General features: G+C 49.3%; 51 protein-coding genes and 1 pseudogene (1 of these 52 running past the window's edge). 30 read left to right on the top strand and 22 right to left on the bottom strand.

From position 1 onward, the window contains the following. The 9 genes from ectA to BZG23_RS11680 all read left to right on the top strand — a co-directional run. Positions 1–361 carry the 3' portion of a diaminobutyrate acetyltransferase gene (gene ectA / locus BZG23_RS11720; protein ID WP_046075982.1) on the top strand. 197 nt of this gene lie to the left of the window's left edge, so 361 of the gene's 558 nt are visible here — the last part of the coding sequence; the start codon falls outside the window, past its left edge; it ends in the stop codon at positions 359–361. A gap of 11 nt (positions 362–372) precedes the next feature. Then, positions 373–1,650, top strand: a complete 1,278-nt coding sequence (gene ectB / locus BZG23_RS11715; protein WP_077607042.1) for a diaminobutyrate--2-oxoglutarate transaminase — start codon at positions 373–375, stop codon at positions 1,648–1,650. Positions 1,651–1,700: 50 nt separating this feature from the next. Beyond that, entirely contained in the window at positions 1,701–2,090 is a 390-nt protein-coding gene (locus tag BZG23_RS11710) for an ectoine synthase (RefSeq protein WP_046075984.1), read from the top strand. A gap of 77 nt (positions 2,091–2,167) precedes the next feature. After that, entirely contained in the window at positions 2,168–3,595 is a 1,428-nt protein-coding gene (locus BZG23_RS11705; RefSeq protein ID WP_046075985.1) for an aspartate kinase, read from the top strand. Positions 3,596–3,777: 182 nt separating this feature from the next. Next, positions 3,778–4,410 (top strand): LysE family translocator, encoded by a 633-nt coding sequence (locus tag BZG23_RS11700; protein WP_046075986.1) that lies wholly within the window; start codon positions 3,778–3,780, stop codon positions 4,408–4,410. A 158-nt stretch (positions 4,411–4,568) separates the two neighbouring features. After that, positions 4,569–5,831, top strand: coding sequence for a GGDEF domain-containing protein (locus BZG23_RS11695; protein WP_052708153.1), 1,263 nt, complete (start codon positions 4,569–4,571; stop codon positions 5,829–5,831). Between the two features lie 32 nt (positions 5,832–5,863). Further along, positions 5,864–7,393, top strand: a complete 1,530-nt coding sequence (locus BZG23_RS11690; RefSeq protein WP_077579272.1) for a bifunctional GNAT family N-acetyltransferase/carbon-nitrogen hydrolase family protein — start codon at positions 5,864–5,866, stop codon at positions 7,391–7,393. Between the two features lie 145 nt (positions 7,394–7,538). Continuing rightward, positions 7,539–9,767 (top strand): methyl-accepting chemotaxis protein, encoded by a 2,229-nt coding sequence (locus BZG23_RS11685; protein WP_077607041.1) that lies wholly within the window; start codon positions 7,539–7,541, stop codon positions 9,765–9,767. Positions 9,768–9,901: 134 nt separating this feature from the next. Further along, positions 9,902–10,621, top strand: coding sequence for a YebC/PmpR family DNA-binding transcriptional regulator (locus tag BZG23_RS11680; RefSeq protein WP_046075989.1), 720 nt, complete (start codon positions 9,902–9,904; stop codon positions 10,619–10,621). Positions 10,622–10,655: 34 nt separating this feature from the next. Here the strand turns inward: BZG23_RS11680 and BZG23_RS11675 are convergent, their stop codons facing one another. Beyond that, complete coding sequence (locus BZG23_RS11675) at positions 10,656–11,291, bottom strand: TetR/AcrR family transcriptional regulator (RefSeq protein ID WP_052708154.1); 636 nt, start codon at positions 11,289–11,291, stop codon at positions 10,656–10,658. Between the two features lie 188 nt (positions 11,292–11,479). On the opposite strand from BZG23_RS11675, the gene BZG23_RS11670 reads away from it, so the two are divergent. From BZG23_RS11670 to BZG23_RS11650, 5 genes are all read left to right on the top strand, one after another. Beyond that, a complete protein-coding gene (locus BZG23_RS11670; RefSeq protein WP_131825380.1) occupies positions 11,480–12,217 on the top strand; it encodes a substrate-binding periplasmic protein in 738 nt (245 codons plus the stop codon). A 97-nt stretch (positions 12,218–12,314) separates the two neighbouring features. After that, complete coding sequence (locus BZG23_RS11665) at positions 12,315–12,815, top strand: hypothetical protein (RefSeq protein WP_046075991.1); 501 nt, start codon at positions 12,315–12,317, stop codon at positions 12,813–12,815. A gap of 119 nt (positions 12,816–12,934) precedes the next feature. Next, the gene (locus BZG23_RS11660; protein ID WP_077607039.1) at positions 12,935–13,786 is read left to right on the top strand and encodes a lipase family protein; all 852 of its coding nucleotides are present in this window, start codon (positions 12,935–12,937) and stop codon (positions 13,784–13,786) included. 188 nt (positions 13,787–13,974) lie between these two features. Then, a complete protein-coding gene (locus BZG23_RS11655; RefSeq protein WP_443216288.1) occupies positions 13,975–15,846 on the top strand; it encodes a PhoX family protein in 1,872 nt (623 codons plus the stop codon). Between the two features lie 149 nt (positions 15,847–15,995). After that, positions 15,996–16,907, top strand: coding sequence for a mechanosensitive ion channel family protein (locus tag BZG23_RS11650; RefSeq protein WP_241837213.1), 912 nt, complete (start codon positions 15,996–15,998; stop codon positions 16,905–16,907). Between the two features lie 70 nt (positions 16,908–16,977). Here BZG23_RS11650 and BZG23_RS11645 read toward each other — a convergent pair whose 3' ends face one another. After that, positions 16,978–18,318: a magnesium transporter gene (locus BZG23_RS11645; RefSeq protein ID WP_046075490.1), complete on the bottom strand. Its 1,341-nt coding sequence runs from the start codon at positions 18,316–18,318 to the stop codon at positions 16,978–16,980. Between the two features lie 218 nt (positions 18,319–18,536). Between BZG23_RS11645 and BZG23_RS11640 the strand changes: the two genes are divergently transcribed. The 5 genes from BZG23_RS11640 (at position 18,537) to BZG23_RS11620 (ending at position 23,035) form a co-directional block, all read left to right on the top strand. Further along, complete coding sequence (locus BZG23_RS11640) at positions 18,537–18,977, top strand: ATP-dependent zinc protease family protein (protein WP_046075491.1); 441 nt, start codon at positions 18,537–18,539, stop codon at positions 18,975–18,977. 14 nt (positions 18,978–18,991) lie between these two features. After that, positions 18,992–19,897 carry a 30S ribosomal protein S6--L-glutamate ligase gene (rimK, locus tag BZG23_RS11635; protein ID WP_046075492.1) on the top strand — a complete coding sequence of 302 codons (906 nt, stop codon included), beginning with the start codon at positions 18,992–18,994 and terminating at the stop codon, positions 19,895–19,897. Next, a complete protein-coding gene (locus tag BZG23_RS11630; RefSeq protein WP_046075493.1) occupies positions 19,863–20,951 on the top strand; it encodes a succinylglutamate desuccinylase/aspartoacylase family protein in 1,089 nt (362 codons plus the stop codon). Before rimK ends, BZG23_RS11630 begins: the two co-directional genes overlap by 35 nt. A gap of 107 nt (positions 20,952–21,058) precedes the next feature. Beyond that, positions 21,059–21,502 (top strand): peptide-methionine (R)-S-oxide reductase MsrB, encoded by a 444-nt coding sequence (gene msrB, locus BZG23_RS11625; protein WP_046075494.1) that lies wholly within the window; start codon positions 21,059–21,061, stop codon positions 21,500–21,502. Positions 21,503–21,622: 120 nt separating this feature from the next. Next, positions 21,623–23,035, top strand: a complete 1,413-nt coding sequence (locus tag BZG23_RS11620) for a GGDEF domain-containing protein (protein WP_077607037.1) — start codon at positions 21,623–21,625, stop codon at positions 23,033–23,035. Positions 23,036–23,041: 6 nt separating this feature from the next. On the opposite strand, the gene BZG23_RS11615 is transcribed toward BZG23_RS11620, so the two are convergent. Beyond that, positions 23,042–24,424: a class II fumarate hydratase gene (locus tag BZG23_RS11615; RefSeq protein WP_077607036.1), complete on the bottom strand. Its 1,383-nt coding sequence runs from the start codon at positions 24,422–24,424 to the stop codon at positions 23,042–23,044. A gap of 154 nt (positions 24,425–24,578) precedes the next feature. Here BZG23_RS11615 and BZG23_RS11610 point away from each other — a divergent pair, with 154 nt between their 5' ends. Further along, a complete protein-coding gene (locus BZG23_RS11610) occupies positions 24,579–24,863 on the top strand; it encodes a hypothetical protein (RefSeq protein ID WP_046075496.1) in 285 nt (94 codons plus the stop codon). Between the two features lie 54 nt (positions 24,864–24,917). Here the strand turns inward: BZG23_RS11610 and BZG23_RS11605 are convergent, their stop codons facing one another. The 3 genes from BZG23_RS11605 to BZG23_RS11595 all read right to left on the bottom strand — a co-directional run bounded on the left by BZG23_RS11605 (position 24,918) and on the right by BZG23_RS11595 (position 27,463). Next, complete coding sequence (locus BZG23_RS11605) at positions 24,918–25,385, bottom strand: ASCH domain-containing protein (RefSeq protein WP_077579483.1); 468 nt, start codon at positions 25,383–25,385, stop codon at positions 24,918–24,920. 192 nt (positions 25,386–25,577) lie between these two features. Next, complete coding sequence (locus tag BZG23_RS11600) at positions 25,578–26,825, bottom strand: cysteine desulfurase-like protein (protein WP_077607035.1); 1,248 nt, start codon at positions 26,823–26,825, stop codon at positions 25,578–25,580. Between the two features lie 2 nt (positions 26,826–26,827). After that, positions 26,828–27,463 (bottom strand): 2OG-Fe dioxygenase family protein, encoded by a 636-nt coding sequence (locus BZG23_RS11595; protein WP_077579481.1) that lies wholly within the window; start codon positions 27,461–27,463, stop codon positions 26,828–26,830. Positions 27,464–27,901: 438 nt separating this feature from the next. On the opposite strand from BZG23_RS11595, the gene BZG23_RS11590 reads away from it, so the two are divergent. Continuing rightward, a complete protein-coding gene (locus BZG23_RS11590) occupies positions 27,902–28,504 on the top strand; it encodes a DUF6151 family protein (protein ID WP_077607034.1) in 603 nt (200 codons plus the stop codon). Positions 28,505–28,680: 176 nt separating this feature from the next. Then, complete coding sequence (gene acnA, locus BZG23_RS11585) at positions 28,681–31,419, top strand: aconitate hydratase AcnA (protein ID WP_077607033.1); 2,739 nt, start codon at positions 28,681–28,683, stop codon at positions 31,417–31,419. A gap of 39 nt (positions 31,420–31,458) precedes the next feature. On the opposite strand, the gene BZG23_RS11580 is transcribed toward acnA, so the two are convergent. Beyond that, positions 31,459–32,502: a glycosyltransferase family 9 protein gene (locus BZG23_RS11580; protein ID WP_077607032.1), complete on the bottom strand. Its 1,044-nt coding sequence runs from the start codon at positions 32,500–32,502 to the stop codon at positions 31,459–31,461. Positions 32,503–32,598: 96 nt separating this feature from the next. Between BZG23_RS11580 and BZG23_RS11575 the strand changes: the two genes are divergently transcribed. Both BZG23_RS11575 and BZG23_RS11570 read left to right on the top strand, forming a co-directional pair. Next, positions 32,599–33,000, top strand: a complete 402-nt coding sequence (locus BZG23_RS11575; protein ID WP_077579477.1) for a diacylglycerol kinase — start codon at positions 32,599–32,601, stop codon at positions 32,998–33,000. 73 nt (positions 33,001–33,073) lie between these two features. Further along, complete coding sequence (locus tag BZG23_RS11570; protein ID WP_077607031.1) at positions 33,074–34,903, top strand: DUF3413 domain-containing protein; 1,830 nt, start codon at positions 33,074–33,076, stop codon at positions 34,901–34,903. A gap of 77 nt (positions 34,904–34,980) precedes the next feature. On the opposite strand, the gene BZG23_RS11565 is transcribed toward BZG23_RS11570, so the two are convergent. From BZG23_RS11565 to BZG23_RS11555, 3 genes are read right to left on the bottom strand one after another with little or no spacing between them, the layout of a single operon-like run. Next, positions 34,981–35,931 carry a biotin-dependent carboxyltransferase family protein gene (locus BZG23_RS11565; protein ID WP_077607030.1) on the bottom strand — a complete coding sequence of 317 codons (951 nt, stop codon included), beginning with the start codon at positions 35,929–35,931 and terminating at the stop codon, positions 34,981–34,983. Next, the gene (gene pxpB, locus BZG23_RS11560; RefSeq protein ID WP_077607029.1) at positions 35,916–36,611 is read right to left on the bottom strand and encodes a 5-oxoprolinase subunit PxpB; all 696 of its coding nucleotides are present in this window, start codon (positions 36,609–36,611) and stop codon (positions 35,916–35,918) included. The genes BZG23_RS11565 and pxpB overlap by 16 nt, the downstream gene beginning before the upstream one ends. Further along, a complete protein-coding gene (locus BZG23_RS11555; RefSeq protein ID WP_077607028.1) occupies positions 36,608–37,339 on the bottom strand; it encodes a 5-oxoprolinase subunit PxpA in 732 nt (243 codons plus the stop codon). The genes pxpB and BZG23_RS11555 overlap by 4 nt, the downstream gene beginning before the upstream one ends. Positions 37,340–37,857: 518 nt before the next feature. Between BZG23_RS11555 and BZG23_RS11550 the strand changes: the two genes are divergently transcribed. Then, positions 37,858–39,528, top strand: a complete 1,671-nt coding sequence (locus tag BZG23_RS11550; protein WP_077607027.1) for a methyl-accepting chemotaxis protein — start codon at positions 37,858–37,860, stop codon at positions 39,526–39,528. Between the two features lie 63 nt (positions 39,529–39,591). Here BZG23_RS11550 and BZG23_RS11545 read toward each other — a convergent pair whose 3' ends face one another. The 5 genes from BZG23_RS11545 to BZG23_RS11525 are packed head-to-tail and all read right to left on the bottom strand — an operon-like array spanning position 39,592 to position 43,022. Continuing rightward, positions 39,592–40,896: an MFS transporter gene (locus BZG23_RS11545; protein WP_077607026.1), complete on the bottom strand. Its 1,305-nt coding sequence runs from the start codon at positions 40,894–40,896 to the stop codon at positions 39,592–39,594. A gap of 39 nt (positions 40,897–40,935) precedes the next feature. Further along, a complete protein-coding gene (locus tag BZG23_RS11540) occupies positions 40,936–41,577 on the bottom strand; it encodes a penicillin-insensitive murein endopeptidase (RefSeq protein WP_241837214.1) in 642 nt (213 codons plus the stop codon). Between the two features lie 40 nt (positions 41,578–41,617). Beyond that, on the bottom strand, positions 41,618–42,172 hold the full coding sequence (locus BZG23_RS11535; RefSeq protein ID WP_198532159.1) for a GNAT family N-acetyltransferase: 555 nt from the start codon (positions 42,170–42,172) through the stop codon (positions 41,618–41,620). A 49-nt stretch (positions 42,173–42,221) separates the two neighbouring features. Next, positions 42,222–42,578, bottom strand: a complete 357-nt coding sequence (locus tag BZG23_RS11530) for an NADH:ubiquinone oxidoreductase (RefSeq protein WP_077607023.1) — start codon at positions 42,576–42,578, stop codon at positions 42,222–42,224. A gap of 57 nt (positions 42,579–42,635) precedes the next feature. Beyond that, positions 42,636–43,022 (bottom strand): hypothetical protein, encoded by a 387-nt coding sequence (locus BZG23_RS11525; RefSeq protein ID WP_052708091.1) that lies wholly within the window; start codon positions 43,020–43,022, stop codon positions 42,636–42,638. 250 nt (positions 43,023–43,272) lie between these two features. Between BZG23_RS11525 and BZG23_RS11520 the strand changes: the two genes are divergently transcribed. The 3 genes from BZG23_RS11520 to BZG23_RS11510 all read left to right on the top strand — a co-directional run bounded on the left by BZG23_RS11520 (position 43,273) and on the right by BZG23_RS11510 (position 46,864). Next, positions 43,273–44,295 carry an ABC transporter substrate-binding protein gene (locus BZG23_RS11520; RefSeq protein WP_158011380.1) on the top strand — a complete coding sequence of 341 codons (1,023 nt, stop codon included), beginning with the start codon at positions 43,273–43,275 and terminating at the stop codon, positions 44,293–44,295. Next, a complete protein-coding gene (locus BZG23_RS11515; protein WP_077607021.1) occupies positions 44,296–46,131 on the top strand; it encodes a GGDEF domain-containing protein in 1,836 nt (611 codons plus the stop codon). It abuts the gene before it with no gap. 193 nt (positions 46,132–46,324) lie between these two features. Continuing rightward, positions 46,325–46,864, top strand: coding sequence for a histidine phosphatase family protein (locus BZG23_RS11510; protein WP_077607020.1), 540 nt, complete (start codon positions 46,325–46,327; stop codon positions 46,862–46,864). A gap of 137 nt (positions 46,865–47,001) precedes the next feature. On the opposite strand, the gene BZG23_RS11505 is transcribed toward BZG23_RS11510, so the two are convergent. Continuing rightward, positions 47,002–48,432 carry a 6-phospho-beta-glucosidase gene (locus tag BZG23_RS11505; RefSeq protein WP_077607019.1) on the bottom strand — a complete coding sequence of 477 codons (1,431 nt, stop codon included), beginning with the start codon at positions 48,430–48,432 and terminating at the stop codon, positions 47,002–47,004. A 222-nt stretch (positions 48,433–48,654) separates the two neighbouring features. Between BZG23_RS11505 and BZG23_RS11500 the strand changes: the two genes are divergently transcribed. Further along, complete coding sequence (locus BZG23_RS11500; RefSeq protein WP_077607018.1) at positions 48,655–49,539, top strand: aspartoacylase; 885 nt, start codon at positions 48,655–48,657, stop codon at positions 49,537–49,539. 92 nt (positions 49,540–49,631) lie between these two features. Beyond that, positions 49,632–51,026: a sensor domain-containing diguanylate cyclase gene (locus BZG23_RS11495; protein ID WP_077579462.1), complete on the top strand. Its 1,395-nt coding sequence runs from the start codon at positions 49,632–49,634 to the stop codon at positions 51,024–51,026. A gap of 56 nt (positions 51,027–51,082) precedes the next feature. On the opposite strand, the gene BZG23_RS11490 is transcribed toward BZG23_RS11495, so the two are convergent. From BZG23_RS11490 to BZG23_RS11465, 6 genes and pseudogenes are all read right to left on the bottom strand, one after another. After that, complete coding sequence (locus tag BZG23_RS11490) at positions 51,083–52,189, bottom strand: sel1 repeat family protein (RefSeq protein ID WP_077607017.1); 1,107 nt, start codon at positions 52,187–52,189, stop codon at positions 51,083–51,085. Then, the gene (locus tag BZG23_RS11485; RefSeq protein ID WP_077459223.1) at positions 52,173–52,457 is read right to left on the bottom strand and encodes a type VI secretion system PAAR protein; all 285 of its coding nucleotides are present in this window, start codon (positions 52,455–52,457) and stop codon (positions 52,173–52,175) included. Before BZG23_RS11485 ends, BZG23_RS11490 begins: the two co-directional genes overlap by 17 nt. A gap of 35 nt (positions 52,458–52,492) precedes the next feature. Then, positions 52,493–54,439, bottom strand: coding sequence for a type VI secretion system Vgr family protein (locus BZG23_RS11480; RefSeq protein ID WP_077607016.1), 1,947 nt, complete (start codon positions 54,437–54,439; stop codon positions 52,493–52,495). Positions 54,440–54,563: 124 nt separating this feature from the next. Continuing rightward, positions 54,564–55,082, bottom strand: a complete 519-nt coding sequence (gene hcp-2 / locus BZG23_RS11475; protein ID WP_077459225.1) for a type VI secretion system effector Hcp-2 — start codon at positions 55,080–55,082, stop codon at positions 54,564–54,566. 231 nt (positions 55,083–55,313) lie between these two features. After that, positions 55,314–56,004: pseudogene (locus BZG23_RS11470) on the bottom strand (DUF2931 family protein). Between the two features lie 301 nt (positions 56,005–56,305). After that, positions 56,306–57,340, bottom strand: coding sequence for a hypothetical protein (locus BZG23_RS11465; RefSeq protein WP_077607015.1), 1,035 nt, complete (start codon positions 57,338–57,340; stop codon positions 56,306–56,308). Positions 57,341–57,671 lie beyond the last annotated feature (331 nt).

The raw sequence follows: 57,671 nt of genomic DNA, 5'->3' as shown, positions 1-57,671 counted from the left end.
TAAAGAGACCTGTGTTGTTGCAGAGCGAGAGGGTGATGTACAAGGCTTTATCTCGGGCTACATTCGCCCTGAGCAGCCAGACACCTTTTTTGTCTGGCAGGTTGCAGTGTCACCCAAAGCACGTGGTGAAGGGCTTGCCCTCTCGATGATCGAAGCGCTGATGGCACGTAAAGTCTCAAGCAATATTCGCTTCATTGAAACCACAATCACAGAAGACAACGCCGGATCTTGGGCGCTGTTTAAAAAGGTAGACCGCCTCTACGGTACAGGTGGTCAGCGCTCCGTGTTCCTCGACGAACAGGAGCATTTCAACGGTGAACATGACACCGAATACCTTTTCCGAATTCCACTCAAAAAATAACAGGATGAGTTATGGATATCTTTAAATCGCAGGAGTCAAATGTTCAATGTTACGCCAACAACTTCCCCGTTGTGTTTGAAAGCGCTAAGGGTTGCTGGATCACGGGCGTAGACGGCAAGCGCTACCTCGATTTTCTTGCTGGCGCCGGCTCGCTCAACTACGGGCATAACAACCCAACGTTGAAAAAAGCACTGATCGAGTACATCGAGAAAGATGGCATTACACACGGCCTGGATATGTACACAGGTGCAAAAGCACGCTTTCTCGAAGTATTTAAAGAGCACATCTTGGCACCGCGTGAGTTGGACTATAAGTTCCAATTCACTGGTCCAACAGGCACCAACGCAGTTGAAGCGGCAATGAAGCTTGCTCGTAAAGTAACAGGCCGCGCAAATATTGTGTCTTTCACCAACGGCTTCCACGGCTGTACATATGGTGCATTGGCAGTGACGGGTAATCATCATCACCGCGGTGGTGGCAGCATCCCTGTCAACAACGCTGTGACACGTCTTCCGTATGATGGCTATGCAGACGTTGATGGTTTAACTTTGTTCGAAACCATGCTTAATGACGCATCAAGTGGTCTAACAGGCGGTGATAAACCTGCTGCCGTGCTTCTTGAAGTCGTCCAAGGCGAAGGTGGCCTAAACGCAGCCTCTAATGAGTGGTTGCAGCGCCTGCAAGACATTTGTAAGGCACACGATATCTTGATGATCGTAGATGACATCCAGGCTGGTTGTGGCCGTACGGGTACGTTCTTCAGCTTTGAGCCGTCAGGCATTAAGCCCGATATTGTGACGCTGTCCAAATCAATTGGTGGTTATGGCCTGCCAATGGCTGTGGTCCTACTAAAACCTGAGCTGGATCAATGGGCACCGGGTGAGCACAACGGTACATTCCGTGGTAACAACCACGCGTTTGTGACTGCCGCGGAAGCGATTGACACATACTGGCGTGATGATCAATTCCAAACGCATATTCAAGAACGTGCCGATCAATTGAACAAAGTGTTGCAAGAGATGCTTAACAAGCACGGTGATCTTTTTGAGACCATCAAAGGCCGCGGCTTGATGCAAGGCATTGCGTGCCAAAATGGTGATATTTCAGATGAGATCTCCAGCCTGTGTTTTGACAATGGCATGATTATCGAGACCGCGGGTCCAGATGATGAAGTCATCAAATTCTTCTCGCCACTGACAGTCAGTGAAGCAGAGATGGAAAAAGGCCTGCAGATCTTCGTTAAGTCTGTTGAGCAGTATAAAAAACAGAAGCTCAAGAAAGCATCGTAATCGCGAAGACGGCGATCCCCGCTTAACGAAGAGACGTTGAAGGAATAAACATGATTGTTCGTACATTAGAAGAATGCCAGAAAACTGAACGCCGTGTGGTGGCTGAAAATTGGGAAAGCGTACGCATGCTGCTACGCGATGATAATATGGGATTTTCTTTCCATATTACCACCATCTATGCCAACACTGACACGCACATTCACTACCAGAACCACTTAGAGTCTGTGTATTGCATGTCGGGTGAAGGTGAAATTGAAACCACGGACGACGGCAAGGTTTATCCTATTAAACCTGGCACACTGTATATCCTAGACAAACATGACGAACACCAGCTTCGTGCTAACAAAGGTGTTGATATGGTCATGGCCTGTGTGTTCAACCCACCTATTACTGGGCAGGAAACGCACGACGAGAACGGTGTTTATCCATTAGTCGATTAACCGTCATGGGGCAGCCGGATGCTGCCCCTGTAAACCCAATCGACTCCCTAATTCATAAAAGCCCACAAGGAGCTCACATGAATCATACCGTTGAAAAGATCGGCGGTACGTCGATGTCAGCCTACGACGCTGTCATGGATAATATCTTTTTGTACCCGTCAAACCCGTACAACCGCATTTTTGTCGTTTCTGCTTACGCTGGCATCACGGATGCATTGCTGGAGTGTAAGCGTTCGGGTAAGCCCGGCATTTATCGCCTTCTCGCGGCAAATAACCCTAAATGGCGTGATGCGATGGACGAGTTAGAGCAACGTATGCTGCTCATTAACAGCAATATGTTCCCCGATCCTGTATACCGTGAGCGTGCTGATAACTTTATCCGCCAACGCATGGAAAAAGCACATAGCTGTATCGAAGGTATACTCGAAACCTGTAACTATGGGCAGTTTTCTCTGGAAAGCTATCTACCACAAATTCGTGAGTTCCTCTCCTCTATCGGCGAGGCGCACAGTGCGCACAACTCAACGCTACTGCTCGAAAGTGTGGGAATTAACTCACGATTTGTTGACCTCTCTGGTTGGGATAACCCCGATGAAGGCAAAGGCGACCTCAACACGGTGATCGCCAATGCTATGGAAGACATTGACTTCAGTACTGAGCTGCCCATCGTTACCGGCTACGTCTATTGTGATGAAGGTCTGATGAAGACCTATGACCGTGGTTACAGTGAAATGACATTCAGCCGGATTGCTGTGTTAACCAAAGCAAGTAGCGCGGTGATCCACAAAGAATATCACCTAAGCAGTGCCGACCCTCGCATTGTAGGTCCAGAGCGTGTACAGCCAATGGGCCTCAGTAACTACGATGTGGCTGACCAGCTTGCTAACTTAGGGATGGAAGCCATCCACCCGAATGCAGCCTCTGGTATGCGCGCTGTGGGTATCGAATTGGTTGTGAAAAACACCTTCGAGCCTGAGCACGCGGGTACGGTGATCTCTCACAAATATCGTCCAAAAGACAAAGAGATCGAGATCATCGCCGGTCGAGATAAGGTGCTAGCTCTCCACATCTTTGACCAATCAATGGTTGGGCATGTTGATCAGGTCAGCTATGACGTGATGGAAATCATTCGCGAAGAGAACGTGCAGCTCATCAGTAAAGAGATGAATGCCAACTCAATTACCTACTACCTAGACGGCAAGACAGCCAGTCAAGATAAGGTGATTAATCGTGTTGAGAAGCTCTACCCGAAAGCGAAGATCACGGGTGAAATGGTCGCACTGATTTCTGTCATTGGTAGTCGTATCGACTCAAACCAAACCATGAGCAAGGGTATGCTGGCGTTGCTTGACGCAGAAATAAACCCTAAAGCGGCTCACTCGTCGATGCGCGATGTGGACGTGCAATACGTAGTACTTGATAAGTTCTACCACGCGTCGATCTGCGCCCTACACGCTTGTTTTATCGAAGAGCCTACGCCTAAGCCAACCATTCGGGCCGCTTAAGACTCTGGTGCATATGACAAGCGAAAAACCATACCCCCTTACCTAAGGGGGTTTTTTAGTTTTATAAGCTAGCCTAAACCCCCTCCTTGCGATTAAAAACCAACTTAATCACCTCTCAATGTTGATAAAGTCTAACTAAACGGTAAAATTCCGCACTTTATCTTGATAGCTGTAGTGCCTTTATGATCGATCCCAATATGCTCCCCGTTTATTTAACCGCGGTTGTCGCACTTTTGCTGGTGCCCGGACCGGATATGTTGCTAATCGTGAGCGCAAGTCTCAGCTATGGCAGACGGGTTGGTATGGCCGCAAGTTTGGGCAATGCAACGTCAGGATTGATCCTTACCGTGTTAGCCGCAACCGGCGTATCGGCCATGATTGCGATGTCGCCAACGGCCTTAACCATTCTGCAATACGTGGGGGCAGCGTATTTACTCAAAATGAGTGTCGATACGTGGCGCGCCCGTCCAACAGACAGCGCCGAGCTCGCTCATCATCAAGGCATGGGCAAATACCTCTATAAACGCGCGGTCATGACCAACCTATTGAACCCAAAGGCGTTACTGTTTTTTGTGTTGTTTTTACCGCAGTTTATCTCGCATCAAATTCAAGCCTCGTCCAGCACGCAATTACTAACGCTTGGTCTCCTCCTCAACCTATTAGGGCTCGCGTTTAACCTGCTTTTAGTGGCAATAGTCGGCAAGCTTGGCAGTGCAATGCTCACCAATACCCGTGTCCAAATGTATCAGCATAAAATCATGGCATTGGTTTTTGCGGCACTCGCGGTCTGGCTTTTTACCCAACAGTCGTTGTAATCCATCCACTTAGCTGGGTAAAAAACCGACGAACCAGACGTTGAGCGATAAAAAGTCAGACAGTTGTCTGATATATTATACCGCTGTCAGTCGTATAACTGACTTTGGTTCGTTGGTGGCGTCTAACGCCCTTGCCTTTATCGGATGGATTCGGTCACGTGTTTAATCTTCACCTTCCCACACTGACTCTGGCTTACATCAGTGTGTTCTGGCTACTCACCATTGGCGTTTTGTTGATTGGGTGGCAGTTTAATCAGCACAAAGATATCAAGCTTTGGGGACTGGCTTGTCTGCTGATCTCAACGGGCACGTCGGTGTATAACATTGGCAATGTCACCGAAACGTCGGGGCTCGTCTGGATTGGCACCACAGCCGCGATCTGCTCTCATATTCTGGTGTGGTTAGGCACGCAATCCTTCGTGGGCACGTCCTCGTCGTGGCGGACGGCTTCGCTGGCAGCACTCTTGGGTGTAGGGGTTTATACACTGATTCTTGCCAATCATATTCCGCTTGCGCTCCGTATTACTTGGTACTGTGCGTTTTACGTGGCAATGCACCTTGCGGTTTTAAAACTCATTGTTGAGAGCCCAGAGAGAAAGCGGATAGGTTTTACTCTCTATGCGTCCGTGCTCTTCCTCTTACTGATACTTTATGGACTTCGTGCCTACTTCGCCTTTGACACACCGATGGAAAACACCGGCCTATCTCAACGTTATATCGCCGTGTATTACTTGATCTTAATGGCCGAGTTCGTCAAGTTTATGACCTTCATTTACCTTTGTTTTGAGCGACTGGAGTACACACTTTGTCAACTTGCGCTCCGTGACACTCTGACACAGCTTCCGAATCGACGCGCCTTTATGACGCAATCCGCACAGTGTCTCCTTTCTAACCAGCCGAATGCCCTTATCCTTGCTGATTTGGATAACTTCAAAAGTATTAATGATGTATATGGTCACCTTGCTGGCGATCAGGTATTGGTCGCTTTCAGCCAACACTTAGAACGGATCACCCAACAAGAAGGGGCGTTTTGCGCCAGAACGGGAGGTGAAGAATTTATTTTGCTACTCAGTGGCCAGTCTGTGCGTCGCGTACAAGAAATAGCGCTACAGCTGAAACGACAAATCGAGGCATGCCAGGTGACGACCGAACATGGCCATCACATCCAGTTTACGGTGAGTATCGGCGTCGGCATCAAGCGCCAAATGCAATATGTTGCGATGAACCAGTTATTTGAGTGCGCAGATACGGCTTTATATGAAGCCAAGGCCCGCGGGCGAAACCGTGTAGAATTTGCGTTAACTGAACATCGTGATGCGCCCTCCAGTGTGTCACCAACATCCAACCAATCGCCCATCAGCCAAGAAACTGATAATCCTTCTCTGCCTAAACGTTATCTCGAGCGTCAATCTTTGTCATAATAGGCGTTCAGCCCGTAATAGGAGAACGTGTAATGGATGAGAACACCGCCACGCTACTGAATCTGCGTGTCATTGAAGTCAGCGACTATCAACCCTTAGCAGAGTTGATGGATCTCGTCTTCCCGGATGTCGGCGGTGCTTGGCCTAAGAGCACGATCATGCAACTGGTCACCGCTTTCCCGGATGGCCAGATATGCATTGAAGATAATGGAAAAATCGTCGCCGCCGCGTTAACGCTAAAAGTATCCTACAACCGCTTTTCACTGCCGCATACCTATGCCGACATTATCACGGATGACGGTGTGGTATTCCACGACGCAAAAGGGGATGCACTGTATGGCCTCGACGTGTTTGTACACCCGGATTATCGTGGCCATCGCCTTGGCCGTCGACTTTACGAAGCGAGAAAAGATCTGTGTCAGGCGCTGAACCTAAAAGCGATCCTCGCCGGCGGCCGTATACCTGGTTATCACAAACACAATGATGTTTCGGTGACGGATTATATCAATAAAGTCAGAAGAAAAGAGATTCACGACCCGATCCTTTCTTTCCAGCTATCTAATGACTTTGATGTTAAGCGTTTGATGAATCGCTATTTGCCCGAAGACGATAAGTCGGCGGGCTATGCCACACTGTTGGAGTGGGATAACTTCTTCTATGAAGAAGATGCATCCTCCGTGCATGATATTGAAAAAACCATCGTCCGCCTCGGGGTCGTGCAATGGCAGATGCGTCATGTGCTCTCAGTGGATGATCTTTTGAATCAGGCCGAATTCTTTGTCTCATCCTTAGCCAACTACCAGTCAGATTTCGCGCTCTTTCCCGAGTTTTTCTGTGCACCATTGATGGGGCTTGCACCTGATAAGCGCTCCGTCGAGGCAATTCGCTTTCTCAGTGAATTTACCCAGGCGATTAAGCAACGTTTTTCGCAATTGGCCGTCACCTACAACATCAATATTATCGCTGGCAGTATGCCCGTGTTGGAAAATAGCAAACTGTATAACGTCTCCTACTTAATGCACCGCGACGGTAGCATTGATGAGCAATACAAAATCCATATTACGCCGCACGAACAACGTGACTGGGTGATCGATGGCGGGGATACGGTCAAAGTCATTGAAACCGACGCGGGCCGGGTGGGTATTCTCACCTGCTATGACGCCGAGTTTCCTGAGTTGGGGCGTATTCTTGCTGAGCAAGGTGTACAGATCCTATTCGTGCCCTTTTGGACCGATACCAAGAACGGTTATTTACGCGTGCGCCTTTGTGCTCAAGCACGAGCGATTGAAAACGAGTGTTATGTCGCGATCGGCGGCAGCGTGGGCAACCTTCCTCGGGTAGATAATGTGGACATCCAGTACGCTGAGTCTGCGGTATTTTCACCCTCGGATGTCTATTTTCCGCACGATGCGACACTCGCGGAAGCCAATGCCAATACCGAGATGATGATTTTCGCAGACGTCGATTTGGACAAGCTCAAAATGCTGCATGAACGAGGTTCGGTAACGAACTTGAAACACCGTAGGCCCAAGCTCTATGCCAGCCATTTAAGCCAAGAGTAGCCTTAATACAGCCCTGCCGAATGCGGGGCTTTTATTCGTAAGCGGGAGACAAAAAGACTAGATTTCCATGCACTCTTGCCAAAAACTTCTATCCTTACTCAACAGACTGCTTGTTTTTTAGCCAATGTGGCGTTGAGGTGAGATCATGAAGCTCAAATATAAAATGCTAGTCAGCTTACTGGGTGTGGGTTGCCTCCCCGCGTTAATCATTAGTTTGCTTTCTCTTCATACCGCCTCGTCGTCACTCGAGCATCAAACGTTTAGTCAGCTTGAAGCGTTGAGAGAGGTAAAAAAATCAGCGGTCACACGCTATTTCCAAACCGCTGAAGGGCAGATAATTACCACCGCGGAAACCCCTTCCGTGTCCAACGCCATGGCCAGCATGATTGATGCCATGGACACACTTCCTTCTCGTACCGCCCAAACACGTTCACAACTGACCAGCTATTATCAGCGTCACCTCATTGACCCACTTGATGAGATCAGCACAGAATCACTCCCCAAGGCGAGAGATTTGGTGAACAACCTGACGCCACAAGTAGTGGCGCTACAACAAGCCTACTTAGTCGACAACCCTTATCTCATGGGAGAAAAAGGCGCATACCAAACCAGTGGCCAATTGCCTCAGTACGATCAAGCTCACCAAGCCATCCATCCCTATCTACGTGATGTTCAGGAAAAGTTTGGCTACTACGACATCTTTATGATCGAAGCAAGCCAAGGACACATCCTTTACTCCGCCTCCAAAGAACTTGATTTCGGCACGTCGCTAACAACAGGTCTGTTTAATACCTCTGGCCTGGCCGACGCTTTCCGTCAAGCGAAAACCTTAGCGGATGGCGATACCGTGATTATTGACTTTTCGCCCTACACAGCCTCGAACAACGCGCCGGCAGGGTTTATGGCATCGCCGATTTATCACAACGGTAGCGTGATTGGCGTGCTCGCCTATCAATTCCCGATAGATAAGCTCAGTGCCATTATGGCAGAGCGAGATGGACTGGGAAACACAGGTGAAACCTATCTCGTTGGCCCTGATAACTTGATGCGATCAGACTCCTTCTTAGATGCCGAGCATCGATCGGTCTTCGCCTCATTTATGCACCCCGCACAAGGTCGCGTTGAGACGCTTGCCGTTGAGCGTGCGATGCAAGGCGAAACAGGCATTGATGTCATTAACGATTACAACGGTAACCCCGTGCTCTCTGCCTACGCACCGCTAACCGTCAGTGGACTCAGCTGGGCAATCATTGCGGAAATGGACGTCAAAGAGGCGTTTGCAGCACTCAACGAACTACAAGGACTCATCGTCACCGTGTTGGTAATTGCGGTGGCCATGATCGCAGTCACTGCCATTCTGTTAACACGTTCGGTTACCCGCCCGATAGGTGGCGAACCGGCTGAGATGGCCAAGATAGTACAAACGATTGCCGACGGCGATCTAAGAGTAAGCTTTGACGCTAGCCCCAACGCAACGGGGATCTATCGCTCCATGCGTGCGATGGCAACAAACCTCACCACCATGGTGTGCGATATTATTGGCGCCACTAACCAACAAGCAGCAGCGGCAGAGCAATTATCCTCCTCGAGCGTGCAAACACTCACTAACTTTGAAGCCCAAAACGCACGAACAGAACAAGTGGCGGCGGCAATGGAAGAAATGACGGCCACTGCCAATCAAATTTCCTCCAGCTCCGCCTCGACAGCCGATGCCACCGAAAAGGCGCGTTCACTTATCCATAGCGGAGACCAACAAGTGACCGAGTCTGTCGATGCGATGCAAGATCTTGTCACGCGTCTCAATCACGCCAAAGAAAAAACGGATGCGCTCGGGCAAAGCGCTGAGGATATCTCCAGCATATTGCAAACTATTGGCCAAATTGCTGATCAAACCAACCTGTTAGCATTGAACGCTGCCATCGAAGCGGCACGCGCGGGTGAGCAAGGTCGCGGCTTTGCCGTCGTCGCCGACGAGGTGCGAACGCTGTCGCAAAGCACGCAACAAGCCACAAGCGAAATCACACAGCTAATTGAAAACCTTCAGCACAATTCCAACACCACGACGCAGGCTATCTCAGAGAGTGCGACGACCGCCAACTATGTGTCGGAACGTGCAGAAGCAAGCTTATCATCGCTCAAACAAGCGGTGAACGCGGTGGACGAAATTGCAGACATGGCGATGCAAATGGCCAGTGCCTCAGAAGAGCAGTCTCTCGTGGCAACTGAAATCAATCAGAACTTAGAAGAAATTAACACCATGACCGGTGAAAACCGTCAAGCCATGGACCAAATCACTCAAGCCACACACAACCTCAGCAAGCTGTCTCATACACTAAAAGGTCACACGCAAAAATTTCAGTGCAAACAAGCTTAATTGAGCGGCATAACGTGCTCTGAGTACTAATCGCACTGACTTTGTTCAAGGTCAGTGCATTTACTGGTGTAAAGGATCACTCTCTTGGTAGAATCAACCCGTTTCTGCGTAAGCGTTATTAAGAGAGATTCCGAATGGGACGAAGTTTTGAAGTTCGTAAAGCGTCAATGGCGAAAACCCAGGGCGCGAAAATTAAGGTTTATTCAAAGTACGGTAAAGAGATTTACGTATGTGCTAAAAATGGCGGCTCGGATCCTGAGAGCAATCTATCACTGCGTCGTTTGATTGAGAAAGCGAAAAAAGATCAGGTTCCAGGTCATGTGATCGACAAAGCGCTTGATAAAGCCAATGGCACAGGTGGCGAAAACTATGAAGTGGCGCGTTATGAAGGCTTTGGGCCTGGCAGCTGCGCGGTGATTGTTGATTGCTTAACGGATAATAACAGCCGTACTTATATGGACGTACGCCAGTGCTTTGTGAAAAACGATGCGAAAATTGGCACGCCCGGTGCGGTGTCTCATATGTTTGAGCACCAAGCTGTTTTCCAGTTTAAAGGAGATGATGAGGAAGGCACGCTTGAAGCCTTGGTCATGGCTGATGTGGATGTGTCAGACATCGAAGCAGACGAGGGTATCATTACAATTTTTGCCCCTCACACAGAGTTTTTCAAAGTGAAAAATGCGCTAAGTGACTATCTTGGCGACACGCCGATTGATCTTGAAGAGATCACCTTTGTGCCTCAAATCGACACTCAGGTCAGCGGCGAGGATGTTGAACGTTTTGAAAAGTTCCTCGATATGCTTAACGACTGCGACGACGTCCAAAATGTCTACCACAACGCAGAGCTAATCTAAGCACAATAACTAAGCGCCATGTCATCATGGCGCCTTATCGCTCACCCAGTTGCGTGAGTAGCATTTGCGAAAATAACGCCCAGTTTTGACGAAATCTATCATCCCCCTGCAGTACATAACTTTGCAAACCAGCACCAAGGAAAAAGGCATCCACGACACGAATTGCCGTATCAATCTGATGCTGCGGAATCTTCCCCTGATAAAAATACTCAATCGCACGCGTGTATTCCGTTAAACCATGTTGAGAAAAGCGCTGAATAGCCACCCTAAACTGTTCATCAAATAAGGCTTGGGTTGTAAAGCTATACATCGCTTTCATCGCATAAGGCTCACATTGCATGGTGAGGTACAAGGTATCCCCTGTCACTTCGAGATAACTCTCAAAATCATCAAAATTTGCAGGCTCGGCCACGGCAAGAAACATAGAGATTAATTCATCAACCGCTGCATATTTGACGGCATCAAGATTGTCAAAATGATGATACAGCGCCCCTTTGCTGATTCCGGCTTTCTTCCCTAATTTTGTCGCCGTTAATGCAGCAAGCCCCTCATTTCCAACGATTTCTAGCGTTGTCGAAAGAATGTGTTGGCGCATAGCACGCGACGCAATTTCGTTTTTGTTCATCGTTTTTTGATCAAAAGTGAAAGTCCAGATGAAAAAATAAAACATACCGAATGTTCATTCAAATTTTTTCGGGCAAAATGTGACCGATAACCGAATGATTTCTCAACACGGAAGCGTCGGAAGAAAAAAGAGGATGAAAGTGGATGTTGTAAAATAACAGAACAAGGCTCAAAGACAGGTTCAAACGCAATGGCTACAATGAATAGAGGCAGAACTGATAAGAGGTTAAGTAAGTGATGAAAAGAGTGTGGGCGTTGCTGTTAACACTAGCGGTTGCATGGCCGGTGAGCGCTAAGACCACGTATGTGGTTGGCGTACAGAGTTTTTCACAGTATTACCCGTATTCAGCCTACTCTAACCGTAACTATTCTGGCTTTAACCGAGAGCTGTTGGATATGTTTGCCAATGAATACCACTACCGTTTCGTCTACAAAGCGCTCCCCCTAAGACGCCTTTACCACCGCTTTGTCGAGGGCGCTGTCGATCTGAAATATCCAGACAGTCCAGATTGGAGCCCAGACATTAAAAAAAAGGTCAGTGTGACATACAGTGATCCTGTGGTGAGCTACACGGATGGCGTCATGGTTATTGACCAACACTATGGCCGGCCTTTGGATGAATTCCGTTTTCTCGGTGTGGTAGCCGGATTCACTCCCCACCCTTATCAATCACGTATCAGCGCCGGAAAAATACGTGTCGATGAAAGCTATCAATATGATTCGCTGTTAATGAAGGTAATCAGTGGTCGCGTTGATGGCGGCTACGCCAATATTGACGTCGCACAGTTTTATCTTGACCAAATGGGCCTCAAAAAAGGCTCGGTAAAGTTTGATGATACCCTCCCACATGTGAAAGGAACTCGTCACCTTTCAACAATTCACTATCCAAAACTGATTAAAGAATTTAACCAATTTTTAGCTGATAACCAAGCCAAGATTACTGAACTAAAAGCACGTTATGGGCTTGAGTGATTGAGGTTTATTTCTTCATTTCAGTCCACAGTGCTGTATACTCGACACGCCATTTCAGGCAGGATGATGCGGTTGAATCAGAGAGAGAAGAGTTGCTTTGCGTAATCAGCTTATCAGTTTAGATTTGTTTTATGCCATTGAGCACCTTATGCCCGGAAAGCGCACTGCCGCGTTATTCCGTCGGTCAATTAAACACCTCCCCGTAACCACTTTGGCGCTTACCCATTACGACTCCGCTGCAGGGCTTCAGCTCGCATTATTCCGTCATTGCCGTAACTATGTGGCTTTTACACAAGGCAAGCCCATTTCGCCTGATTTTGATTTCTCTGGTACCGCCGAGCAAATATTGGCTGCCGAATCAGTGATGAAAGCCTTTATTCGTGGCGCCTACTGGTGGGTGGAATATCATATGAGTCTGTATCGTGACGATTGGAGCCAAGAGCAGTCTCAACGTTGGTTAAAGGATTTACGTCTGCTGGTACAAGTCATTATCGGTGTCGGGAACTGTACCAATGCTGAATTTTTGATCACACACCGAGGCCCTATCCAAGCCCTGACTTACGATACACACCTCGAGCCTTTTCTCACCAATTATTAATCATCCAGGCACGCGCCGAGATCCGAGTTTGTCTATTGATTGAGCATCCCACACTGCTTTCGCTATTTCGTCACGTTTATTCGCTAGCCTAGGCCCATGACGATGACACAAGGTTCACCATGAAGCGATTAAAGCGGTATCAATACGAGCGGTATGCCATTTTATGCCGCGCCTCTTATCCTACCTTTTTTAATCACACGCAATACGGCTTCAGTCCGAGTGGACGACGTGATATTTACGACCGCTGGGGGCGCTGTATTATTCGTGTACTCTGGCGAGATGATGACGATGTGGTGGTGGTATTTCGCGGCTCGCAAACCTTGTGGGACTGGCTAGTAAATTGTGCCTGTGGTCCTAAGCGTATTCGCATGGCTAACACTTATTGTTACGTACACTGGGGGTTTCACTACTTACTGACACAAAAAAGTTTACCCTGGCAACAGCACAAGCGTCGTTACCAAGCTATGACCACGAGCCAGTTTGCTGATGTTGCACAAGCGGCGGATATGGCTTCCTTAGACGGCGATACGGTGCTCGATAAACTCTGCTCCGCCCTGTCGCCTTTGGTTCAGGCCAACAAAAAAGTCTCTTTTATTGGTCATTCGTCAGGCGGCGCGATGGCGGTTATTGCCGCGGCGATGCTTCAACCACAAATGGGCAGTGCTATTAAACGCATCGTCACCTTTGGTCAGCCTGCCGCTGGTATGTGGCGTTTTAAGCGGCATTATCCCTTTCATACCAAAACTTATCGTATCTGTTGTGATGTCGACATCATTACCTTCTTACCCGGGATTCCTTTTCTGTATTGGCATGTCGGTCGGCTTCTATGGCTACATGAGAACAAAATCTATACCGACACGTCGTCACTGATTCGCGTGCTCAGGGTTTTATTTAGCTGGCTCGCACGCCCCATCGCGTATCATTACATGGATAAATACATCCGACGCAAAGATTACTTTGACCAACACTAATTGGCCTGTACCAACCAATACGTGATCTTGATACCAGCTTCCTTCACTGTCCCAAGACTGTCACCCAGCAGTCACCCCGTTTTCATATTGCCTCGCCACACTTTTGACCGGCTTTGGCGATGCACTTTTTGGCGCATCGCTATCACCTAAATCATAAATACGATAACGAACAGAAAGGAATAATTGTCGTGAGCAAGCATATTGACCAACGTCCGCTGGACGCAGAACCCGAATTCAATCGCTTTATTGATGCCGCCGTAAGTCGTCGCCGCTTTTTACAAGGCGCGGGCGCCGCTAGTACGGTCGCTTTTTTTGCCGCTAACCCTGTTGCCAAAGCAGTGGCTGGCAGCATGAGCAAAAGTGAACTGATAGGCTTTGACGCAATCCCAACCTCAACCGCTGATACAGTCAAGGTGCCTGCTGGCTATAAGGCAGACGTACTGGTGTCTTGGGGCGATCCTATCTTTACTAATGCGCCTGCTTTTTCGCAACAAAACAATGCCGATGCGCAAGCTCAGCAGTTTGGCGACAACAACGATGGCATGACATTTTTCCCGCTCGCCAATGATCGCGCCCTGCTCGCGGTCAATAACGAGTATATCAACGATGAGTATTTGTTTACGCACGGTGGAGAAAACATCTCAGCCGATGATGCGCGCAAATCGCAAGCGGCGCATGGCGTCTCTTTGGTCGAACTCAAAAAAGTCGATGGTCGCTGGACAATCAATCCGCAAGGTCGCTTAAACCGTCGTATTACCGCTTATACAGAAATGGCAATGACAGGTCCCGCCGCCGGCCATTCACTGCTCAAAACCGCGGCTGATCCGTCGGGTAAAATGATCCTCGGCACTTTTAACAATTGTGCCAACGGCGAAACGCCTTGGGGCACCTATCTGACCTGTGAAGAAAACTTTAATGGCTATTTTGCTAGCGAAAAAACCGTCACCTTGGGCAAAACCTATCAGCGCTACGGCATCAGCGAAACCGATTGGGGATACGATTGGTACAAGCACGACGAGCGCTTTGATGTCGCCAAGCACCCCAATGAGCCCCACCGCTTCGGCTGGGTGGTCGAAATTGACCCTATGGACCCCAATTCGACCCCGAAAAAGCGCAGTGCACTGGGTCGCTTTAAGCACGAAAATGCCGCGCTAACGGTCAATGATGATGGGCATGTTGTCGTGTATATGGGCGATGATGAACGTGGCGAGCACCTATATAAATTTGTCTCTGAGGGAAAATACGATCCGAGTAAAGGTAGCGCTAATCGCGATTTGCTCGAGAACGGTACCTTATATGTCGCCAAATTTACCGGCAGCGACGACGAGCTCAAAGGTCAAGGGGAGTGGTTAGAGCTCACCTTTGGTAAAAATGGCCTGACCCCAGAAAATGGCTTTCCCGACCAAGCCAGCGTGCTCATTTTTGCCCGCGAAGCCGCGACGCAAGTGGGTGCAACCACCATGGATCGTCCTGAGTGGGTCGCCGTGCACGCCGACAACAAGCATGTCTTCTGCACCCTCACCAATAACAAGTACCGTGGCGTGAAAGACAGCCAACCATTAAATGCGGCCAACCCACGCACCAAAAACCCGTATGGCCATATTATTCGCTGGGCACCGACCCAAGGCGATCATACTCAGCCTACTTTTGAGTGGGACATTTTCGTGATGGCCGGCCATCCTGAAAAGCAATCTGGATTGATGGCGGGTACCGATAACATCAATAAAGACAACATGTTTAACAGCCCAGATGGTATCGGCTTTGATCGTGCCGGTCGTCTTTGGATTCAAACCGACGGTGATTACTCCAACGAGGGAGACTTCGCTGGCATGGGCAATAACCAAATGCTGTGTGCCGACACGCAAACGGGGGAAATTCGTCGCTTCCTTACCGGGCCAACATCGTGTGAGATCACGGGACTGACCTTTACCCCTGACTCACGCACTATGTTTGTGGGTGTACAACACCCAGGCGCCCATTTCCCTGCAGGCGGTGACGCCATTCCTCGCTCTTCGGTCATCATGATCACCAAAGAAGACGGTGGCGTAATTGGTACTTAACCCTTCATCGTCCAATGCTCTAAGCCTTACTTTGTTAAAACAGCCCAGCCCTTGCCAACGCAAGGGCTTTTTGCAAGTTTACGTTTTATTTTGCCTAACAAAGGGGCAGAATAGCGCCAAAACTTGCCAGAAGCATTACGGGAGCGATTTTGTTATCTGAGTTGAAAAACATCGCCCAACTGTTGGTCGAAAACAAACTATTGACCACCATTGGTGTTATCGTCTTTGTTAGCATGATCCGTCGCCTGATTTTGCGTCATATTCGCGGTGATAGTAACTTTCTCAGCGAAGATCAACGTAAGTGGATATCTCGCACTAAAAATGGTGCATTTAGTCTGCTTTTACTGTTTTTGTTCTTGTTTTGGAACACAGAAATTAGTGAGTTTGCCCTCTCGCTCACAGCCATTGCGGTCGCGGTGGTAGTGGCTTCCAAAGAAATTATCCTGTGCTTTACCGGTTCTATTCAGCGCGCCAGTTCACGATCATTTCGTATCGGGGATTGGATTGAGGTCGGTAACTCTCGTGGCGAAGTGATCGAGCACAATTTGATGGCGACCAAAATTCAAGAAATTGATACCCATCATGGGCACTATTGCTACACCGGAAAAACCGCGACATTACCGAACAGCTTGTTTTTCTCTACCACTGTGAAAAACCTGAACTTTATGAAGCGCTATGTTTATCACCATTTTCACCTGGTGATCCGTGGCGATATAAATTTATACCCCCATATTCCCGCACTACTGGCGCGTATTGATGATCACAGCGAAGACTTTATGGATATTGCCCGACGTTATAACCATGTGATTGAGCGCCATGCTGGTGTCGATCTTCCTGGCCCAGAGCCTTATCTTTACCTCTCGCACACAGAGACAGGAGAGCAACTGGTGCATGTGCGATTGTTTTGTCCTACCGAGCGTGCGGCCGAATTAGAGCAGCTCATTCGCGAGGATGTGATGACGCTTTATTGCGAAAAGCTGCTCCCCGCAGCAGACGGTAAACTGAGCGAACAAACCGAGCGGCCAGAGGCAGAAACGGCCACACCTTCAACACCGGCTTGATATAAAAAAGCGCTCGTGGCTATCACGAGCGCTATCCACTAAGTAACAACACATCACGCCTAAGAATCACTTACAGTAAAAACAACGTTCCTAAGCCTAAGAAAGCGACAAAACCGACGATGTCAGTCACCGTGGTTAAAATCACTGAGCCTGACAGAGCCGGATCAATCTTCAGCTTCCCTAATAACACAGGTACAAAAATCCCCGCCAGTGCAGCACTGATAATATTGGCGACAATCGCGGCGCCAATCACCGCACCGAGTCCCCAGCTTTCAAACCAATAACCCGCAATAGCACCAATCACAAGCGCCCAAAGCACGCCATTGAGTAGCCCCACTTTAAATTCCTTACTCAAAAGGGGCTTTAAGTTAGCCTTAGATATTTGTCCTAACGCGAGGCCTCGCACGATCAGCGTCAGCGTTTGACTACCGGCAATCCCACCCATTGAGGCGACCACGGGCATCAATACGGCAAGCGCGACCACTTGTTGCAATGTCGCTTCAAACAAACCAATAAACCAAGAGGCCAGAAAAGCCGTCATCAGGTTAATCCCAAGCCATAACGCGCGATTACGCGCACTTTTCATCACCGGGGAGAATAAGTCTTCATCTTCATCCAAACCCGCCGTGGCCATGATTTGCGCTTCTGCCCGTTCCGCTTGCATCTCATAGGCAGTACCAAGGTCAAGCCGGCCAATTAACATGCCACCATCATCCAATACGGGTAGCGCGATTTCTTCACTGCTCGCGACTTTGTCGGCACTGGTATAGATATCATCACGCGCATTTAAGCTGGGAAATTGCTCGCGTACCAGCTCACTGATTTTGAGAATACCGTCCGCGCCGAACAACTTATGAATAGGCACCGCCCCCACCCAAATGCCTCGACTATCGACCACGAAGACATGATCGCAATATTTTGGCATCACCCGTCGAAGTAGACGGAGTACCACATTTACCTTGGTTTTAGCCGGCACCACCAAAGGTTGATGATCACACCAATGGCCCACTTGAGTATCCGCATATTGTTGCGCAGAGGCGTAGCGTTGCTTTTGCTCCGAGTCCATCCGACCGAGCGCTTCCTCTAACAGCGGTTCGGTCAACACATCTTGCAGTTCCAACAAGGTGTCCGCGTCGAGATCAGCGAACAGTGTATGTAGCTGTGCCTCATCAACGGCACGGATAACCGCTTCGCCTGCGTCATCGCGCATCTCCGCCAACACAGGAAGCTGTATTGAAGGAGAGAGTTGCTCCCAAAAGCCCACACGATCGCTAACAGGTAAGGCTTCTAATAACAAAGCAAGGCTATCAACACCGTGTGCTTGCTCTATCTCTTGTATCGTTTCGGGCGCACCTTGATCGACTTTTGATAGCAAATCATCAATCACTTCTTGTCTATCACTCGTTTGCATGGTATTTCCTTCTCAACGGTCATCATGTGCACAGAAACCCAGCGACCCGCCCCGGTAGGGCGTCCCTCCCAACCAGTCTCCCATATGCCATGATAGTGCCGCTTCCAGTGTGCGATGGTTATCACATATCATCGCTGATTTTTCAGATTCTTACCACGAATAACCGCTATCACTTCTATGGTAAAAGCAAGGCAGAGCAATAACGAGTAATGATAACAATGCCGGTTCAATCAACGGAAAAAGTATGTGTGGGTTGGCGCGAATGGATTAGCCTCCCAGACCTAGATATTGCGCGTATAAAAGCCAAAATTGACACGGGCGCGCGTACTTCATGCTTGCATACCTTCAAAATTGAAGAGTTTGAAAAAGGAGGCGCTGCTTGGGTTCGTTTTTGGATCCACCCTCACCAAGGTGATGACGAACATGTTATTCAAGCGGAAGCGCCCGTGCTTGCGCGCCGTGTCGTGCGCGACTCTGGCGGGCACGAGCAACTTCGCTATGTGATTCAGACCACACTCAAAGCCGGTGAACTGTGTTATCCCATAGAGATGACACTCACCGCACGCGATAACATGCGCTTTCGTATGCTGTTAGGTCGTACCGCGATGACAGGCAACGTCATTGTCGATCCTATGCATTCATTCCTGCTCGGCAAATAGGAGTCCTAACCACAATGAAAATCGGTATCCTTTCCCGGAATAAAAACCTCTATTCCACTCGACGTCTGATTGAAGCGTGCGAACAGCGTGGTCATGAGTATAAAATCATTGACGCGCTGCGCTGTTACATGAGCATCAACTCCACACAACCGTCAATTCATCTTGCTGGCGAAGAGCTAGAAGGGTTTGAAGCCATCATCCCTCGTATCGGCTCATCGGTGACCTTTTATGGCTGTGCCGTACTGCGCCAGTTTGAAATGATGGGTGTTTTTCCCGTTAATGAGTCCGTGGCTATCACCCGCTCTAGAGATAAGCTGCGCTCGATGCAATTGCTATCACGTAAAGGCATAGGCATGCCACATACTGGGTTTGCTAGCAAGCCTGGGGATGTTGGAGACCTATTGGAAATGGTCGGCAGTGCCCCTGTGGTCGTCAAACTGCTGGAGGGCACTCAAGGCATTGGTGTCGTCCTCGCCGAAACCAAAAAAGCGGCTGAGAGTGTAATAGAAGCCTTTATGGGCCTAAAAGCAGACATTTTGGTGCAAGAATATATTAAAGAGTCCAGCGGCGCCGATATTCGCTGTTTTGTGATTGGTGACAAAGTCATCGCCGCGATGAAACGTCAAGCCCAGCCAGGGGAGTTTCGCTCCAATTTACACCGAGGTGGTTCCGCAACCTTGGTACGGATCACACCGGCAGAGCGTCGAACCGCAATTGCTGCGGCTAAAGCCATGGGACTCAATGTCGCTGGGGTCGATTTACTGCGCTCCGAGCGCGGCCCTTTGGTGATGGAAGTCAACTCCTCACCGGGGTTAGAGGGCATAGAAAAAGCCACCGGGAAAGACGTCGCGGGTATGGTGGTGGAATACATCGAAAAGACTGCTAATGCCAAGAGGACGCGAACTCGTGGTAAGGGCTAAAAGAAACAATGCTATCGATATCGGGGGCGAGACCGTTAACCCAGGTGATCGCCTTAGCTTAGAGCTGGAAATCGCCAAGCTTTATACCCACGCCCCACTCAACGTGAGTATAGAGGTTCTTAACGGCAAACTATCGGGCCCTACACTGTTAATCTGTGCGGCCATTCATGGCGATGAGCTCAATGGTATCGAGATTGTTCGCCAAATTATGGCGAGAACCGACACCCAAAAACTACGCGGAACAATCGTTGCCATTCCCGTTGTTAATGTATTTGGCTTTATTCACAAGTCTCGCTATCTGCCGGATAGGCGTGATTTGAATCGCTCCTTTCCGGGCTCTGAACGTGGCTCAATTGCCGGGCGCATGGCGTATCAGCTGTTTAATGAAGTGATTAGCCAATGCACCCATGTGATCGATTTGCATACCGCCGCTATCCACCGCACCAATCTACCGCAAATCCGCGCCAATTTAGATAACCCAGAAGCGGGGGCGATGGCGACCGCATTTTCCGCCCCTGTGGTTGTCGACGCCGCCTTAAGGGGCGGCTCCTTACGCGCAGAGGCAGAGGCAATTGGCATTCCGGTGATCACCTATGAGGCCGGTGAAGCCCTACGCTTTGAGCCTTACGCAATTAACGCAGGGGTCAGGGGAGTGATACGCGTAATGCGCCACTTGGGTATGCTGCGTCAGTCGCGGCGGAAATTACCTTACAAACCCGTCACAGCCAGAGCAACCCGATGGGTGCGCGCCGATGCCGATGGCATATTCCGCAGCCACATTGCACTGGGTGAAATGGTCTCCAAGCAACAAGTAATCGGTATCATTTCTGATCCAGCAGGCAGCCAAGAGGTAGAAGTGATCGCGCCTCAGAGCGGTATCCTCATCGGGCAGCAAACACTGCCCGTGGTCAATGAAGGTGACGCTATCTTTCATATTGCTTTTTTCTCACAGTCTGACGATTTGATTGAACAACACTTGGAGGGTTATCGAGACCAAGTCAAAGACGACCAAGATGATGAGTTAAAGTGGGGAATTGGTACGCTATCAACATGATCGAGTCACGAGAAACAAACCGTACTACTTGCATCGAGCAATAAGATTCATAACACTACGCGTTTTGTAGCACGGGCAGCCGCCCGTTCAATAAGAGGAACGACATCATGCTGACATGGCAAGACATCGTCGCTCGAAGTGAAAGCGGTAATCTCGCGCCGCCGTCGCGGGTTGAGAAAACAGACCAAGAGTGGCAAACACAACTCAGTGAAGAAGCCTTTCGTGTTACCCGGCAAAAAGGCACAGAGCGCGCGTTCAGCTCAGGCATGTGTACGCTCTTTGAGCCAGGGCGTTATGGGTGCACATGCTGCGGCACCTTGCTGTTTGATGCGCATGAAAAGTTTGATTCAGGTACAGGCTGGCCCTCGTTTACGCAACCGGCGCAAGATAATGCTATCGCTTATCACAAAGATGGCAGTCACGGGATGACACGGATTGAAACCACCTGTGCGACCTGTGACGCGCATCTTGGCCATGTATTTCCTGATGGTCCCCCACCATCTGGTTTACGCTTTTGTATGAATGCCGTCGCGTTGAAAAAGCTCGATTAAAAAGTACCTGTCCCGCTGAAAACGCAGAGCTCTACCTCGGCTCTGCTATACTATTCATTAACCGTACTGCCGCTATCAATCACGTTTATATCCTATTGCATCGCACGACGCAGAGGTGACATGCTACTGGGGATCTCTCTACCTTCCGCTCGCCACATTTTGTTGTGGAGCTTCATTTACGGGGCAATCGTCTGGCTGGATATGCGCTATTTATCCGCGATACTCGATGTCCACACGGTCACCTTGCTCAATATCTCCAGTGGCCTTGCGGTGGTATTATTCCGGCATCTAGGAATGGGGATGATACTCCCGCTTATCCTTGCCGGCTCTCTTGGCCACGGTCTAGCCGCCATCGCCCGCATCGAGTCGCTCCATCTCGCGACAGGCATTTTTTTTGGTACATTTTTAACGCTCGCCTCAGCGCTCTCCGCATGGCTATGGCAAAAATATTATCCACATTGCCTGGATACAGTGCGGGCCCTTTTTCGGTTTGTTCTCGTTGGATGCCTATTCCCCGCAATAGTAATGATGGCCATTGTCGCCATCCCGCTTTATATCGATGATCAGTTAGTTCACGGACGACTACAATTCTTGACCATTGAATTTATGATGACTTACACCACATCAACACTGCTTTGGGTCAGCTTGTACACCGCTTGGCAAAGGCTGGGGATCGACTGGTCAAAACTCAGTTGGCAAAACGTGGGCTACGTCACTGCCATTATGGCACTCACACTCATCAGTTTTTCTGTGTTTCCAGGCGCAATCTACATCGAGCTTGCGTTGCTGATTTATATCGCGTTCTCCGGCCATTGGCGTACGCTTCTGATTGGTCTTTGTGGCTTAATCATCGTGTCTATCTTAATGGTACCATTCGATATGGGCGCATTCGCGATCCCTAACCTCTATGACGGCGTGTTAGCACTGCTTATTTTTATCTTTACCACCGTACTGGCCAGCATTAGTATTTCCATCCAAGTGATGGAGTATAAAAATGCCGTGGCAGCACGAGACAGCTGGCAACGAAAAGCCAGCCTAGATCCACTGACGGGCACCGTTAATCGCTACGGCCTATTGCCTGAATTAGCGATTGAATACGAGCGCGCTCGGCGAACGCAGTACACCTACACGGTCGCGGTCATTGATGTCGATAACTTCAAACAATTTAACGACACATATGGCCACTCCGCCGGCGATCGCGTCTTGCAAGATGTTGCTGCTGAGATCACACGCGCCGTTCGCCAAACCGATTTGGTGGCTCGATATGGTGGAGAAGAATTTGTGATTATCTTTCGCAATACTGACAGTCACGATGCCTACTATGTGGCCGAGCGTATTCGCCAACGTATTGCGGCGAATACCTCACGGTTTGACAATCAGTTGCTCACCTACACGGTCAGCTGTGGCTTATCCGAAAGCCGTCCAAGCGATAGCCACCCTGAGCAAGTATTTGACCGTGCCGATGATCACCTCTATACCGCCAAAAGCTTGGGACGCAATCGTGTGGTGGTAGCGCCCAACACGGCGGAGTGAGCCGCGCTATTCCGCAATGCCGCCCTTTGTCAACTTGGTTGGATCAAGCAGCTGCGAGAGCTTCTCTCGACCCAGCTCGGTCTCTTCTTCGGCGACATCGAGAATGGGGCGGCCTTGTTGGTATGCTTTCTTGGCAATCTCTGCCGCTTTCAGGTATCCCACAACGGGGTTAAGTGCGGTCACTAAGATAGGGTTACGAGACAGCGCGGCTTGCAGGTTATCTTCTCTCACGTTAAAGCTGCGAATCGCTTTATCAGCAAGCAGTCGGCTTGCGCCAGCGAGCAAGTTGATGCTTTGCAACACGTTCGCGGCAATCACTGGTAACATCACGTTAAGCTCAAAATTCCCTGACTGACCTGCCACCGTCACTGTGGTGTCATTGCCCATCACCTGAGCTGATACCATCGCCGCCGACTCAGGGATCACTGGGTTGACCTTGCCTGGCATAATTGACGAGCCTGGCTGCAACCCTTCCAGCTCGATCTCACCGAGCCCTGCGAGTGGACCGGAGTTCATCCAGCGCAAGTCATTACTTAGCTTCATGGTTGCCACGGCGGTCGTTTTTAGCTGGCCGTGAAGCGCAACCAACGCATCTTGGCTACCAATGGCAAAGAATGGGTTCTCACTGGCAGTAAAACCCGTCTTGCTAAGCACGGCTACCGCTTCGGCAAAACGCTCGGCAAACAATGGATGAGCATTGATCCCGGTTCCCACCGCGGTGCCACCCTGAGCCAGTGCGCGTACCGATGACAGGCTTTGGGTAATTTGTACCATCGCGTGCTCGATCTGCTGAGACCAAGCCTCTAGCTCTTGGCCGATAGTAACAGGCATGGCATCCATCAAATGGGTACGACCCGTTTTCACGATGTGGCCAACTGACTGTTTCTTTTCCTGTAACGCATCACGCAGATGCGCGAGTGCAGGTAGCAGCTTTTGCTCACAGCCTAATGTGGTACTGATCTGAATGGCCGTTGGTACCGCGTCATTGCTGCTTTGGCTCATATTGACATGATCGTTAGGACTGACCGTCTCACCGGATTTCTCGGAGGCTAAGGTAGCCAGCACCTCGTTCATGTTCATATTAGAACTGGTACCAGAGCCCGTTTGAAAAACATCAACAGGAAACTGTTCAATGTGATTCCCCGCCATGATTTCTTTTGCGCTCTCACATATGGCACCGGCAATCTTACTATCTAACAACCCTAGCGACTCATTTGCCTGTGCCGCGCCATGCTTCACCATCGCCAGCGCACGAATAAAGTCCGCCGGCATCGTCTGATCACTGATTGCAAAATTATTCACCGCACGCTGTGTTTGAGCCTGATACAGCGCCTGCTCAGGCACCTCGACATCGCCCATACTGTCTTTTTCAATACGTGTTTTTGTCATTTTGATACCTTCCTTTCACGTTACGATAATGGTTATCATTAACATATTACGCCTGATAAATGAAACGCGCTGATGCGACGGATTGAAAAACCCCGTGCTTGAACATCTGCTATGGCCTAGTATGGTGCCCGCGTCACAATCAATGAGTAATAATATGCAAGATGAAACCAGTACCAGTATCGCTAACTTGATTGAAGTGGTTGAGAACCAGATCGCCGACCAAGACCCTAAAAAGGTAGCAGAAACCTTGATGCGCCTGCGTATGACCGGCTATTCACGCGACGAAGCTATCGAGTACATTGCCTGTGCGTTAATGGTTGAGATCTATGATGTTAGCCATCACAACGGGCAATTTACCCTGTCCCGCTATGAAGCCAACTTAGACACCCTGCCAGATATGCCATGGGCCGATGAGATTAATTTGGATATCGGTGAGTAAACCTATCGATCTGATGGCCGTTATCGAAAAAGCCGCTGGGCGCGGCTTTTATATTTAGAGCGGGTAGACCTTTTCAAACTCTTCAAGCACCACATCCGATTGCTCATCAAAATGCAGGCCGTGTGTTTTAGCGTACTGGGAAAAGTAACCCCAATGCGCTTCGTGCCAACATTGGTACGAACCATCTCCCTCGCCTTCTCGTGCGGCAAATTCAGCGCTGACTTGGTTAAACGGGCAATAGCTCACCTGTGTGGTTTTGACGATGCAAACGGGTCGCTGGTGACCATTAAGGACAATCTTATAATGTCCTTTTTGCGGGATCACCGCATTTTTCTCTTCCAAAGAACTACGCAACCGGCAGTGCGCTTTCTTTTTATTCAAACTCACCAAGGTCGCGACTTCATTGGCTCTGACGGTATGGTGGCTTAACGTATCGACTACCACCATATCGTCACTTGGCCGCTGGTGAGTTGGCAGGGTCGCAAGGTACTGGTGCCAAAAGGCGTATTGTTCTTCAGTCATCTCTCTCGCCTTGTTTTCTTTTTGAATGGTTTCTTGGGCAGTTAAACGACGGTTATCTTAACGCTCTGTTTCGTTTTCGCCTATGCGCCAGCTAACGTTTCACATTTTTCTTACAACGAAATAAAGGTCGCTGACACTAACCAACCAATATAAAGAAGCGGCCAGGATGGCCGCTCAGAATAGAAGAGACGTTTAATCGTTAATAAATGGCAATAAGGCCTGATGTAATCTGTCAATTTCATCAATTGTGTTGTAATGCATCATACCGATGCGGATCACACCGCCTTTATCTAAGATATCAAGCTGCTCACACAAGCCTTGGGCATAGAAGTGTCCATTCCAGACACACAAATTTTGCTCGCCAAGTGCTTGAGCAACCTCAGCAGGTTCTGCTCCCTCTATGCGGATCGCAAACGTTGGAGTCCGTTTATCGAGCTGACTATCGTCGGTAACACCATAAATACGTACTTTAGGGTAAGCGCGCATCAACTGGATAAAATGTGCTGACAGTGCTTGCTCATGCGCTTGGTACTGCGCATAACTTGTCGCTAGCCTTTCTCGTAGTGACGACGTGGGATCACCCCATTGTGCGAGATACTCGACTGCGGCGATAAACCCCGCGATGGCCTCAAAGCTTTGGGTGCCTGTTTCAAATCGGCCGGGGCCTTGATTAGTCGCAGGTTCCACTTTATACGGTTTTAACGTCTGTACCCACTCAGGCGCGACATAGACAAACCCAACATGGGGTCCAAAAAACTTATACGCCGAACAGGCAAGGAAATCGCACCCGAGTGCTTGCACATCCACTAAGTGATGGGGCGCATAATGCACCGCATCCACATACACTTTGGCGCCCACTTGTTTCGCCATCTCTACCACTTTTTCCACATCCACCAGACTGCCTGTGGTGTTAGAGGCGAGTGTCACCGCAATCAACTTAGTTTTGTCGGTTACTAGGCTGGCAAGGTGGGTCATATCGATAGAATACGTCGACTCATCAACACGTACCTGTTTCACGATCGCGCCTTTGTCGTGCGCCGCTTGTTGCCAGCTAGATACATTTGAATAGTGATCGAGTGCCGAAACAATCACTTCATCTCCCGCCTGCCAGTCGCGACTGATCGCCCGACTCAAAGAGAAGGTCAAGGTGGTCATATTCGGACCGAATACCATGCTTTCTGACGATGCGGCATTCACAAAGGTGGCTGCCACATCACGTGCGCGCTGCATAAGCTCGGTGGTATAACGACCAGAGAAAAACTGGCCGCCCAGATTGGCATTGTAGTGCCCTAAATAATCCACCATAGCGTCAAGCACCGCGCGGGGCACTTGCGCGCCCCCAGGCCCATCGAAAAATGCGACGGGTCTGCCTTCAATGATTTGCGCGAGTGCGGGAAAGTGGCCCCTAACAGCATGGGGTGAAAAACCTGCCGGTGTCATCATTACTTCCTTGTTGCTGTGAGTACAAATACATCCATCGTGCCCGGTTTCTGGTTATCCACGGGCGTAATCGGCTCAGCGTAATGCCATAGTGTACGGTCATCAAGTGCCGCCATTTGTCCCGGTTCCAGCGGCAGGCTAAACAGCGGTGCGCTGGTTTTATGACTAAATACCTGAAAGTCACCGCCCTCAATATTATCGCGGCCAATGCTGACAATGGCGATATGATCAAAGCCGTCTTGGTGAACACCTTCTGGGGCGACTTGCACCGACTGGTTATCCGCCTGAATACGAATTTGGTGGATTTCAATATCGTTATCGTCACTTAATTGATACACATCGCGGAACGTGCGACACATGGCATGAAAGCCGGGCTTTTGCACGGTTTCTGATTCAATATCTTCAAATGTTCTCGCTACGTCACCTTGGAACTCGTTAATGTCCGAGGTTTGCATAAACGGTCGCGGTGGTAGTTTTTCGACGCCCCCATTGAAAACATGAACCACCGAGTAACGGCGAAGTCGATAGCCGCCATCAGCATGTGAAGTGCCTGGAAGATTACCAAACGAGGGTTGAAGCTGCTTGATGTGATTATCGTCCAGTTGATTGAGCTGCATGAGTAGTGAAGACGTATTCATGGCTTTCTCCTTTTATCTGTACCGACGCACGCATTGATGCCAGGGCCGTTGCCAGATACAAGATTAACAAATGCGTTACATGTTATATTTAACTAAATACCCTGTTATTTCCAGCTTCAACCCTAGATTTGTCGACCAAAAAAATATCAATTAGAATTATCCGCTATTGATAACCCTTAAGCTATTGAAAACCTCCAACCCGAAAGTTAACAATTATTAAACATCAGCATTAATCACCAACATCAAAACCATTAGCAACATTTTAAATCACTATCTCGCCGCTTTTCTGTCACGAAAAGTTGCCATGAGTGATAAAACAGGATGTTATAGATAAGGTTCCGCCCGTTTATGGCTGTGTCTATCCGTTTATCGCAACCGTCTGAACTCACAATTCGCGCTATACTGTTAAGACACGCTCTGCAGCTTGGGGGAAATAATATGGCACGTCTTGCCATTCAGTGTTCATGTGGGCAGATGACAGGAGAGATCATTGACGCACAACAAAGCCAACGCTGTGTGTGCTTTTGCAGTGATTGTCAGACCTATGCGCAAACACTGGGCTACCACACCGAACTCGAGCCAGGCGGCGGCACAGAAGTGCTACAAATCACGCCAGCGCAGCTCCGTATTTATCGCGGCCGAGATCAATTAACCTGTTTAAGGTTGGGCGAGCGAGGCCTATACCGCTGGTATACTCGTTGTTGCCAAACGCCTATCGCCAATACGATTAATGCCGATATTCCTTTTGTTGGCGTGGTGAGTGCTTGCTATCACATTGAAGGAGATAATGAAGAAGAGATCGGCCCGGTTCGCTGGTATGTGCAAGGCCAAGATGCTCGCTCAACGCCTACAGCAAACAAGGTTCACGCACGATTTCCATTGCGCCTGATGGTTATCACTGCCGTAAAGGGCTTGTGGGCACGACTACTAGGCAAACATCGCCCCAATGTCTTTTTTGACCATGAAGGACGTCCGCGAGGGCTTGTCCATCATGTCGGGCAATCAACACCATCACCGAGAGGAAGACAGTCCCTACCCTGACGCAGTAAGGTACAGCCGATGGAAGTGATTGGAAATACCGTGATAACGATGCTTTAACTTCATCAAAACCCCATTTACAATAGTGCGGTAAAATCAAGCAATCCCCCGAGCGAGGCGACGGCCTTCGAGGTAAGGTCGCCTCTCTTATTCACAATAACGGACAAGGGGAGGCATCCGTGAGCAACCCATCTCAACATCCAGATAGTTTCAATACCCGACGAACCCTACACGTCAATGGTGAAACCTACGACTACTACCGATTGGACGCACTGTCTGAGACGTTCAACATTCATCGATTACCTTACTGCCTAAAAGTCCTGCTAGAAAACTTACTACGCAAAGAAGATGGTAAGAATGTTTCTGCCGATGACATTCGCACACTTTGCCAGTGGCAAGCTGATAAAGCAGGACAAGATCAGGTGAACTTCACCCCCGCTCGCGTCGTACTTCAAGACTTCACTGGTGTACCTGCCGTGGTGGATCTAGCAGCCATGCGTGCCGCGATGCGAGAGCTTAAAGGTGACCCAGCTAAAATCAACCCGCTTGGTGCGGTTGATCTTGTCATCGACCACTCAGTGATGGTGGATGATTATGGCAACCCTGATTCCTTGCAGAAAAACACTGAGATTGAGTTCGAGCGCAACAGCGAGCGTTACCAATTTTTGCGCTGGGGTCAACAAGCCTTCTCCAATTTCCGCGTCGTACCACCTGGCACTGGGATCGTACACCAAGTGAACCTTGAGTATTTAGCACCCGGTGTATTGGTGGAAGAGCACGGCGACAACAAGTTAGCCATGCCAGACACGCTCGTGGGCACTGACTCGCACACCACCATGATTAACGGCTTGGGTGTGCTGGGTTGGGGGGTAGGCGGTATCGAAGCGGAAGCGGCGATGCTCGGCCAGCCTATTACTATGCTAATTCCAGAAGTGGTCGGTTTTGAGCTTAAAGGTGAGCTGCCTGCGTCTGCCACTGCGACTGATTTGGTACTCACCGTCACCCAAATGCTACGTGAGCGCGGTGTGGTGGGTAAATTTGTTGAGTTTTATGGCCCGGGCCTCGCTAAATTGCCGCTGGCTGACCGCGCAACCATTGCCAATATGGCGCCAGAGTATGGTGCAACCTGTGGCATCTTCCCGATTGATGAAGAAACGCTTAGCTACATGCGCCTGACAGGACGCACCGATGAGCAAATCACGCTGGTCGAAACCTACGCTAAAGCACAAGGCTTGTGGCGTGATGACGATGCACCCGTTGCTGATTATAGTGACACGCTCCATCTCGATCTGGGTGATGTGGTACCAAGCCTGGCGGGTCCCAAACGTCCACAGGATAGAATTGCATTAACCGATGCCAAAACCCAATTCGATCAGCTGTTGGAAAAAGAACAAGCGGCGTCTAATAATGTGATTGCAAGCTTTGCCAGTGAAGGGGGTCAAACCGCAGTCGATAACCCCAGTCTTCGTGAGCAAGGGAAAGTAGAAGTCGACTACAAAGGTGAGCGATTTACGCTTGAGCACGGTGCCGTTGTGATCGCCGCGATCACCTCCTGCACCAACACGTCGAACCCGGCCGTGCTTGTCGCCGCTGGGCTAGTGGCACAAAAAGCACGCGAGCGAGGCTTAAAAACGAAGCCTTGGGTGAAAACGTCTCTCGCACCTGGATCACAGGTAGTGCCTGCGTATCTAGAAAATGTTGGCCTACTTGAGCCACTTGCCGAACTTGGCTTTAACATCGTCGGCTTTGGCTGTACCACCTGTATTGGTAACTCTGGGCCATTACCAGAGCCGATCACAGAAGCCATTCGCTCTGCTGACCTGCTCGCGACCAGCGTGCTCTCCGGTAACCGCAACTTTGAAGGCCGTATTCACCAAGATGTGAAAGCCAACTATTTGGCATCGCCCCCATTAGTGGTTGCCTATGCACTGGCAGGTAATATGAATGTGGATGTCCTTAAGGAGCCATTAGGACAAGATGAAAGCGGCAAGCCGGTCTACCTCAGAGACATCTGGCCAACGCCACAGGAAGTCGCGCAAACCATCCAATCAGCGATGACGGAGGGGCTGTACCAAGACAAATATGCGGATGTATTTGCCGGTACAGACGCTTGGCGGAAACTGCCAGTCCCTGAAGATGAGATTTACTCATGGCCTGACTCCACCTACGTTAAAAAACCAACGTACTTTGATGGCATGACCATGGCGCTCCCCGAGATGAAACCCATCAAGGGCGCACGCTGTGTGGTGAAAGTGGGCGACTCTATTACGACTGACCATATCTCACCTGCAGGGGCGATTAAACCGGATAGTCCAGCGGGCGAGTATTTGAAATCCAAAGGGGTTGAGCCGAAAGATTTCAACAGCTATGGCTCCCGCCGTGGTAACCACGAAGTCATGGTGCGCGGCACCTTTGCCAACGTGCGTTTAAAAAACCATATGGCACCAGGCACCGAGGGCGGCATGACGACCTATCTACCCACCAATGAGCAAATGAGCATCTATGAGGCGGCCCAACGCTATCAACAAGATGGCACCCCATTGGTGGTCTTGGCCGGCAAAGAGTACGGGACAGGGTCGAGCCGTGACTGGGCAGCCAAAGGCACTAACCTGCTGGGGATTAAAGCAGTCATTGCTGAAAGCTTTGAACGTATTCACCGCTCTAACTTAGTGGGCTTTGGTGTGTTGCCGTTGCAATTTAAAGGCGGCGATTCCGTCGAGTCACTCGAGTTGGATGGCACGGAAACGTTCGATTTTGAGGAGATCAGCGGCGAACCCTCTACCCTCAAGGTACGTGCGGTTCGGGATGATAAAACCATTGAGTTTGACGTCAACGTCCGCATCGACACCGCGGTCGAGTGGGATTACTACCGCCACGGCGGCATTCTCCACTATGTGCTGCGCCAACTCGCCAGCTAGTACTAGCATCGCTACCACAAAGGCCCCACGGGGCCTTTTTTATTGCTTCGCCATCATGGTTTCAAAGGCGTCGATCACCAGCTGAGTGCCAATGGAGGCCATCACGTGATCGCCTTTCACCCGCGTGCTCCATGCCAATTGCTCAACGGGCTTGCCATGTTGCTGTTCAGCAAAGGTTTCATAAACACTGACCACATCCGCGAGATTGTTATAAGGGCCGGTTCGCTTCGGGTTGCTATGGCCATAAAGGCCTAAGACAGGCGTGCCTTGGGTGGTCGCCATGTGCGCGGGGCCAGAGTCGGGGGCAAGCACCGCATCGGCGCGTGCGAGCACCGCGGCCAATTGCTTGAGACTTGTTTGTCCCACCAAGTTAGCCAGTGGCACGTTAGCAGCGGCAATAATACGCGCAGCCAGCGTTTTTTCACGCGCAGCCGGCGAACCACAGAGTACCACCTGATAACCTTTACCGACCGCGTAGTCGGCAAATTCAGCATAACGCTCTGGTAGCCAGTTGCGCTCATCTTTGCTCGCGGCTGGACTGATCACGATAGTAGGCTTGTCACCCAGTTGCGCTTCAGCAAACGCGTGGTCATCCTCAGAAAGTGGCAAATTCCACTGCGGCGGCGTAACCGGCACGCCCAAATATTGAGTGAAGGCGAAAAAGCTATCTAACACATGGCAAGATTGGGTATCGAGGATCCGTTTATTGGTAAACAGCCACTGTCCCTCTTTCGCTCGGTGGCGATGAAACCCCACACGATGGCGCGCAGCGATCCCCATAGTCAATAAACTGGCACGCAAAGCAAGCTGCATATGCACTAACGCATCAAACCGGCGTCCTTTCAGCTGCCGCCAGACGTGACGCATGCCTGCCAAGCCTGCTTTTTTATCAAACACCACCAGCTCCACCCCTTCCAGCCCGGCCAAAAGCTGGGCTTCGACTTTACCAACCACCCAAGTGATCTGCGTCTGCGGCCAATGACGCTGCACGGCTTGGATCGCCGCGACCGCGTGACAGACATCGCCAATCGCAGATAGGCGCAAAAAACACAGGGAGCGTGGGGCGTCAGTAAACAGAGGCATAACAAATTCCAATTAAGTTATCGCGCCGATTATGCAGTTGGCTCGGTTAAATGTAAAATGCCACCCTATCGATCAAATTGTTACGAGAATGTATTTATGGGCGCTAATACATCCCCCTCAGAAAAGCCGCGAGGGCTGATACGTATCATTAAAGCCACTGGCTATTCTTGGGCTGGATTAAAAGCGGCATATCACCATGAAGCGGCGATCCGTCAAGAAGTTGTATTATTGGCAACGGCGTTAGCCGTATTACTTTGGCTGCAATTACCGTTGACTGATTCTCTGATAATGTTCAGTGTCATTGTGTTAGTCATCATTGTCGAGCTGCTTAACTCCGCCATTGAAGCCGTGGTCGACAGAGTGGGTGAAGAGCGTCATGAGCTCAGCGGCAGAGCAAAGGACATCGGCTCTGCGGCGGTGTTTGTCAGTTTGCTTTTAGCGGGTGTGGTCTGGATTACCACCTTATGGCATCACTTTGGCGCCCCACTTATTCAATGACACATGTCGTCATACAACCCGGCAACGCGTCCATTATGTTGCCGATTGATTAACTTAACTGTGATGAGAAATCATGTCTTTTAAATCGCGACTTCAAACACACAGCTGGTTCATCGCCATTAACGCCCTGGTGTTGATGGCAATAGCCAGCCGCTACTTTGCGTTTCTACCTAGCTTTCCCACTGAACCACTTGGCATCACCTTTATCGTGGTCAGTACCTTTAGCCAAATGGCCTTACTTGCCGCCATTGTTGGCTTGATAACTCTTCCGCTGCTATTGCTGCCCACCAAGGTGCGCCAACCATTGCTCGCCTTGATTGCGTCGGTGGGTGTGATCACGCTTTTCATCGATACCATCGTGTTTGCCCAGTACCGATTCCATATTAATGCCATGGTGCTAGATCTGATCCTCGCTGGGCAGATTGTCAGCTTCCCTCTGATCACTTGGCTGATGGTAATAGGTGGCGTGATGGCCTGCCTCGCCGCGCAATGGGCACTTCTGGCTGCGTTGTCGCGCACACGTTTTTCCCACCAGCACAAAGTCGGCAAAAAGTTTGCGCTGCTCACGTTTCTTACCTTGCTTGCCACCCACGGGATTCATATCTGGGCTGCGGCCTATGCGTACCAACCCGTGACAACAGTGAAACGTTATTTGCCACTTTTCTATCCAGCCACCGCCAACAGTATGATGCGCAAAAACGGCTGGATTGATGAACAAGCTCTAGCGCGCCAAAAGGCGATGGATGTAGATCGCGAAGCCGACCTGAACTATCCCCTTTCGCCGCTGAGCACGACCGACGTTACACAGCCAGTGAATATCATGTTTTTGGTGGTTGATTCATGGCGCGCGGATACCTTCAACGCCGACAACACGCCCAACCTTTGGGCACTGGCACAAAATGGTCGTACCTATTCACATCACCTTGCGACGGGGAACGCCACCCGTACCGGCATTTTTGGCCTGTTTTATGGCATGCCGGGCACCTATTGGCATAGCTTTCTTGCCAATCAGCAATCACCGGTACTGATGGATCGTCTGCAGGCGCTCAATTATCAACTAGGTATTTTTACCGCCGCGCAATTGGAAAAGCCGGAATTCAACCAAACCGTGTTTGCCAAGGTGTCCGATTTACGTAACGGCTCTGAAGGCGACTCTCCCGCCGAGCTCGACGCAGATCTCACTCAAGATTGGATCCGCTGGCACCAACAGCGTGATCCCAATCGTCCCACCTTCTCGTTTTTGTTTTACGATGCGCCCCATGGCTATGATTTTCCTGCGGACTTTACCCCCAAGTATCAGCCGATGCTGGACGAAATTAACTATCTCAAGCTAAATAACGACACAGATCCGACGCCATTTTTCAATCGCTACAAGACCAGCGTGCGTTACGTTGATAGTTTGGTAGCCCAAGTGGTTGAAGAGCTGAAACAAAGCGGGGAGTTCGACAATACTCTGCTGGTTCTCACTGGCGATCACGGCCAAGAAATGAATGATAACCAGCTGAATTTTTGGGGACACAACAGCAATTTTACTGACCCACAAATTCACGTGCCTTTCGCGCTGATAGGCCCCGGCATCGAGGCAAAACAGGTCGATACTGGCAAACAACTCACCAGCCACCAAGATGTTGCGCCTACCCTGATGAAGCATTATTTAGGTGTAACGTCCGATCCGGCCAGCTACGCGATTGGTCATGACTTACTTGCGCCAAATCCCGGCCAAGATTGGGTGTTATCGTCAAACTACAGCGGCTATGCGTTAGTCACCGACGACACTATTTTAGAAGTGGGTGCAGGAGGGCAATATCAATACATGGATAACACCAACCGACCCATAGAAAACGCGTCACCTGACTTTGCGCAAATGGAAAAAGCCCTCGAGCAAATCAGCCGTTTCCGCTAGTCCGTCGCTTGCACGTTAAAGCCTATCCGTTTATGAGCCTCTGTCTTCCAGAGGCTCATCTATCCATTTTCTGCAGGCTATATCCAGTCAAAAAACTGCACAAACTCTTGCCATTGCGCCGATGCATCCGCCAGCCGCGCTGGATAAAAACGCACGGCCTGACCCGGTCGCGTTTGCGCCAACATGCTCAAGCTGGCACGGGTTAAACAGCCAAGCTTAGGATAACCACCGAGTGTTTGCCGATCGTTGAGCAACACAATTGGCTGACCATCCGGGGGCACTTGCACGGCCCCGAGCGCAATGCCTTCGGAAACAATACCCGGTTGCTTGCTCACGACGCTCGGTCCATTGAGCCGCACGCCCATACGATCACTGTGCTGATCGACCGTGTATTCACCCTCAAAAAATGCCGTTAGCGCCTCGGAGCTGAAGCTATCAAATTGATACCCCGGCACAAGCGCCAGTGGGGTCAGAGCGTTGTAGTCAGGAATAAAACGTGTCGGCACACCGCGCCCCCTCGGCAACAGCGCATGCGGTCGACAAGGCAACACCTCTCCTTTCGCGAGCGCCATGCCTCCCGACTGTTCACCTAATCCGGAATGCAGGCCGCCGAGTTGATTGCGCATCACCGTCGCGGCACTGCCAAATGCGCCATCTACCGTCCACCCGCCACGCACCGCGAGATAGGCGCGCAAGCCACGGCGTGCGTAGCGTAAACTCAGTTCATCACCCGTATTTAGCGTTAACGTCTGCCACATACCCACGCGCTGACCATTGATACAAGGTTGCATGTCTGCACCGGTGATAGCGATCGACATCGCGTGGTCAGCACGAAAACGTGCTTGACCCATGGTTATCTCGACCAGCGGTGTATTCGCGGGGTTATTGAGTAAATAATTCGCCCAAGCAAAAGCGTGGCAATCGACCGGTCCGCCTTGGCTTAAGCCAAGCTGGCCCACCCCATAGCGCCCTGTGTCTTGCACCAAGCTCAATACGCCGGGGTCGAGCACCGTTAATCCTGCCACCATTGACCTCCTACCGCGCGGTAATCAGACTCCGACATTGGCTCAAAACTGACGGTATCACCTACATCAAACGGCATCATGGGCGATTGACGGGGATTGAATAGCACCTTGGGACAGTTGCCAATAATTTGCCAGCCTGCGGGCGACGCCACCGGATACACCGCGGTTTGCTGTTGTGCAATGCCCACACTGCCGGCGGGGATCTGATGGCGAGGCGTGGTATGCCGCGGCATGGCTATCGTCTCATCCACCGACGCAAGAAAGGCAAAGCCGGGCGCGAAACCAATCGCACAGACGGTGTAAGTTCGTTGGCTGTGTCGCGCAATCACCTCTTGCTCACTCACGCCAGCAAACTCGGCGACCGCAGCTAAATCGGGCCCAACCGAAGGGTGATAATACACCGGCAATGTCACGTGTTTTCCGCCCACGGCGTCGTCGGTGACTCGCAGTGATTCGCCTTGGTTCATCACCCACGTTTTCAACCTGTCTGGTGACAGTAAGCGAACATTCACTTCTACCAGAACGCTGGTGTAGGCGGGAATTAACTCAACCACACCACGGCCAAAGTGTTGGCGGATTCGCTCACACAGCGCAGATAACTGTGGGACTAAGGCAAGATCGATTGTATTGCCCAACCGGATCATTACCGTGGTTTCACTGACCTGCTCAACCTTGAGTGTCATGGTGTTAAGGCCTTTCTGAGTTGTTTTATCGCCTCGACCGATTGTGGATTATCTCCATGCACACACACCGTATCCGGCGATAGGGTGAGCGTTTGTCCCTCAAGGGTTGTCACCGAGCCATGCTGAGATAACTGCAACACTTGGGCAATCATCGCGTTGGCGTCATCTAACACCGCGCCCGGTCGACTGCGCGGCGCCAATTGTCCTGACGCCAGATAGGCTCTATCGGCAAAGGCCTCAAAAATCAGCGGCACACCGGCTTGTTGGGCAAGCTGGCGATGCGGACGGTTATCAGGCAGTGCCAGTACCATTAATGGTGTATTGGGCAGCGTATCAGCCACCGCAGCCAACACCGCTTCAAAGCAATCATTGTCCACCATCATGGTGTTATACAGCGCACCATGGGGCTTCACATAATCAAGGCTCGCATTAAAGTGTGCACAGATCCCTTGTAATGCGCCGATTTGATAGCGAACGAGGTGACTAATTTGTGCTGGGGTATGATCAATATGACGACGGCCAAAGCCCTGCTTATCGGCGTAGCCGGGATGAGCACCAATACTCACATTGTGCTGTACTGCGAGTGCCACCGTGGCCGCCATTACATCAGGATCAGAGGCATGAAAACCACACGCGATATTGGCCATATCAATCCACGGCATTAGCGCGCTATCCATCCCCATCGACCACGCACCAAAGCTTTCACCCATGTCTGCGTTTAGTTTCATCACTCCCTCGATTTCACTGACTTTGCTTTACCTTACGGCTTTTTAACCCGCGGATAAACCAACAAAATAGTCAGGATGTGAGTCTTGTATCGCGCTTGCCGGGCGTTGACGGTAAAAAACATGCTGACCGATATCTTGACCACCCTGATATCACCCATTCGAGAACGGCGAAAAGCACTAATGAACGCCCCTGATTACTTGTCAGATATCCTAAAAGATGGGCAAAAAAAGGCGCGTATACAGACAGAACAAACATGCCAGAACGTTAAGCGTGCGTTGGGCCTGCTTGTGGGATAAAGAGGTAAGAGGAGTGAGTAAAAAATGGCTTATACTTACTTACCAGTGATGAATCAGATAGTTATCGCAATCTCTTTTGCATAACGAGTTAGACAGATGTGATAGATTGCAAGATGTTTCCCAATCCACATCAAATAAAAGGGCTTTTTGCGCGGCAAACGGAAAAAATGTCTTCCATACTTTAGCGAAATCGAAACCACAATTAACACAAGGTATCCGGTATGTTGAAGTTAATGCTGCGCGGAAAGCTCTTAGTGCTTGCCATCGTACCTTTGGTATTATCCATTCTCGTTACGTTGTTTATCACTACCTATTACGAGCGAGAGCTGGTCGAAGAGAACATTGCCACTTTTCGAACCAAATTAATTGATGAGCGAAAAATGCAGCTTCGCGAAGCCACAGAAATTGCCGCGACTGTAGTAAAAAACGCACAGCAAGCGGGCGGCGATGCTACGCAAAATGTCAAAGACGCACTTCGCGAAGTGACCTTTGGTAAGGCTGGCTATTTTTACATCTACGATAAACAAGGCAACAACGTATTCCATGCTTTAAAGCCAGAGCTAGAAGGCCGGTCCTTGATCAATCTTACTGATCCCAAGGGCAACAAAATTATCGTGGGTCTGCTCGAAGCGGCGCAAAGCGGTGATGGCACCTTCACCTACCTCTATCAAAAACCGGGTACCGATGAACTGATCGAAAAGATTGGCTATGCCGATATGGTCAATAACGGCCAATGGATGTTGGGTACTGGGGCGTACATTGACGATATTGAGGCGCGCGTTACCGATTTCCGTGAAAATGCAGAGGAAGCATTAGCGGCACAAACTGCGCGCATGGTCATTGCGGGTATTCTTATTTTGATCATTACGTTCGTTGCCGTCGCCTTTGTTGCCCAACGGATGTCAACGCCGGTGAAAGACATGCTGGACAACCTCAATGATATTGCCGACGGTGATGGCGACCTGACCCAGCGCCTGAAAATTAAAGGCAGTGACGAGATTGCCCTGCTTGGGGATGCATTCAACCGCTTTATCGATAAGCTGCAAACCACCATCCGCAGCGTGGTGGATGTCACGGAAAAAGTGAGTCACACCGCACGTACGATTGACGAGCAAACCCAGATGGTTGCCACGCAATTACAGACTCACGATAACGAGACCGAGCAAGTGGTCACCGCTGTTACCCAGATGAGCTCGGCCGCGCAAGAGGTGTCACAGAACGCCACCCAAGTGGCTGATGCCACCAGTGCAGCTACTGACGACGCGCGTCACGCCCAAGAGAAAGTTCAGTTCTCGATCACCTCGATGCAAGCGCTGGTCGAGCAAATGAATACCTCGAGTACACATGTGGATTCGCTGAATGAGCAGTCCCATAAAATTACTGGCGTGCTTTCTGTGATTGGCGATATTGCTGAACAAACCAACTTGCTGGCACTTAACGCTGCCATTGAGGCCGCACGTGCAGGCGAACAGGGTCGCGGCTTTGCCGTGGTCGCCGACGAAGTGAGAACCCTAGCAAGCCGTACGCAAAAGAGCACTCACGAAATTCGCGAAATGCTGGATGAACTTCAGTCATACGTCAATCAGGCTGTTGAGGGGATGAAGCAAAGCAACGATACCTGCCAGCAAACCTCGGAGGCATCCAACGAAATTGGTAGCGGCATTGATTCGGTGAGTAATGCCATTACCCAAATCAATGACATGACCAGCTATATTGCCTCGGCTGCCTCGGAGCAAACCACGGTGACCGAAGACATTCACCGTAATCTGGTATCGATTCGCGACATTGTGAGCCAGCTACTTAACGCCAGTAATGACTCGGCACAAGCGGCGACTGACTTAAATCAGACAGGCGAAGAGCTCAAACGTCTGGTGAGCCAATTTAAAGTTTGATTCGTCGAACCAAACGGAAAAGGCGCTGATATTTCAGCGCCTTTTTGCTGCTGGACAATCGGCTTACCGTTCCACCTCAGGCAAGGCGCGCGCCATCATTGCCCCCAGCAAGCCAAGCGCCGATAACACCGCAATCACCACCATCAACCCCCACTGGCTCAACCATGCCGTGACGCCGCCCATGAATAAGAGCATGAAGCCAATCAACGTATTGCTAACTGAGACATAATCGGTGCGCTGATTGCCCTCAGCCATATTCACGATGTAGGTTTTACGCCCAAGCCGCACACCCTCGTGAGCAATGGTCAGGACAAAATAGACGCCAGGCAGTACCCACGCAAAAGAAAACAGCGCTGGATACCAATGACTGATACTCACGACCACCAGCCCCAGTAACGCCGTCACCACGGCAGCCATTATCATTACTTGGCGACTAGATCGATCGGCAAACAGTCCCCAAAAAGGGGCCGACAACAAGCTTGCGATGCCACTAATCGCGACAAAGCTTGCGGTGGTGATCGCCAGCGCTTGGCTATGCTGACTAGCTAACAGCACATAATAGGGCGCGGATAGTGCCGAACAGAGTAACAGTGAACGGGTGATCACAAAGTGGCGTAGGCGTCTATCATCCACCAACAAGCGCAGTTTAGAAAGCGCATGCGTGAGCGCATTGGCTCCGCCTTCTGTGGCCCCTTCGTATTCATCAACTTGGCTGTAAAACGCTGCGGCAATCCACCAAAGCACTGCGCCGAATGCCAGTAACGCACAATAGACCCACACATGCTGCTGATCCGAGACACTGAATAATCCGATACCGGCTGCAATCGTCACCGCCCCCGCCAAGCTTGACGACCACCCGTTCAAGCGCCCTCGTTGCGGCTTAGGGATGGTTTTCCCTAACACATCTTTCGAAGCGACCGAGCACAAGCCTCGCGCCAAACTAAATACCACCAGCAAGCCAACAATGCTCCAGCCGGCTACTTGACCGGTTAAAAGTAACGCAGCGATCGCCATGGCTAGGATACACGCCCCTTGAATGACAGAGCCTGCCACCCATGCCCACTTACGTACCGCAAATTGGCGGACATAACCGGCGATACCTAACTGAGGCACTAACGAGCCCGCCTCTCGGATTGGCACCAATAAGCCAATTAACGCTAAGGGGGCGCCAACTGCGGTGAGAAGCGCTGGCAAGACAATTTTCGGGTTAGATACCGCGTCGCCAATTTTGGTGAGTCCTTGGCTAACGATGATGCGGAAAAAATTGCCCGGAACCTCACGGCACGCACTGCCATCAATGTCTTTACAGGCACGCGCATCTTCTTCATTAAAAAGTTTTTGGTGTAAGTCATCCGCTAATTTGTGCACACTTTCTCCCAGTCTTTTCTTTTTGTTTTTATTCTGCCCTTATTGGCAAGGCACGGCAAAATCAACGTGATAATGTTCATCATGGCGAACCCAAGACCGCCGCGTTGAAAACTGAATATGTTGCTTTAAGTACTGCCCATACGGGGTATCGTACAGTGCCGGCTGAAGAGTTGGATCAAAGATAACACGCCAAAGATCATAGCCACGACGCGTCGCTTCTCGGTGTAACGCCACTATGTGTGCGGCCATGGCGGTGTAATCAATGTGCTTGTCTTGGTATTGACCATTCCCATCAAACTCAATGCTGTAGCCAAATTTATTGAGTAGATGAGTCGGCAGATGAACCGATCGCCCCTCGGCATCGACGACCGGTGTCATAAAATCAACCGATAAGCCATTTCTATGGGTTTTATGCGGTTTGAACTGACCACCTGACTCAAAGCCCGTTTCAGCATATTGATATACTTTGTCTGGCTGCTCCGCTTCCAAAGACTGATACGATGCCACGATGATGTCACGCACTGCGGAGTGAACATAGGTTCGCCCGGCCCAACGCGCAATCAAGCTGTAGCCTATGAAATTCGCCCCGTCACTGGGCAACTGTACCCCATTGGCTAAATGACCATTCGACGTAGTGCCATAACAGGTACTTTGCTGCGCAGTGCCCGCCAATGGAAACATCAAACAAAAAACGAAAAGAGTGAACGATAGGTACCGGCGATTAATCAGCATGGTCTGCCTGCCAGCTGGGCTTCGATATCGCGTATAAGACATGCGTTGCGAGCGGATGATCTGCTGCCAAATGAGGATGCAAAAAGGTAAAGGGAGCAGCCGGCGTCATCCCGAGTTTTTTCATCACTGCTTGTGAGGGCAGGTTACTCTCGGTGGTAAACGCATAAATTGCCGGAAGCTCAACGTCCTCAAAGCCGATGGCGAGTGCTTTTTGTGCCGCTTCAGTGGCATAGCCTTTTCCCCAATGTGGCGACGCTAAACGCCAGCCAATTTCAACAAACGGCTGATGGCCGAGATCGAAAGTGGGACGGTTTAACCCCACAAAGCCAATGAATTCCCGTGTTTCCGTCAGTTCTACCGCCCAAAATCCGAACCCATTATCCGCCAGTTTGGATTGAATATGCGCCGCCATTGCATCGCTTTGTGCGCGTGAAAGCACACTGGGAAAATAGCGCATGACATCGGGGTCTTGATTGAGTGCCGCAAAAGGGGTCAAATCGGACACTTGCCATGGGCGTAGCGTCAATCGCTTCGTTGAGTACATCACCAATACCATTCCTCGTTAACGATCACACTACACACCGCGGAGCCCGTTACTGTAAGTCTTTATGACGCAAGCGCGTGAGCCAATATTCACGATAGCGAAAATAGCAATAGGTCGAGGCGAACAAGAAAAACAAATACGAAAGCGAAAATACCAAAGGCGAGGTGATCAACGCATGTTTTAACCCGAGCAGTACACCCGCCGCTGTGACGGCAATCTTAGCGACTACCCCGAGCAACAACAAAAATAACGCAAACTGGGGGTAATGGCTGCTACGAAACGTGATCCAATAGCAAGCACCCACCGCTGTACTGGCGACGCTCAGCCCAAGAAGATAAGAATGGAAGTGCTCACCCGCCAACAAACCACCAAGAATGCTAAGCACGATAATCACAATAAACGTCATGAGTTCCCACCTTTTTTCTCAGTATGGCACTGACGCAAACAGCCAAGGAGACGCCTATTAAGAGAGTACGATCTTGCTCGCAGGCTCTATGCACGCGGTTGAAATCGACGGCTGGACGTTTGCTGTCAAAGCACCATAGCGGTGATTAAGCGCGTCGACAGTGACGATTTGCCCTTGCCGGCGAATACTCACTTTAGTGCCCAAATCCACGCCCGTGAAACGCATCTGCTCATCGCCGCCACTCAAAAAGTGGAAGCGGTCAATCGCCAAATCAACGAGCCGAAAGTCTCGGCGACGACAGCTCAATCGCGCCACCCAGCTTTTCGCCGATAAGACTTGCGTGGGAGACAAGGCGCGCACTGCAAACTGCCAGCCTTCACTCTCACCATAAAAATCCATCGGAAAATGCCGCTTAAATTTCTTCTTATCGTAGTAAGATTTCATTACATTGTTGTCATTTTGTTCGCCATTGACTGGCACACTAGTCTACACAACTATGATGCCGTATATGCTTTCTCTTGCCCAATAAAATTTACGTGTCAAACAGCAGCTACCTGAACGAATTACAGACAATGATAAACCTACCGCAATCAAGCGTATACATATGCGCTATCCTTAACAGAGCTGGCCAATGGAGAGGACCCTTCCCTACATGTGTAGAAGACTGATTTTGTGGTGTGTTGTTTCTATATACATGATGTTCAGTACGCACATTCATGCTGAACAGGCTCAGCCCCATGTACTATTTATTAATCCCGGTTATGCAACGGAAAGCTTCTGGCAGGACGTAGATGAATATGCCAATAGCGCTGCCTCAGCATTAAATATTGACCTAACGATTCGCCACGCCGATCGCAATCATTTTGCCGTGCGTCAAATACTCGCCGCAACGTTGAGTAAACCGACCCACCCTGATTACATTATCATCGTGAATGAAAAGCTGGCGGCCAAAAACCTACTTCCTATACTGAGAAAGTATCCTATTTATGTACAACTTATCTTGAATGATGTCGATCAGCAGACCAAAACCAAGCTCTTCCAAGACCCACATTGGCAACAATACTTACTGCCGAGCATTATTCCCAACAATCATTCGATAGGCTATGCGATCGCCGAAGCCATGGTGCGAGCAGGCGATAATGCGCCCGGCGAAGCCGTCATGATTTCAGGTGATCTTACCACCCCCGCATCCGTTCAACGCGAAGCGGGCGGCAAGCGCTTTTTCGTTGAACGCTCAGACATTACCTTACATCAAGTTGTTCATGGTCAGTGGAATGAGTCCATCAGCCAAGAGCAAATGCATACCTTGTTGCAACGCTACCCAAATGTGCGCTACGTGTGGACGGCCAACGATCATATGGCGTTTGGCGCGATGAAAGCCGCTCGGCAAGCGGGAAAGACGCCCGGCGATGACATCTATTTTGCCACGGTCAATACCTCCGAGCGCGTGCTCTCTTTGCGAGAAAAAGGCGACATTTCAGCCCTTGGGGGCGGGCACTTTAAAGCCGCTGGCCTTGCATTGAGCCGCATTTACGCTCACGATAAAGGTTGGCCGTTACCACCGCAATGCGCTGGACAGTTGTTTCACTTAATTGAACCTGGCTCCGCTTTTTTCGTACAGTTGCGCGAGCAGGCGTGGGATCAAATCTCGTTTTTGAACATGGCGAAAGGGATTGAAAGCCATTGTCATTCAACCACAACTCAAATGGATAACTAAGTGATAAAACGCGATGTAAACTTACGCGGTCTTCAAGCGCGCGTCGCCTTCGTTGTGCTCGCGATTAGCTTACTGTTTGCGGTAGGGAGTACACTGACGCAGATGTACATCAACTACCAGCGCACACTGGCTACGACCACACAACTGGTAGAGAGCCGGAGCCATAACTCGGCTCGCGTGATTAGCCATGCATTGTGGGTCGTTGATTTAGAGCTTGTACGCCGCAGTGTAAAGGGATTGTCGATGATCCCCACCATTTGTCGCGTCGAGGTAAAAGGTTTTGATGGCACACACATCACTGAAGTCAATAATACCAGTGAGGACTGTGACGCCAATCATCAGTCATTGTTGAGCGTTCAAGGTAACAATATTGGCACCCTGAACATTGTGCTCGATCGCAGTGCGATTAAACGCGATGCCTTCACAGGCGCCGTGCCTGTCGCTGTCGTCCATTTTACTGAAACCTTTATCATCACTCTGCTGATTTTGTGGGTTATCCACCGGCTGTGCTCGCGCCCACTCCAACAGCTGTCAAATACGCTCGATTACTACCAAACCGACAAGGCCAACCAAACGAGTGTGCCGCTCTCGTTGATTCAACGTAATGACGAAATAGGTAAAGTGTCTCGCTCAATCAATGCGATGCAATCGCGTATCAGAGACGACTTTCTACAAAAACGCGTGACAGAGCGTGAACTTCGTCAACATCAAACTTTATTGAAAGAGCAAGTCGAGCAACGCACCAAAGCACTCAATTGGCAATCAAACGCTAGCTCTCTACTGGCCGATATTTCAATTCAATTTTTACGTGCAGACTCGCAATATATTACTGAAGACGTAGAGAAAATTTTTCCCGATATGGCGTCATTACTCGGCGTTGAGGCGATTGGTTGGTATGCCTTTGACGCATTCCGCGCTGAACGTCGTTGTTACTGGCCACAAGAGATTGATTTTGCCCCCCAGACCGTCGATTTAAGCGATATGCACATGATAAAACGGTGGCTGGCTGATACCGACGCACTGGTCGTTCCCCATGTCGGCCAGCTCGGCGATAATGCAATTAACGAGCGCTCTTGGTTGCGCCAACGGCATATTTTATCGTTTGCCGCTTTTCCGCTAACCGACGGTAGAAAAAGCTTTGGTATGATTACAGTGGCAAATCGCCGTCTACCCTTCATCTGGGATAACAATAAGACATTGCTTTTAAAACGTTTCGCGACCGCCATCAGTGAAGTGATGATCCGTGAACGAAACCATTACGCCATGGAAGAGCTACAAGAAGAGCTGATTGTCGCCAATGAAAAGTTAAAAGTACAAGCAGAAACCGATGACCTCACCCGGTTAAGTAATCGAAGACCGTTTAAACGTGAGCTCAAAAACCATATCCAACATGGCATCGCCAGCCGGTTACCTGTCGCCGTCATGATGATCGATGTCGATCATTTTAAAGCGTATAACGATCAATACGGTCACCTCAAAGGCGATGACGTTCTCACCCAAATCGCGCGCGTGCTGCTTACACAAACGGAACGCTTTCATGGTTCCGTGGCACGCTTTGGGGGCGAGGAGTTTGCGATCACGCTTTCAACGCGCTATGCCTCGAAGTTAACTCAGCTGGCCGAAACCATTCGCGCTGAAATTGCCAAGCTTGATATCGAGCACAAGAAAAACCCAGATGGTGACAAAATCACTGTCAGTATCGGTGGCATTATTACGCTCCCAACTCGCGAAACCACGGACTCATACCTACTCGAAATGGCTGATCAGCGTCTATATCAAGCCAAAGAAGAAGGCCGTGATCGCACCAAAATATTAGATCAAACCAGAGAAAAATAGCGAGCTTGCTCACGCCCTCCTCTCAATCCCACGGGTGAGTCATGACAGTCCGATGACGGTATGCTACAACCCTCGTAAGCGATATGTTGACCACCCGCCAAGCGGGTGTCTCGCCTCGTTATCCGGATAATAAAAATGTCACCGACTCAAGAAGCAGCGCTTCAGACGCTGTCGACGCAGAAAAGGAAGCCCTATGAAAGTCGTCTTTGTCCGTCACGGAAAAACCGATTACTCTTTGGCCGATGCTCGCCAAATGAGCCAACTGGAAAAAGACTATGCACCACTCCAACGTGCATGTATTCCCGCTATTCAATCGCTAGCCGATCACCCGAGTTTACAACACGCAGACATCATCCTCTCTTCGCCCTACACTCGTGCCTTACAAACAGCAGAAATCCTCAACCGGCAATTGCAAAAAGAACTGTTTGTCGAGCATGACCTCCGCGAGTGGCAAGCGGATATCAAAGGGAGCTATATTCCTCTTTCTGAGCGCGATCGACGCTGGATTGAGTATCGAGAACTGTTTGCCAATGGAAATGAAGTGACCAATGCAGGTTATGAGTCCGCGACCGCGTTATATCGCCGAGTGACATCTGTGCTCGACACCTATCAAGACTACAATACGATTGCGGTTATCGCGCATTTTAATGTGATTGAGAGCTTAGTGGGTTATCGTGAGCAAGGGATTGAATATGGAGAAGTGATTGAGGTCGACTACCAACCCAGTCTCTAACTTCTCCCCCTTAGCGGGCGAGGCTTTAGCGCTAAAACGGTAAAAATCGCATACCTCGATGCAATGACTTTACCGATAGTTATAAAAGGGACGCAATAGGCGTCCCTTCTCGTCTTACTGCGATTCTACCAGAGCCTTTACTCTATCAACCCATTGTTCTTAATCACGTTTTGATACCAGTAAAAGCTCTTTTTACGATGGCGAGAAAAGTCGCCACTGCCATCATCATGACGGTCAACGTAGATGAAACCATAGCGTTTGCGGTATTCGCCCGTGGTAAAGGACACACAATCGAGACAGCCCCATGGCGTATAGCCAATCACCTCAACGCCATCTTGCCAAATGGCATCCGCGAGCGCCTCAATATGTTGTGATAAATAGCTGATTCGGTAATCATCATTGATTCCCCCTGTGGTTTCACGCTTATCTGTCGCGCCAAGCCCATTCTCCACCACAAAAATCGGTTTTTCGTAACGCTCATACAGCTCAGAAAGCGCAAAGCGTAGACCTTTGGGATCAATTTGCCAGCCCCAGTCCGAAGCGGGTAGATGCGGATTCAATCGGCTTGCACTGAATAAAGCGTTTTCATCTTCTTCTGGCGGGTTGGCATCTACGATATTCGTCATGTAGTAGCTGATCGCCAAAAAGTCTGCACAGCCGTTTTTAAGAATCGTTGCATCCTCTTGATGCATGTTGACCTCGATCCCTTTGCTGGCCCATTGCGGCCAAATATAGTGTGGGTAGTGGCCTCGCAACTGCACATCGCTGCATAAATATTTGTCACGCATCGCTTGCTGTGACGCCAACATATCATCAGGGTGACAACTCGCCGGATACAACGGCATCATGTGGATCATGCTACCTATTTTAAAATCCGGATTAATCACATGCCCTAGAGACACCACTTTGGCGCTGGCGACGAATTGATGATGTAGCACTTGATAGAGTCTCTGTTCGGGATGATCGTGCTCGGTAAAAACCACACCTGAATTACAATAGCCAAATAGCGGATAGTCCCAGTTGAGCTGGTTGTTGATCTCGTTAAAGGTAATCCAATAGGAGACTTTGTCGCGATAGCGAGTCATTACGGTCTCGCAAAACCGCACGAAAAACTCAATCACATCTCGATGAGCCCAGCCCCCATAATGGGTGACAAGGTGCTGGGGCATCTCAAAATGAGAAAGCGTAATGACAGGTTCAATCCCTTTCTCTAATAGGTAGTCAATAAGGTCATCATAAAAGGCAAGGCCCGCTTCATTCGGCGTGAGCTCATCACCAAGAGGAAATATTCTCGACCACGCGATAGACGTGCGAAAACACTTAAAACCCATCTCCGCAAAGAGATCAATGTCTTCACGGTAGCGATGATAAAAGTCCACAGCATCATGGTTCGGATAGGCTTCATGTTCTTCAACACGCTGGGTAATTTTGCGCGGTGTACCATGGGCACCTTTGGTCAGCACATCCACAATGCTGACGCCTTTACCGTCGTAATCCCATCCCCCCTCAACTTGATGAGCCGCTACCGCGCCACCCCATAAAAAATGCTCAGGAAATACCGTTTTCATTGTTCACCTCTTTGTATCGTCTTCCGCTAGGCTAACGATTTCCACTCAGCTGAAGTGTGAACTGACTCGAAAAAGCATAGGACCTCCACTACCAACTCGCGATCAAGTGAATAGAAAAGCATTAATAAAGAAAAATTATGCTATTAACCTATCGAGTGGTTAGTGCTAAGCTGTGTAAATAGACAAATCCATGCGATTATTCTTCACATATCAGGAGCTTTCATGAGTCGGTTTAGTAACGTTGCTATTGTTGGTGGCACCCACGGTAACGAGTTTAGCGGTGTTTACGCACTAAAACAGTGGCAATCCAACCCAGCAATCACAGCCCGCGATAGTTTTTCCACCGAACATGTCTTTGCGAACCCCCCAGCTTATAGCGCCAACAAACGCTATCTAGACTGCGACCTTAACCGCCAATTCGATCCTAAACTGCTGGCTGACTACAGCTTGGCAAACTATGAGCAAAGTCGCGCTAAAGCCCTCAACCAACAATTAGGCCCTAAAGGGGATCCGCGCGTCGATTTTATTATCGACCTGCATAACACCACCAGCAACATGGGACCCACACTGATACTCTTGACACTTGATACGTTCAATAAGCAGCTCGCCGCTTATATTAGTGAGCGTATGCCCGATGCCATCATCTTAGTCGAAGATCATATTGAACCTATTCAGCATGCATTTTTATGCTCGATCGGCAAACAAGGGGTGATCGTTGAGGTAGGCCCACAGCCCCAATCGGTACTGCGTCATGATGTAATGGAATCGATGCAAGAAATGACGACACACATTTTGGACTTCGTGCATCTGTTTAATATTGATAAGGTGCCAGCACTGCCTAAAAACGTCACCGCGTACCGTTACAAAGAGACACTGCATTTACCACAAAATGAGCATGGGGAACGTATTGGTATGGTGCACCAACACGTTCAAGACAATGACTTTCAGCCGATAAAGCCCGGTGACCCACTGTTTATGTGTTTTGATGGCAAAGAATTAACATGGCAAGGCGACTACACGGCCTATCCGCACTTCATTAATGAAGCAGCGTATTACGACAACAATATTGCGATGTCGATGGCTAACGTATTTACCTTCACAGTATAACCTGTTTCTCCGCCTAATCTCCTCAGCGAGCGCGAGCTGCTGGGATTTGTACTACGCTTAGTCTAAGCCAAATAGACGTACAGAGCCCAGCAGTGAATCAGCCCATTGACCAGTACAAGCATATTGTCACATTACTGCCCTCGCTTTTTCGCCATCTCGATACGGCGGTTGTTATTGCTGATACAAATCGCCGTATACAACTATTAAACCCCGAAGCAGAAGCCCTATTTGGTTGCAGCCTAGCGGATGTAAAAGGCGCTAGCACGCGCATCCTTTACGCCGAACAAGAAGACTTTACTGCGACGGGCAAAGATCGTTTTAACACCCACTCAGTTCACGCATACTACGATGCTTATGTGGTGAGATATAAGACCGCCGATGGACATGTGTTTTTAGGCGAAACACATGGTGGGCCAGTGTGCGATGAGCAACAAGTTGTCACCATGTATGTGGCTTTTATTCAAGACATTAGCACCCGCGTAGAAGTAGAATCCGCGCTCAACCAGCTCCACTCAATCACGTCAGCACGCAATTTGGATTTTTGCCGGCGCGTAGAGCGTATTCTCTCTCTCGGTTGTAAACACTTTAATTTGCCTATCGGTATACTCAGCCACATTCATGGTCAGCGTTATACCGTACAATATGCGCAGCATCCTGATGACGCCCTGCAGCCTGGACAGGTCTTTGATCTAAAAGAAACATACTGTTGTCACGTCTATGAAGCCAATGAGGCGCAAGGGTTCCACCATGTTTCGCAAAGCGATATCAAAGCCCACCCCTGCTACGAACATTTCGGCCTCGAAGCATATATCGGTGCCCCCATTTTTATTGATGGCGAGCGCTATGGCACGTTAAATTTTTCAAGCCCTGAACCCACTCGCCCCTTTATTTCGCAAGACTATGAACTGGTACGACTCTTTGCCGAATGGGTCGGCCACGAGCTGGCGCGTCTGCGAGATTGGGAAGCACTCGAACAAGCGCAACAATTGCTCGAGATACAAGCAAACACTGACTCGTTGACGCAACTTTATAACCGCCACTACCTCAGCAACGCTCTCGTTCAAGAGCTGGCACGCTGCGAACGGTACAACAACCCCTTGACGCTGGCGATCGTAGACTTCGATAACTTCAAACGCTTAAATGACACCTTTGGTCATCGGGCAGGCGATATCGCCTTACAACGCTTCGGCAATATTGTGCGGGAAGAATCACGGACTAATGACATATACGGTCGCTGGGGCGGAGAGGAGTTTCTCTGTTTGCTTCCTGAAACGGATTTGAGTGGTGCTGAAGTTGTACTAAAGCGTTTGGTGGAGCGCGTACATGGTGAAGAAATTCACGTCGACGGACAAACCATACGCTGTACCATCAGTATCGGTTATACGGGCTTCTCGGCAGGTGATACACAAGACAGTATCATTCAACGTGCCGATACCGCGCTCTATCTCGCAAAAGAAAACGGCCGCAATCGAATCGAGAAGCAATGATTCGATTACGGCCGCTAAAGTCTTCGCCGGAGCTAAATTATCAAACCTCTACCCAGCTAGCTTGTTGGATCTGCTTCTTTCTCTGTGTTCGTGGCTGTTTTTTGCCAATATCGATCGTAGTGAAAGAAGGTGTGGGTTTTTCGTAGCTCTGCCGCGTTTTTCTCCACATCTTTCAGGACCTCATTAGACACCCGAGAAGACGCCAGCTCAAACTGTGCCATCGCTTGATCCCTTAGGTCGACAAATCGCCCTTGACCAACCACATCCAGGTATGCGGAGAGATACACCAAACCATCAATATACTTTTCATCATCAGGTGCATAATTTGTTGTATATACGCGACCTAACGCCGCCAAGGACATGAGATCGCCCTGCTCTATCGCTTTTTCACGCCACTCAACGGCTTTAGGAGTTTCTCCACGGCGAATAAAGTCACGGTATAAACTCTTCGTTCCAGGGATCCCCCCAGCATTGGCAATTTGCTTTTTCACCTCAGCAGCCGCATCCAGGCGAGAGCTAGGGAAAAGATAAAAGCCGCGCTGCGCCGTTTCTATTTGTGATGCTTTGTGTAATAGCGCATCGACATCGTTTGCCGCAATGGCCTCTTCGAGATAAACCTCAGCTTTTTGTTTATCTGTGGAAGCGGTGTACTGGTATAAACTAAAGGCTGCCTCTTCAGGGGCATCTTTATACCAGGCATCCAAGGCCTCTTCGTACTTGTGACGCCATATCGTGCGATGGTTGGCTGACAACCACTCACCTTCTTCAACCAATAGCTTCATGGCTGGGATGTAGCTTTCTCGTGCAGCCTGAGTGAGATATTGCTGCGCCTCAGGAGAATACGCGAGTTTCTTGCCATCATCACTCACCAGAACTGCATACAAGTAAGCCGCAGGCACATTACCTTGATCGGCAGCCGCTCGCAGATACTTCTCTGCGCGTTGATAATGGAATTGCGCACGTGACAAACGGCCATGTTCAAACAGTGCTTCCGGTGTCATCGCTTGGATATCATAGTCATCGGCAATTTTCTCTACCGGCTCCAATGACATAAACGGCGTCGCCTCTATTTCAACCTGCTCGGCGAAAGCCTGTCCACTGATAACAAGCAAAAGGGTACAGAAACTGACTTTTAATCGTGACGGCTTAACCAATGTTGACACTCGAACCTCCTGAAATTACGCCGCCACAACTTATTGCATCACCAATTCGTGCAGCCGGCTTTCCATCAATGTTGACGCTACCAGACCCAGCATTTACTGACCGACCATGCGGTGGATGCTTAGGCTTACTATGGGGAGCCAGTGGGTCGCCTTTGCGTACCGCTGGGATCCCATCAATCTTTACCGTTGGTGAACCCGCTGTAATGGGCGTAGGCGGAAAGCCATCATGGGCGGTACCAATATGGCCAACCAGTGCAGCTTTTGGCATAGTTTTCCTCGATTCTTATGAACTTGCGAATATGATTAGGGCTTCTTCACTGCGCGTGGTGAGGCCGGTTGTTTACCCTGGTAACCCGATCCACTCCCCGCACTTCCACCTGCATTGAGATTTATCACAGGCCCTAATAAGTGCACGCCTGCAGCATCCACTTTCATGACGCTACCACCGGCCGATACGGTAATCTCTGTTCCAGCATCAAGCACGACATTTGTGCCCGCTTTTAGATGCACCTCACGTCCGGCGGTGGCCGCGAAACGGTTATTAATTTTTTCATGAATACCACCATCAACCTCAAAGGTGGCGTCCTTTTTCACTCGCTCTCTTGCTTGCTTATCGACGGTAACATGTTGGTTATTCGCCACTCTAGAAAAAGAATCATGGGCGGTTTTTTGGTGCTCATCATGCCTTATCTGAGTAATGACATCATTTTCCACATCGGATTGCCAATCACGCTGTGCATGCAAGTACACTTGCTCACTGTCCGATTGATCTTCGAATGTTAGCTCGTTATACCCTTCTCCTTGATGCGATTCACTGCGCCACACGGTTTTGGTTTTATCCGCAGGCAACGTATAAGGGGGTACATTTGTTGCGTGATAAGTGCGTCCTGTGATGATCGGCTGATCTGGGTCGTTATGTAAAAACGATACAATCACCTCATGCCCAATACGTGGAATGGCCATCATGCCATATTGGCTGCCCGCCCAGCCCTGAGAGACTCGGATCCAACAGCTACTATGTTCGTCACCATTTGAATACCGATCCCATGGAAAATGCACTTTCACCCGACCATGCTCATCACAGAATATTTCTTCACCTTCGGGGCCGACGACAATACCGATAAGGGGGCCGTCCACCTGTGGCTTAGGGTGCGGGGTTGCCCGCCACGAGGTGGAGGCCGGAATCACGGTAAACTGATTATGATAAGTGGTAGCGCCAGAACAGCCTTCTTCTTCGACCGCTTGTGGCTGGGTGCCGTAATGCTGAACGCGCACCACTTGCCATTTTTGATTCATGGTACGGTCGAGATGATCTTGCATTTCAAATGCATGCCCCGCCTGTACAAGAAAATGATTACTTTTTCCGTCCGCGGTGACTTTATCACGCACCAGAAATTCTTGCCGTACCTGCGCTAGGTGTTTGCCTTGGGCATCATCTTTATATCTGCCTGGGAAATCATAAACCTCATAATCTTGGCGTTGATAATCGATGCCTGCTGTGTTTACTTGTTGCAAAAAACTATAACTCGGCTTTTTAAAGCTATAGTCTTTCATTGCCAACGACGAGGGAACAATGCGCGTGCGTTTTTCTATCGCACGGATATACGGCTCATCCACCACCGCCCCTGACTGCGCGTTGTGGGCAATCGGCTGCTCTAGAGCTGGGAGAGCGAAAGGTGAATCAGTAATGTATAAAAGCTGCTTTCCCTCTTTCCATAAAAAGCAGTAGATGAGCCCCTCTTCTGCGGCGATTCGATGGAAAAACGCCAGATCTGTTTCTCGATACTGAACACAAAATTCACGCTCAGCGTATTCTTTTGTCAGTCCGAAGCCGACATCCGTGATATCCATTTCCTGCAAAAGCACGGAAATGATTTGCGGAACCGTTTGATGCTGGAAAACACGGCTATTTTGACGTAGCGACAAGCGCTCAATATCGGGGACTAATTCAATATCATAGTAAGTGTGATGATGGCCAATATCCCCTTGAGAAAATTGACGCACAATGCCACTGACACGACGCTCACACTGCTCATTACGGTAGAGGGAAAGCGTTGCTTGGCAGTCCACCACTTGGTCTGGAGTAAGTGAGTGGTCACGACTCGCCAAAGCAATCGAATAACGAAACCCGTTGCAAGCTTGCTGATCGAACGCCGCAGCAGAGAGAGATTCATTGCCCTGATACTCTCTGACCACAAACGTGTCTGGCTCTAAGCCCTCGACGCTAAATTCAAAACGTAATTTCGCCATGATGTCTCCCGAATCTTGTTCCCGCAACAGTGAACACTTGTCTAGCACTCCTCAGACTAATGACTGAAGCACGCGAGACAAATGATGAAGCGTCGGCAACATGCCGACGCAACATAATGAGCCCTTAGGCTTCAATAGGCTTACGCCAATCGTCTGAACCTGACGTACCCGCGTTAACGTGATCCCAGGTGATCTTACGATAAGACATAGATACGGTGAGATTCTGAGTGAAATCAGATTTAGCCGGATCTTGGCAATGTGGCATTTCACAGTGGATGTCAACAATTGACGCACTCTCGAGTTTGGTAGTAAAGAAGTTTTCTTGCTTACCTTCAATCGACGTGCGGTACCATTTCAGCTCCACAGTAGACATTTTTTCGCCTGAAGACAGCGCGTTGTAAAGCAATGGAACCGCTTTATTCAATGCCACGGTAAACTTAAATGGCTTGTGAACACGTTGTCCTGATGGCTGACCGGACTGAGGATCAGTTGGAACAGTGACATTGTGATCAAACTGCTGTACCAGCATCTCATCTTCATGACCTTCAACGAATGCATCACCGATTGAATCAGCTGTGCAGGCACCGGCAGTGATCAAACCCTGGGTTTCACCTTCAATCGAGATATAACATGGCGTTGGCATAATCGCTCCTCTATTTTTTGATTTGAGTTTCAACAGCGACTCTTGCTGTCTAGCCCTACTAGCAAGCTAGATTCATGCCAACTTTAAATTCTTTATATATCAGACAGTTAATTATTTGGTGACCAATTTTTTGCACGCTTCAAGCAACTTCTTGCCAAGCCAAGCAAAAAGTTGCTTGGCATATCACTGAGCGTATACAAACCGCCGGAACGCACGTCGATCCACCCAAGCTTACTGCTCACTGAGCAATTCGACGGTGTCCCTGCTATACACTTTGCCAACTCTCTCCCATGGAATCGGGACAGTCGATACACCTGCATCGATTCCACGCTGTTTTGCTTTCTCTGGCTTAGATCCACGCCTATATACATCAGCCGTTGCACCATTTTGGTCACGGTCTTTCTCTCGTGCTGGCTCCAACTCTGCCAAATAGATAAGTTGATCACAGCCCATCAACCACACTTTGGCTTTGCCATTAGGCAGCATGCCAAAGAAAAATTCAGTCCGAAAGCAGTAACCTAAAGAGCCATCATATCGCTCAAAGCTAACCCCTTTCGCCATTATTTCCTTAACCTTCTGAGGAAGATCATACTTAGTCACAAAAAATCGCATATTAATCAGTGAGGTCCAATATATATATGCTATCTGGTAAGTGCTTATTCGCAGATCCCACCTGGCGTCCATTAACAGCGGTCAAAGATGATAAAGGAAAATCAAACCCATCATAATCAGGAAACACAGTACGGACATAATCTATGCGGCTTTTTCTCATCGATTGAGAGAGACCATGGATCGGCATTGTCCAGTCTTGCTCTTCATTTACACCATATGCTTGCGTGATTTTAATGGGATAAAATGAAGGCGTTACCACAGAAACCTGCCAAGGCTGTCCTGGTATAGGCTCAAGCTCTTCACATCCCATCAATAGAAATAATGACAACACAATTGCTATTATGTTTTTGTACTTTGTTAGTTCAGGCAAAGAAGAGCTCCTTATGGGTTTTTCTCATCATTTTAACAGAGTTAACAAACCGCCCAGCGAGTGTTGTGTCACTCACTGGGCGGCAAACATTTAGGATATAAAATCAATAAGAGAGGCCTTCAATTTAAGAAAATCCCAGATTTAACTGCACAGAAAGTCACCCTTGGCCCCAATTATCGCTTTTGGTGAAATAGTCAATATAAATCATTGGCTTCATCTCAGCGATTTCCTTATCTGTCTCTCAGATACTTTCATCGTAATCACCTTTCTTAGGCCAATCACTGTCAAAACCATAAAAGTCCGTATCTTTATATATCCCCTCGAATAACACAGCATGGCAGTATTTATCTCTAGTTGTTAACTCATTGCTTCTATCAAATGCCATAGCCCAAAAATAATTCCGGCCACCTGATTTCTTCAACCTATCAAAAAGAACAGCATTATCTCTTTCATAATACACTAACTTACTCATCGCAGGTATATAATAATTATTGCTTGCTACTCTGAAGAGATTAAGTGATAAGTTTTTTAACTTCTCTGTACTGAACACTCTACCCTTTTTTGATTGTTTTCTTAGTGAAGATGTATAGTCCATTAATGGCTTATAATAATGAGCCTCTGCGAATCGAATCACTTCTTTAATATATTCTTCACGCTTTTCTACTGATTCATAAAGACCTTGATCTTTTAACAAAAAATACTGTGCACGAAGATCGCCTTCCGCTGCGAGTTTTTTAAACCCCTCGACAGCCTTTTGATAGATTGCCTCGGTGCAGTATTTATTTTCGTAAGAGGTATCTAAGCCAAGATCTTTCGCCACTTTATTCCCTAAGTTGCGAGAACCAAGGTACATATGACAAATATTACTTTTGCTTGATAGCCAATAAGCTGCATAAGGGTTTCCTTTTTCCATCAGATCTGTTAGTACTGATGTCCAATAGCTACGTTTCTCTATATTTAATAATCCAGACCGAGCCTTGATGATCATAGCATGTTCATTATCTTCTGACATAAGTTTAGAAAAACGCTGCTGTATTTGGTCATCCCACGGAATACCACGCTGTAAATCAAGGAGAACCTCATACATCTCATCATCAGGCCTAAGTGTGCTCGATATATAGGGATCATCGGCAACTTTATCAATGTTTTCCTCAATGAAGTCTTTGAATAAAGGAATGTCATCTTCAGGGTTGATCGCCTTTTCTTTGCAACCCGAGAGGAAACTCATCGATATGCTTAAAAGTATAACTTGGATAATCGTTTTATGACGCATCATAAGGCTGTGTCCAACAGATAGTTTTTTCTAGGCTGACAGATACCATAACGTTTTAAAGCTAAGGAATGCTACCGCCCAGCGAGTGTTGTATCACTTGCTGGGTGGTAAATATTTAGAGTACACACTCAACACTTGGAAAAGAGCTTTACACTTAAAACGAAATATTGGTCTTAGCCAAAAAAAATCGTCCTCGGGCGTAAGTACTATGAACATTCTCGTGATCTTCAAACCGATCTTTTTGAATAAAAAATTCGCGATCTCGCCCTTATAAATAATTCATAGCTATCAGTGAGCCTTTTGACTCACTGATAGCTATGAGTTGGAAAATAAA

Origin of the sequence: Salinivibrio sp. ML290, assembly GCF_001995695.1 — a bacterium.
In the GTDB taxonomy this organism is placed as follows: Bacteria; Pseudomonadota; Gammaproteobacteria; order Enterobacterales; family Vibrionaceae; genus Salinivibrio; species Salinivibrio siamensis.
The sequence above is the reverse complement of the archived record's forward strand: the minus strand, read 5'-3'. Positions and strand labels throughout refer to the sequence as shown.

Bases quoted from the DNA above. Each gene is read 5' to 3' on its own strand.
- pxpB (WP_077607029.1), bottom strand. From the start codon at position 36,611: ATGACACTCAAGGTTGAGCAGGTCAGTGAAACCACGGTAATGATCCGG.
- BZG23_RS11630 (WP_046075493.1), top strand. From the start codon at position 19,863: ATGCCAAGAGGACGCGAACTCGTGGTAAGGGCTAAAAGAAACAATGCT.
- BZG23_RS11555 (WP_077607028.1), bottom strand. From the start codon at position 37,339: ATGAAACTAAACGCAGACATGGGTGAAAGCTTTGGTGCGTGGTCGATG.
- BZG23_RS11550 (WP_077607027.1), top strand. From the start codon at position 37,858: ATGTTGAAGTTAATGCTGCGCGGAAAGCTCTTAGTGCTTGCCATCGTA.
- BZG23_RS11690 (WP_077579272.1), top strand. From the start codon at position 5,864: ATGGATGAGAACACCGCCACGCTACTGAATCTGCGTGTCATTGAAGTC.
- BZG23_RS11600 (WP_077607035.1), bottom strand. From the start codon at position 26,825: ATGACACCGGCAGGTTTTTCACCCCATGCTGTTAGGGGCCACTTTCCC.
- BZG23_RS11660 (WP_077607039.1), top strand. From the start codon at position 12,935: ATGAAGCGATTAAAGCGGTATCAATACGAGCGGTATGCCATTTTATGC.
- BZG23_RS11520 (WP_158011380.1), top strand. From the start codon at position 43,273: ATGATGTTCAGTACGCACATTCATGCTGAACAGGCTCAGCCCCATGTA.
- BZG23_RS11485 (WP_077459223.1), bottom strand. From the start codon at position 52,457: ATGCCAAAAGCTGCACTGGTTGGCCATATTGGTACCGCCCATGATGGC.
- BZG23_RS11565 (WP_077607030.1), bottom strand. From the start codon at position 35,931: ATGGTGGCAGGATTAACGGTGCTCGACCCCGGCGTATTGAGCTTGGTG.
- BZG23_RS11645 (WP_046075490.1), bottom strand. From the start codon at position 18,318: ATGCAAACGAGTGATAGACAAGAAGTGATTGATGATTTGCTATCAAAA.
- BZG23_RS11710 (WP_046075984.1), top strand. From the start codon at position 1,701: ATGATTGTTCGTACATTAGAAGAATGCCAGAAAACTGAACGCCGTGTG.
- BZG23_RS11570 (WP_077607031.1), top strand. From the start codon at position 33,074: ATGTCTTTTAAATCGCGACTTCAAACACACAGCTGGTTCATCGCCATT.
- msrB (WP_046075494.1), top strand. From the start codon at position 21,059: ATGCTGACATGGCAAGACATCGTCGCTCGAAGTGAAAGCGGTAATCTC.
- BZG23_RS11680 (WP_046075989.1), top strand. From the start codon at position 9,902: ATGGGACGAAGTTTTGAAGTTCGTAAAGCGTCAATGGCGAAAACCCAG.
- BZG23_RS11505 (WP_077607019.1), bottom strand. From the start codon at position 48,432: ATGAAAACGGTATTTCCTGAGCATTTTTTATGGGGTGGCGCGGTAGCG.
- BZG23_RS11705 (WP_046075985.1), top strand. From the start codon at position 2,168: ATGAATCATACCGTTGAAAAGATCGGCGGTACGTCGATGTCAGCCTAC.
- BZG23_RS11500 (WP_077607018.1), top strand. From the start codon at position 48,655: ATGAGTCGGTTTAGTAACGTTGCTATTGTTGGTGGCACCCACGGTAAC.
- BZG23_RS11590 (WP_077607034.1), top strand. From the start codon at position 27,902: ATGGCACGTCTTGCCATTCAGTGTTCATGTGGGCAGATGACAGGAGAG.
- BZG23_RS11605 (WP_077579483.1), bottom strand. From the start codon at position 25,385: ATGACTGAAGAACAATACGCCTTTTGGCACCAGTACCTTGCGACCCTG.
- BZG23_RS11465 (WP_077607015.1), bottom strand. From the start codon at position 57,340: ATGATGCGTCATAAAACGATTATCCAAGTTATACTTTTAAGCATATCG.
- BZG23_RS11620 (WP_077607037.1), top strand. From the start codon at position 21,623: ATGCTACTGGGGATCTCTCTACCTTCCGCTCGCCACATTTTGTTGTGG.
- ectB (WP_077607042.1), top strand. From the start codon at position 373: ATGGATATCTTTAAATCGCAGGAGTCAAATGTTCAATGTTACGCCAAC.
- BZG23_RS11595 (WP_077579481.1), bottom strand. From the start codon at position 27,463: ATGAATACGTCTTCACTACTCATGCAGCTCAATCAACTGGACGATAAT.
- BZG23_RS11615 (WP_077607036.1), bottom strand. From the start codon at position 24,424: ATGACAAAAACACGTATTGAAAAAGACAGTATGGGCGATGTCGAGGTG.
- BZG23_RS11540 (WP_241837214.1), bottom strand. From the start codon at position 41,577: ATGTTTCCATTGGCGGGCACTGCGCAGCAAAGTACCTGTTATGGCACT.
- BZG23_RS11640 (WP_046075491.1), top strand. From the start codon at position 18,537: ATGCCGGTTCAATCAACGGAAAAAGTATGTGTGGGTTGGCGCGAATGG.
- rimK (WP_046075492.1), top strand. From the start codon at position 18,992: ATGAAAATCGGTATCCTTTCCCGGAATAAAAACCTCTATTCCACTCGA.
- BZG23_RS11675 (WP_052708154.1), bottom strand. From the start codon at position 11,291: ATGTTTTATTTTTTCATCTGGACTTTCACTTTTGATCAAAAAACGATG.
- BZG23_RS11535 (WP_198532159.1), bottom strand. From the start codon at position 42,172: ATGTACTCAACGAAGCGATTGACGCTACGCCCATGGCAAGTGTCCGAT.
- BZG23_RS11575 (WP_077579477.1), top strand. From the start codon at position 32,599: ATGGGCGCTAATACATCCCCCTCAGAAAAGCCGCGAGGGCTGATACGT.
- BZG23_RS11685 (WP_077607041.1), top strand. From the start codon at position 7,539: ATGAAGCTCAAATATAAAATGCTAGTCAGCTTACTGGGTGTGGGTTGC.
- BZG23_RS11525 (WP_052708091.1), bottom strand. From the start codon at position 43,022: ATGAAATCTTACTACGATAAGAAGAAATTTAAGCGGCATTTTCCGATG.
- BZG23_RS11700 (WP_046075986.1), top strand. From the start codon at position 3,778: ATGATCGATCCCAATATGCTCCCCGTTTATTTAACCGCGGTTGTCGCA.
- BZG23_RS11480 (WP_077607016.1), bottom strand. From the start codon at position 54,439: ATGGCGAAATTACGTTTTGAATTTAGCGTCGAGGGCTTAGAGCCAGAC.
- BZG23_RS11510 (WP_077607020.1), top strand. From the start codon at position 46,325: ATGAAAGTCGTCTTTGTCCGTCACGGAAAAACCGATTACTCTTTGGCC.
- BZG23_RS11530 (WP_077607023.1), bottom strand. From the start codon at position 42,578: ATGACGTTTATTGTGATTATCGTGCTTAGCATTCTTGGTGGTTTGTTG.
- BZG23_RS11610 (WP_046075496.1), top strand. From the start codon at position 24,579: ATGCAAGATGAAACCAGTACCAGTATCGCTAACTTGATTGAAGTGGTT.
- BZG23_RS11580 (WP_077607032.1), bottom strand. From the start codon at position 32,502: ATGCCTCTGTTTACTGACGCCCCACGCTCCCTGTGTTTTTTGCGCCTA.
- hcp-2 (WP_077459225.1), bottom strand. From the start codon at position 55,082: ATGCCAACGCCATGTTATATCTCGATTGAAGGTGAAACCCAGGGTTTG.